53 protein-coding genes and 1 pseudogene (1 of these 54 only partly in view) are annotated in these 57017 nt (G+C 58.9%); 24 read left to right on the forward strand and 30 right to left on the reverse strand.

From position 1 onward, the window contains the following. From lepA to rpoE, 5 genes are all read right to left on the reverse strand, one after another. A protein-coding gene (gene lepA, locus UN63_RS05050; RefSeq protein ID WP_104485697.1) for a translation elongation factor 4 crosses the window boundary here: on the reverse strand, positions 1-493 show its 5' end (the start). Its footprint begins 1304 nt before the window's first position; the window shows 493 of its 1797 coding nt (coding positions 1-493); it begins with the start codon at positions 491-493; its stop codon lies off the left edge, out of view. A 79-nt stretch (positions 494-572) separates the two neighbouring features. Further along, on the reverse strand, positions 573-1022 hold the full coding sequence (locus UN63_RS05055) for a SoxR reducing system RseC family protein (protein ID WP_104485698.1): 450 nt from the start codon (positions 1020-1022) through the stop codon (positions 573-575). Beyond that, positions 1019-1930, reverse strand: a complete 912-nt coding sequence (locus tag UN63_RS05060; protein WP_229793445.1) for a MucB/RseB C-terminal domain-containing protein — start codon at positions 1928-1930, stop codon at positions 1019-1021. The genes UN63_RS05055 and UN63_RS05060 overlap by 4 nt, the downstream gene beginning before the upstream one ends. A gap of 75 nt (positions 1931-2005) precedes the next feature. Continuing rightward, positions 2006-2557: a sigma-E factor negative regulatory protein gene (locus UN63_RS05065; protein WP_104485700.1), complete on the reverse strand. Its 552-nt coding sequence runs from the start codon at positions 2555-2557 to the stop codon at positions 2006-2008. A gap of 28 nt (positions 2558-2585) precedes the next feature. Further along, complete coding sequence (gene rpoE / locus UN63_RS05070; protein ID WP_104485701.1) at positions 2586-3164, reverse strand: RNA polymerase sigma factor RpoE; 579 nt, start codon at positions 3162-3164, stop codon at positions 2586-2588. Positions 3165-3347: 183 nt separating this feature from the next. Between rpoE and nadB the strand changes: the two genes are divergently transcribed. Next, the gene (gene nadB / locus UN63_RS05075; RefSeq protein WP_104485702.1) at positions 3348-4979 is read left to right on the forward strand and encodes an L-aspartate oxidase; all 1632 of its coding nucleotides are present in this window, start codon (positions 3348-3350) and stop codon (positions 4977-4979) included. Between the two features lie 495 nt (positions 4980-5474). Here nadB and UN63_RS05080 read toward each other — a convergent pair whose 3' ends face one another. After that, positions 5475-5858 (reverse strand): protein YgfX, encoded by a 384-nt coding sequence (locus UN63_RS05080; protein ID WP_104485703.1) that lies wholly within the window; start codon positions 5856-5858, stop codon positions 5475-5477. After that, positions 5827-6090: an FAD assembly factor SdhE gene (locus tag UN63_RS05085; RefSeq protein WP_104485762.1), complete on the reverse strand. Its 264-nt coding sequence runs from the start codon at positions 6088-6090 to the stop codon at positions 5827-5829. Before UN63_RS05085 ends, UN63_RS05080 begins: the two co-directional genes overlap by 32 nt. Before the next feature lie 78 nt (positions 6091-6168). On the opposite strand from UN63_RS05085, the gene ygfZ reads away from it, so the two are divergent. Next, positions 6169-7128, forward strand: coding sequence for a CAF17-like 4Fe-4S cluster assembly/insertion protein YgfZ (gene ygfZ / locus UN63_RS05090; RefSeq protein ID WP_181068180.1), 960 nt, complete (start codon positions 6169-6171; stop codon positions 7126-7128). On the opposite strand, the gene UN63_RS05095 is transcribed toward ygfZ, so the two are convergent. After that, positions 7110-8000 (reverse strand): LysR family transcriptional regulator, encoded by an 891-nt coding sequence (locus UN63_RS05095; RefSeq protein WP_104485705.1) that lies wholly within the window; start codon positions 7998-8000, stop codon positions 7110-7112. The two genes, ygfZ and UN63_RS05095, sit on opposite strands and share 19 nt — an antisense overlap. A gap of 91 nt (positions 8001-8091) precedes the next feature. Here UN63_RS05095 and UN63_RS05100 point away from each other — a divergent pair, with 91 nt between their 5' ends. After that, a complete protein-coding gene (locus tag UN63_RS05100) occupies positions 8092-8526 on the forward strand; it encodes a PACE efflux transporter (RefSeq protein WP_104485706.1) in 435 nt (144 codons plus the stop codon). 30 nt (positions 8527-8556) lie between these two features. Here UN63_RS05100 and UN63_RS05105 read toward each other — a convergent pair whose 3' ends face one another. Next, positions 8557-9843, reverse strand: a complete 1287-nt coding sequence (locus tag UN63_RS05105; RefSeq protein ID WP_104485707.1) for a dicarboxylate/amino acid:cation symporter — start codon at positions 9841-9843, stop codon at positions 8557-8559. A 613-nt stretch (positions 9844-10456) separates the two neighbouring features. Here UN63_RS05105 and UN63_RS05110 point away from each other — a divergent pair. From UN63_RS05110 to UN63_RS17280, 5 genes and pseudogenes are all read left to right on the forward strand, one after another. After that, positions 10457-11644: a M24 family metallopeptidase gene (locus tag UN63_RS05110; RefSeq protein WP_104485708.1), complete on the forward strand. Its 1188-nt coding sequence runs from the start codon at positions 10457-10459 to the stop codon at positions 11642-11644. Between the two features lie 36 nt (positions 11645-11680). Continuing rightward, positions 11681-12160: an Lrp/AsnC family transcriptional regulator gene (locus tag UN63_RS05115; RefSeq protein WP_104485709.1), complete on the forward strand. Its 480-nt coding sequence runs from the start codon at positions 11681-11683 to the stop codon at positions 12158-12160. A 641-nt stretch (positions 12161-12801) separates the two neighbouring features. Then, positions 12802-14313, forward strand: a complete 1512-nt coding sequence (locus UN63_RS05120; RefSeq protein ID WP_104485710.1) for an NAD-dependent succinate-semialdehyde dehydrogenase — start codon at positions 12802-12804, stop codon at positions 14311-14313. A 26-nt stretch (positions 14314-14339) separates the two neighbouring features. Further along, on the forward strand, positions 14340-15743 hold the full coding sequence (locus tag UN63_RS05125; protein WP_104485711.1) for an aspartate aminotransferase family protein: 1404 nt from the start codon (positions 14340-14342) through the stop codon (positions 15741-15743). Positions 15744-16088: 345 nt separating this feature from the next. Then, positions 16089-16247, forward strand: a pseudogene (locus tag UN63_RS17280) (helix-turn-helix domain-containing protein); the annotation flags it as partial. Between the two features lie 387 nt (positions 16248-16634). On the opposite strand, the gene lysS reads toward UN63_RS17280, so the two are convergent. From lysS to xerD, 4 genes are all read right to left on the reverse strand, one after another. Beyond that, the gene (lysS, locus tag UN63_RS05135) at positions 16635-18119 is read right to left on the reverse strand and encodes a lysine--tRNA ligase (RefSeq protein WP_104485713.1); all 1485 of its coding nucleotides are present in this window, start codon (positions 18117-18119) and stop codon (positions 16635-16637) included. Between the two features lie 262 nt (positions 18120-18381). Further along, positions 18382-19480, reverse strand: a protein-coding gene (gene prfB, locus UN63_RS05140; RefSeq protein WP_104485714.1) for a peptide chain release factor 2 whose coding sequence is annotated in 2 segments (ribosomal slippage) — positions 18382-19404 and positions 19406-19480 — 1098 coding nt in all. Because the reading frame shifts where the segments join, the coding sequence is not laid out codon by codon here. Positions 19481-19700: 220 nt separating this feature from the next. Further along, positions 19701-21458 carry a single-stranded-DNA-specific exonuclease RecJ gene (gene recJ, locus UN63_RS05145; protein ID WP_104485715.1) on the reverse strand — a complete coding sequence of 586 codons (1758 nt, stop codon included), beginning with the start codon at positions 21456-21458 and terminating at the stop codon, positions 19701-19703. 373 nt (positions 21459-21831) lie between these two features. Beyond that, the gene (xerD, locus tag UN63_RS05150) at positions 21832-22719 is read right to left on the reverse strand and encodes a site-specific tyrosine recombinase XerD (protein ID WP_104485716.1); all 888 of its coding nucleotides are present in this window, start codon (positions 22717-22719) and stop codon (positions 21832-21834) included. 75 nt (positions 22720-22794) lie between these two features. Here xerD and fldB point away from each other — a divergent pair, with 75 nt between their 5' ends. After that, positions 22795-23310 (forward strand): flavodoxin FldB, encoded by a 516-nt coding sequence (fldB, locus tag UN63_RS05155; protein ID WP_104485717.1) that lies wholly within the window; start codon positions 22795-22797, stop codon positions 23308-23310. A gap of 10 nt (positions 23311-23320) precedes the next feature. Here fldB and UN63_RS05160 read toward each other — a convergent pair whose 3' ends face one another. From UN63_RS05160 to UN63_RS05170, 3 genes are all read right to left on the reverse strand, one after another. Then, positions 23321-24715: a sensor domain-containing protein gene (locus tag UN63_RS05160; RefSeq protein WP_104485718.1), complete on the reverse strand. Its 1395-nt coding sequence runs from the start codon at positions 24713-24715 to the stop codon at positions 23321-23323. Between the two features lie 255 nt (positions 24716-24970). After that, positions 24971-26287, reverse strand: a complete 1317-nt coding sequence (gene brnQ / locus UN63_RS05165) for a branched-chain amino acid transport system II carrier protein (protein WP_181068181.1) — start codon at positions 26285-26287, stop codon at positions 24971-24973. 152 nt (positions 26288-26439) lie between these two features. Further along, positions 26440-27147, reverse strand: a complete 708-nt coding sequence (locus UN63_RS05170; RefSeq protein ID WP_104485720.1) for a tRNA1(Val) (adenine(37)-N6)-methyltransferase — start codon at positions 27145-27147, stop codon at positions 26440-26442. Between the two features lie 70 nt (positions 27148-27217). Here UN63_RS05170 and srmB point away from each other — a divergent pair, with 70 nt between their 5' ends. Together srmB and UN63_RS17045 are read left to right on the forward strand one after the other, a co-directional pair. Then, on the forward strand, positions 27218-28582 hold the full coding sequence (gene srmB / locus UN63_RS05175; RefSeq protein ID WP_104485721.1) for an ATP-dependent RNA helicase SrmB: 1365 nt from the start codon (positions 27218-27220) through the stop codon (positions 28580-28582). An 84-nt stretch (positions 28583-28666) separates the two neighbouring features. Next, positions 28667-28825, forward strand: a complete 159-nt coding sequence (locus UN63_RS17045; protein ID WP_181068182.1) for a hypothetical protein — start codon at positions 28667-28669, stop codon at positions 28823-28825. Positions 28826-29544: 719 nt separating this feature from the next. Here UN63_RS17045 and yaaA read toward each other — a convergent pair. The 3 genes from yaaA to UN63_RS05190 form a co-directional block, all read right to left on the reverse strand. Further along, positions 29545-30318, reverse strand: coding sequence for a peroxide stress protein YaaA (gene yaaA / locus UN63_RS05180; RefSeq protein ID WP_104485722.1), 774 nt, complete (start codon positions 30316-30318; stop codon positions 29545-29547). A gap of 74 nt (positions 30319-30392) precedes the next feature. Then, positions 30393-31505 carry a PilT/PilU family type 4a pilus ATPase gene (locus UN63_RS05185; RefSeq protein WP_104485723.1) on the reverse strand — a complete coding sequence of 371 codons (1113 nt, stop codon included), beginning with the start codon at positions 31503-31505 and terminating at the stop codon, positions 30393-30395. A 14-nt stretch (positions 31506-31519) separates the two neighbouring features. Then, the gene (locus UN63_RS05190) at positions 31520-32554 is read right to left on the reverse strand and encodes a type IV pilus twitching motility protein PilT (RefSeq protein ID WP_104485724.1); all 1035 of its coding nucleotides are present in this window, start codon (positions 32552-32554) and stop codon (positions 31520-31522) included. Between the two features lie 34 nt (positions 32555-32588). Between UN63_RS05190 and UN63_RS05195 the strand changes: the two genes are divergently transcribed. The 9 genes from UN63_RS05195 to mutT all read left to right on the forward strand — a co-directional run bounded on the left by UN63_RS05195 (position 32589) and on the right by mutT (position 38469). Further along, positions 32589-33281, forward strand: a complete 693-nt coding sequence (locus UN63_RS05195) for a YggS family pyridoxal phosphate-dependent enzyme (protein WP_104485725.1) — start codon at positions 32589-32591, stop codon at positions 33279-33281. 10 nt (positions 33282-33291) lie between these two features. Beyond that, entirely contained in the window at positions 33292-34113 is an 822-nt protein-coding gene (gene proC / locus UN63_RS05200) for a pyrroline-5-carboxylate reductase (RefSeq protein ID WP_104485726.1), read from the forward strand. Positions 34114-34122: 9 nt separating this feature from the next. Continuing rightward, complete coding sequence (locus UN63_RS05205) at positions 34123-34674, forward strand: YggT family protein (protein WP_104485727.1); 552 nt, start codon at positions 34123-34125, stop codon at positions 34672-34674. Between the two features lie 122 nt (positions 34675-34796). Then, positions 34797-35210 carry a DUF4426 domain-containing protein gene (locus UN63_RS05215; protein WP_104485728.1) on the forward strand — a complete coding sequence of 138 codons (414 nt, stop codon included), beginning with the start codon at positions 34797-34799 and terminating at the stop codon, positions 35208-35210. 134 nt (positions 35211-35344) lie between these two features. Beyond that, on the forward strand, positions 35345-35944 hold the full coding sequence (locus UN63_RS05220) for an XTP/dITP diphosphatase (protein WP_104485729.1): 600 nt from the start codon (positions 35345-35347) through the stop codon (positions 35942-35944). Continuing rightward, entirely contained in the window at positions 35944-37089 is a 1146-nt protein-coding gene (gene hemW, locus UN63_RS05225; RefSeq protein ID WP_104485730.1) for a radical SAM family heme chaperone HemW, read from the forward strand. Before UN63_RS05220 ends, hemW begins: the two co-directional genes overlap by 1 nt. Before the next feature lie 51 nt (positions 37090-37140). After that, entirely contained in the window at positions 37141-37875 is a 735-nt protein-coding gene (gene zapD, locus UN63_RS05230; protein WP_104485731.1) for a cell division protein ZapD, read from the forward strand. Continuing rightward, complete coding sequence (gene yacG, locus UN63_RS05235) at positions 37872-38063, forward strand: DNA gyrase inhibitor YacG (RefSeq protein ID WP_104485732.1); 192 nt, start codon at positions 37872-37874, stop codon at positions 38061-38063. Before zapD ends, yacG begins: the two co-directional genes overlap by 4 nt. Further along, entirely contained in the window at positions 38053-38469 is a 417-nt protein-coding gene (mutT, locus tag UN63_RS05240; RefSeq protein ID WP_104485733.1) for an 8-oxo-dGTP diphosphatase MutT, read from the forward strand. The genes yacG and mutT overlap by 11 nt, the downstream gene beginning before the upstream one ends. Positions 38470-38524: 55 nt before the next feature. Here mutT and parC read toward each other — a convergent pair whose 3' ends face one another. From parC to nudF, 6 genes are all read right to left on the reverse strand, one after another. Further along, a complete protein-coding gene (parC, locus tag UN63_RS05245; protein WP_104485734.1) occupies positions 38525-40771 on the reverse strand; it encodes a DNA topoisomerase IV subunit A in 2247 nt (748 codons plus the stop codon). Between the two features lie 13 nt (positions 40772-40784). Further along, positions 40785-42680 carry a DNA topoisomerase IV subunit B gene (gene parE, locus UN63_RS05250; RefSeq protein ID WP_104485735.1) on the reverse strand — a complete coding sequence of 632 codons (1896 nt, stop codon included), beginning with the start codon at positions 42678-42680 and terminating at the stop codon, positions 40785-40787. A 642-nt stretch (positions 42681-43322) separates the two neighbouring features. Further along, entirely contained in the window at positions 43323-43895 is a 573-nt protein-coding gene (locus UN63_RS05255; protein ID WP_181068185.1) for a YqiA/YcfP family alpha/beta fold hydrolase, read from the reverse strand. Continuing rightward, positions 43895-44767 carry a 3',5'-cyclic-AMP phosphodiesterase gene (gene cpdA, locus UN63_RS05260; protein WP_229793444.1) on the reverse strand — a complete coding sequence of 291 codons (873 nt, stop codon included), beginning with the start codon at positions 44765-44767 and terminating at the stop codon, positions 43895-43897. The genes UN63_RS05255 and cpdA overlap by 1 nt, the downstream gene beginning before the upstream one ends. Beyond that, entirely contained in the window at positions 44764-45207 is a 444-nt protein-coding gene (locus tag UN63_RS05265; RefSeq protein ID WP_373294526.1) for a DUF1249 domain-containing protein, read from the reverse strand. The genes cpdA and UN63_RS05265 overlap by 4 nt, the downstream gene beginning before the upstream one ends. A gap of 130 nt (positions 45208-45337) precedes the next feature. After that, a complete protein-coding gene (gene nudF, locus UN63_RS05270; RefSeq protein WP_104485738.1) occupies positions 45338-45958 on the reverse strand; it encodes an ADP-ribose diphosphatase in 621 nt (206 codons plus the stop codon). Positions 45959-46438: 480 nt separating this feature from the next. On the opposite strand from nudF, the gene tolC reads away from it, so the two are divergent. Further along, complete coding sequence (gene tolC, locus UN63_RS05280) at positions 46439-47740, forward strand: outer membrane channel protein TolC (protein ID WP_104485739.1); 1302 nt, start codon at positions 46439-46441, stop codon at positions 47738-47740. A gap of 443 nt (positions 47741-48183) precedes the next feature. Here the strand turns inward: tolC and UN63_RS05285 are convergent, their stop codons facing one another. Genes UN63_RS05285 through UN63_RS05300 form a run of 4 tightly spaced genes read right to left on the reverse strand, consistent with a single transcriptional unit; the run spans position 48184 to position 52154 of the window. After that, entirely contained in the window at positions 48184-49197 is a 1014-nt protein-coding gene (locus UN63_RS05285) for an AbrB family transcriptional regulator (protein ID WP_104485740.1), read from the reverse strand. Further along, the gene (locus UN63_RS05290; protein ID WP_104485741.1) at positions 49194-50717 is read right to left on the reverse strand and encodes a tripartite tricarboxylate transporter permease; all 1524 of its coding nucleotides are present in this window, start codon (positions 50715-50717) and stop codon (positions 49194-49196) included. The genes UN63_RS05285 and UN63_RS05290 overlap by 4 nt, the downstream gene beginning before the upstream one ends. A gap of 4 nt (positions 50718-50721) precedes the next feature. Beyond that, on the reverse strand, positions 50722-51156 hold the full coding sequence (locus tag UN63_RS05295) for a tripartite tricarboxylate transporter TctB family protein (RefSeq protein ID WP_104485742.1): 435 nt from the start codon (positions 51154-51156) through the stop codon (positions 50722-50724). 11 nt (positions 51157-51167) lie between these two features. Then, positions 51168-52154 (reverse strand): Bug family tripartite tricarboxylate transporter substrate binding protein, encoded by a 987-nt coding sequence (locus tag UN63_RS05300; protein WP_104485743.1) that lies wholly within the window; start codon positions 52152-52154, stop codon positions 51168-51170. Between the two features lie 124 nt (positions 52155-52278). Here UN63_RS05300 and UN63_RS05305 point away from each other — a divergent pair, with 124 nt between their 5' ends. The 3 genes from UN63_RS05305 to UN63_RS05315 are packed head-to-tail and all read left to right on the forward strand — an operon-like array spanning position 52279 to position 55429. Continuing rightward, positions 52279-52950, forward strand: a complete 672-nt coding sequence (locus UN63_RS05305; protein ID WP_104485744.1) for a response regulator transcription factor — start codon at positions 52279-52281, stop codon at positions 52948-52950. After that, on the forward strand, positions 52947-54353 hold the full coding sequence (locus tag UN63_RS05310) for a sensor histidine kinase (protein ID WP_104485745.1): 1407 nt from the start codon (positions 52947-52949) through the stop codon (positions 54351-54353). Before UN63_RS05305 ends, UN63_RS05310 begins: the two co-directional genes overlap by 4 nt. Beyond that, positions 54350-55429, forward strand: coding sequence for an ABC transporter substrate-binding protein (locus UN63_RS05315; RefSeq protein ID WP_104485746.1), 1080 nt, complete (start codon positions 54350-54352; stop codon positions 55427-55429). Before UN63_RS05310 ends, UN63_RS05315 begins: the two co-directional genes overlap by 4 nt. 80 nt (positions 55430-55509) lie before the next feature. On the opposite strand, the gene hldE is transcribed toward UN63_RS05315, so the two are convergent. Then, positions 55510-56937 carry a bifunctional D-glycero-beta-D-manno-heptose-7-phosphate kinase/D-glycero-beta-D-manno-heptose 1-phosphate adenylyltransferase HldE gene (hldE, locus tag UN63_RS05320; protein ID WP_104485747.1) on the reverse strand — a complete coding sequence of 476 codons (1428 nt, stop codon included), beginning with the start codon at positions 56935-56937 and terminating at the stop codon, positions 55510-55512. Positions 56938-57017 lie beyond the last annotated feature (80 nt).

The following is a 57017-nucleotide window of genomic DNA, read 5'->3' on the forward strand; positions in this document are numbered from 1 at the left end:
TCTTGGCCGAGCAACGCACCGCATCGATGGCGTCGATGCCGACGATGTCTTCGATTTCCTGGGCCACCCGCTCCGGCTCGGCCTGGGGCAAGTCTATCTTGTTCAGTACCGGCACCACTTCCAGATCCATTTCCAGGGCGGTGTAACAGTTGGCCAGAGTCTGTGCCTCAACGCCCTGACCCGCATCCACTACCAGCAAAGCGCCTTCACAGGCGGCAAGAGAGCGGGATACTTCATAAGAGAAGTCGACGTGCCCCGGGGTATCGATAAAGTTCAGCTGGTACTGTTCGCCGTCGTCGGCCTGGTAGTTCAGGGTCACACTCTGGGCTTTGATGGTAATGCCGCGCTCCCGCTCCAGATCCATGGAGTCGAGAACCTGCTGCTGCATTTCCCGATCGGACAAGCCACCACATACCTGGATCAAACGATCGGACAGGGTGGACTTGCCGTGGTCTATATGAGCGATGACGGAAAAGTTACGAATATGCTTCATGATGCGATAAGGAGTCCGTTGTCTGAAAGCGAGAGTCAAAGGCGGGATTCTACTGGATTAGCACTACCGTGGCCAATCCTTAGTCGATATTGGCCACCGGGAGAACCGGCGCTATGATGACCGGCTCGGCCAGCATCTTGCCGGGGCTTTTAGCCCAGCGGGACGCCAGTACAAAACCAGCGACGCCGCCGATGGCCGCCCCCGCCAGAGTGCCGCCATCGCCAAGACCCAGTCCGCTACTGGCAAGCAAGGCGCCGCCCAGCAACAGCAGCAGCGGCAGCAGATAAACCAGCAGGGCGCTGGTGATAATACTCTGCTCGGGAATACCGATACGCACCTGCTGATTGACCGCCAGTGGTAACTTGGTCGCTATCACGAAACGGTGATCTCGACCGGGCAGCGCCTTCGATACCAGACCGGTGCCGCAAGTGCTGTTTTGCTTGCACTGACCACAGGCCGACTTGCTGAAACAGACCACTTCCACCCCGTCCTCGTGCACTGCCAATACGGTGGCAATCTCTTCAATCATGGTGTGTTCCTGGGCTCGATAGACTCGGCTATCCGGCGGGCGGTGTCGGCGGGAATAGCCCCCACTACGGTAATTTCAACCCGTGCCGGATTGACCAGGCTGACCAGATGGGTTGCCCCCTGGCGCACCAGCTGCTGGTGCGGCTCGGTATTGGCGCCGGCCTCGGCCACATACACGGACACATCCACCAGGCCATTGGACAGCATCAGATAGTCCACCAGCCGCTCCGTGACCGGTAGCTTGTGTTTATCCTCGGAGCGCAACTCGAAGCCTTCGGGCAGCCAGCCGGTTTGCCAGGGCAAGACTTGCTGCGGCGCCGGATAGACTTCAGCCACCGACATCGCCGGCGGCAAGGCGGCGGTTTTCAGCTCTCGGATCAGGGCGCTGGGCTCCTCGCTGATCCGCAGAGCGACCCCCAGACTTTGCTCTACCACACCGGCGTCCTGATCCAGGGTATCCAGCTTGAGCAATAAACCGGTTTCCTGATCCAGCCACAGTATATAGCCGTAATACCCCTCGGCTCGGGGCGCCAGCCGGACCACCTGGGCCACCCGCCCCAGCACACGACTGCGTCCGGCGACAACCGCATCATAATGGGTCAGCACAGGTGCCAAGGGCATCAGCTGCAGACGATGAAAGAGTCCGGGCAGGGTGGCGTCTTTGAGTGTATAACCGCCGTGGCTGGCATCGAAAAAGCTGGTTTCATCGTCACGCTGCACGAATTCGCGGGGCCGACCATTGAGATGGGTAAGATGGGTAAACACCTGACCATCGATATGACCCCGGGTCAGTCGCTTGGGTTCAAGCTGCCCCTGACCGGATTCAACCAACGTCAGCTCGAAGTTCAGTTGCTGATAGGCCTGTTGCATGCGCTGCAACAAGGCTTCTGCCGATTCGTTCTCGGCCATGGTCATGCCCGACCATGCCCACGCAAATATCAGGATAACGGCGCTAAGGCCCTTTATTCTCAAAGCCGATTACCTTCAGTTCTGGCGCAGTCGTTGCTGCAATTCGTGATCCATCAACAACTCATGAATACGACGCTGTTGTTCCAGCAAGGCCTGTTCCTGCGAGCTCTCGCGCGGCGCTATCTGGTAATTAAGGCTGACCGGGGCCGCACCACCGTTCATGGGTACCGTATTCAGCACCGGAGACTGCAGGTCGCCCTGGCCGTATTGCTGCACCCCGACGATTACCGCCGCCGACACCGAGGCCGCCACCGCAAACTGACCGATGTGGCGCAGCATGGGGGAGATTCGGCCAAACAGCGGACGCACTACATTGGCGCCTTCTTCCTGCGGTTTTGCCGCAGCCGGAGCCGCTATCATGGCCGGCTCGTCGGCCAGGGCCGCCGCTATTCTGTCGCTCATGTCCAGCCGCAGATGACTCGGCAACTCGCTGCGCAAGGCATCACCGTACAGGTGATAACGACCAAAGGTATCCGCCAGCTCGAGATCATCCCCCAACTGCTCCAGCAATACCTTGTCCTGGATTTCTCCGTCTACCAGTGCCGAAATCTGCTCTTTATTCGTCATAACGTTAGCCATAACAGTTATTCCCCGTTCAACCCTGAAGTAACGGCTGGACCCGCTTGTCGATAGCCTCGCGTGCCCGGAAAATCCGGGAACGAACCGTCCCGACAGGACAGTCCATCACCTTGGCAATATCTTCATAGCTCATCCCTTCCAGCTCGCGCAAAGTGATCGCCGTTTTAAGATCCTCCGGAAGAGTCTCAATGGTCTCGAATACCGCCCGCCTGATCTCTTCCGACAACATGAGATGTTCCGGTGACGCCGAATCTTTCAACCCCTCGCCGCCGTCGTAAAATTCTGCATCCTCGATGTCAACATCACTGCCCGGAGGTCGCCGCCGCTGTGCCACCAGATAATTCTTGGCGGTGTTCACCGCGATCCGGTACAGCCAGGTAAAAAAGGCACTCTCTCCGCGAAACCCGGGCAAGGCCCGATACGCCTTGATAAAAGCCTCTTGCGTCACATCCGGTACGTCTCCTGGGTTAGACACAAATCGGGACACCAGGTTCGCCACTTTATACTGATATTTTTTTACCAGCAGGTTGTACGCGTTTTTATCGCCACGCTGGACCCGTTCAACCAGTTGCTGGTCTGTTAAATTATCGCTCATGCGAGCCGCGTAACCTCCGAATAATCCGGTGCGTTGCCACACCGGCCCGTAATAAGCGCACCTTAATAGACTGCGGATGCGGACAAAAGTTCTGAACTCATTTGAGAAAGGTGATTCCGGCTGCACCTGCCGGCAGCTTGGGATAACATAGAAAGATTATCCATACTGGGCCAATGATACTTTATGAAGGATCCCGTTGAATACCTCTGCGACGTACTCATCATTGGCAGCGGTGCCGCCGGGCTGTCACTGGCGCTGAAACTGGCCGATCATGCCAGGGTTCATGTGCTCAGCAAGGGTTCGCTTGCCGAAGGCTCGACCCTTTACGCCCAGGGCGGTATTGCCGCTGTGTTCGATGAAACGGATAGTATTGAATCCCACGTTACCGACACCCTGATTGCCGGTGCCGGACTCTGTGACGAGACCGTAGTGGAATTTACCGCACGTCAGGCCCCCGACGCCATTAAATGGCTGATTGGCCAGGGCGTGCCCTTCGACACCGAAGAGTCGGCTCAGGGTGAGTCTTCCTATCACCTCACCCGGGAAGGCGGCCACAGCCACAGACGCATCTTCCACGCCGCCGATGCCACCGGCCGGGCGGTACAACTGACCCTGAACGAACAGGTGCAGCGGCATCCTAACATTCATATTCTGGAACGGGTTAACGCGCTGGATTTAATCACCAGCGCCAAGCTGGGTCTGCCCGGCAACCGGGTACTGGGCGCCTACGTCTGGAACCGCAATAAAGAACGGGTAGAAACGGTACGGGCCCGTTTTATCGCCATGGCCACCGGCGGTGCCTCCAAGGTGTATCAGTACACCTCCAACCCGGACGTCAGCTCCGGCGACGGTATCGCCATGGCCTGGCGCGCCGGCTGCCGGGTGGCCAACATGGAATTCAATCAGTTCCACCCCACCAGCCTGTTCCATCCGGCGGACAACAACTTTTTGCTGAGCGAAGCGCTGCGCGGTGAAGGTGCCCTGCTCAAACGCCCCGACGGCAGCCGTTTCATGCCCGATTATGACGAGCGGGCCGAGCTGGCCCCGCGCGATATCGTTGCCCGCGCCATCGACCATGAGATGAAGCGCCTCGGTGCCGAGTGCATGTATCTGGACATCAGCCACCAGCCGGCCGACTTCATCCTCAAGCACTTCCCCACCATTTACGAGCGCTGCCTCAGGGTCGGCATCGACATTACCCGGCAGCCGATGCCGGTGGTGCCTGCGGCTCACTATACCTGCGGCGGCGTCATGGTGGATCACAAGGGCCACACCGATATCGAGGGGCTCTACGCCATCGGCGAGGTGTCCTACACCGGCCTGCACGGCGCCAACCGCATGGCGTCCAACTCCCTGCTGGAATGCATCGTTTTTGCCCGCGCCGCCGGCGAAGACATGCTGGCCAAGCTGGCGCGCACGCCAGAGCCGCCGATATTGCCGCTGTGGGACGAAAGCAAGGTGGACGACTCGGACGAAGAGGTGGTGATCCATCACAACTGGCACGAGCTGCGGCTATTCATGTGGGACTACGTCGGTATCGTTCGTTCCGACAAGCGACTGGAAAGAGCCAAGCGTCGTATCGATCTGTTGCAGCAGGAAATTCAGGAGTATTACGCCAACTTCCGGGTCAGCAACAACCTGCTGGAGCTGCGTAACCTGGTGCAGGTGGCCGAGTTGATAGTGCGCTCGGCGATGGAGCGCAAGGAGTCCCGCGGCCTGCATTACACCCTGGATTACCCGGAGCAACTCGCAGATCCCAAGCCGACCATCATGGTGCCGAGCAACTACATCGCGGAAAAGAGCCGTCAGCCTTAAGCCCACCACAGGGCCACAAGCTCTAAAGAAGTAGAACGTGTTTTTTGGAATAATGGTGAGACTGTAGGACAAAGGGCCCGCTCCGCCGACCCGCTTCAAGCACCTCCCTGTGACGCTCATCACATGACGTCCCTGTCATGTGATGGTCGGCTGAGCAGATCCCTTTGCCCTACTTGAAGCACCGGTGTCGCCTGCTGGCGTCGTCTGCAGGCAACTCGGTGTTCAAGAAGAGGTAACAGAGAACGACTCCCACGACCGTTAAATAGCAGGGCCGGAAAATGCTCCTGCCGTTCCGGCATTCCCACTCTCCCTAGTGGTCCGACAGCATTTCCGAGGTAGACTCCGCCGCCCGGAAGAGGATAAAGAGATCTGCTCCGCCGACCCTCCGCGCCAGGGAGGGCGCGGCGGAGCCCCCATGGATGGGTTCATGGCGAGTCGGCGGAGCGGGCTCTTTGTCCGATGCGTAATCCGATGCACAGGTAGAAAGATGACTCACTAATCGGCCAGCAGCACCCGTTGCGACAGGCGGCGGAATACCGACTCCGGTACTGCATCCTGAAACAGCCACAGTGGCGGCCAGGGGTCGTCTTTCAGCACCAGCAATAAAAAGCCGGGCCCGGCCCGGCTATAAGATGACAAAACGCCGCTGCGCCCGTTCAGGCTGAGCACGCCGTTATTGTATTCTCCCTGCAGCCGATACCCGGAACCGCGAACCCACAGTAGGGCCGATACCAGCAGCCAGCCGGGTGCAAACCAGGGCAGCCGGTCGGCGCTCAGCAACAGGCTTGCGGGTAACCACAAGGCGGTGGCCGCCGCCAGCAGATAACAGCGATGTAACCGGGACGGCTCAGCGCTGATTGCGAACCTGGTTACGCTCAAGAATATACTCCACCATGGCCTGCAGCGCGGCATCGTCGGAGCGCTGATGGCCCATCAACCAGGCGAATAAATCCGGATCATCACATTCCAGCAGGCGCCGGAACACCGCTTTATGTTCTTCGCTCAGCCCGTCGTATTCGTGTTCGACAAAGGGCGCCAGAATCACGTCCAGTTCCAGCATGCCACGGCGGCAGGCCCAGATAAGACGGGGTTTATCAGAGGGTTTAAGCATGGTGGCTTCCAAAAAATAAAACAAAGCTCATGGTATAAGGTCGAATGAGTACTGACAAATGTGTTGGCCATCTTTACCATGAAGGTCACACTTAATTTATTGATAACCAATCAAGGGAGCGCCCCCGTGTTGACTCTTGCTTCTTCTCCCGTGCTTTACCCCCTGACCGACAGGGCCGTGATCGGCCTGACCGGAGCAGACAGAACCAAATATCTGCAGGGCCAGGTCACCTGCGACGTAAACAAACTAAGCGCCGGTGACGCCACCCCCGGCGGCCATTGCGACAGCAAGGGCAAGCTATGGGCTCAGTTCTGGCTGGCCAACCTGGGTGAACAACTGCTGCTGGTGTTCAACCAGTCACTGCTCGAGCGTCAGCTGCCGGAACTGAAAAAATTCGCCGTCTTCGCCAATACCGAGGTAGAGGATGTCAGCCGTCACTGGCAAGTGTTCGGCCTGGCCGGCGAAGGTCTGTCCCACTGGCTCAACCATCAGGTCGGCGACGGCAACCTCTGGCAGGGTGGCGTAGTGATACCAGTCGCGGCCGAGCATGCCCTGCTGCTGCTGCCACAAGGCACCGAGCCATCCGAACTGTCCGAGCTGCCCCGCGGTAGCGAGCAGGAATGGCAGGGACTGATGATTCATGTCGGCTTGCCGGACATGAGCGCCGAGCATCAGGGGGAATATATTCCGCAGATGCTCAACCTGCAGGCCATCGGTGGCATCAGCTTCACCAAGGGCTGCTACATGGGCCAGGAAACCGTGGCGCGTGCCAAATACCGGGGCGCCAACAAGAAAGCCATGTTCGTGCTGGCCGGTACGGCTTCCGGCGACATCGTCGCCAATCAGGATCTGGAGCTGCAACTGGGCGACAACTGGCGCCGGGCCGGTACCGTGCTGAGTGTCTGGCAACAAGGTGAAGAATGTCTGCTGACATCGGTGCTCAATAAAGACCTGGAACCCGATGCGGTATTCCGCCTCAAGGGGCAGGACGACAGTCGGCTGAGCCTGCAACCCCTGCCCTACAACCTGGTAGACTGAGCCGCGCCAATCGCCGCCTCTTTCAACCAGGCGGCGGCCTTGCCCAGAGGCCGCTGCTTGTGCCAGATAAGCTCCAGCGCCACCGGCCAGTCATGATCGTCAAATGCCAGTGCCGGCGAGACCAGATAACCATTATCCAGGGCGCCGGCCACCACATGTTCGGGCACGAAAGCCCAGCCCAGATTGCGCTGCACCAGCTCGACGATGACCCAATGGCTTTCGACCCACCAGACATCGGCCGCCACCCGTAACCGGACCTTTTCTTCACTGTCGTTACGGGTCGCCACCATCAGTTGCCGGTAACGCTTGAGCTCTTCCCATCCCACCTGCTGACGGGCCAGTTCATGCTTTGGCGCGCAGACAATCTTCAGCGGCACCCAGCCCAGCGCATGAAAATTCAGTGCCGAAGGCAGAATCTCCTGACGCCACATAATGCCCAGATCGACCCGCTCTTCCAGCACCATGCGGCTGACATCTTCCATCAGCGGAAACAGCAGCTCCAGCTCCACACTGGGAAAACGGCGGGAAAATTCGTCCATCAGGGCACCCAATTGCTCGGAGGGATAAAGTTCATCAACCGCCAGCACCAGCCGGCTTTCCACTCCTTCGCCCAGGCTTTTGGCAACCCCGCGAAAGTGCTCGCAACGCTCGAGTATCACCCGCGCCTCCGCCAGTAGCCGCTCTCCGGCCGGCGTCAGGCGGGGATAGCGGCCGCTGCGCAAAAACAGGCTGTTGCCCAGATCGATTTCCAGATTGGACACGGCGGTACTGATCACCGACTGGGCCTTGCCCAACCGGCGGGCGGCGGCAGAGAAAGAGCCGGTATCCACGGTCGCCACAAAAGCCTGTAACTGTTCCAATGAAAAACTCATCTATCTATAAATCCGATACATTCCAACTTTGATATAGGATATTAACAGATAGAATCAGCCCCCAAGACGATAAAATCAGCAAGGAGTTTTCATGCGTACCACCAAAGATCGTATTCGCCATACCCTGGGATTCGAGATAATAGGTCTGATTATCTTTGCCCCGCTGGCCAGCTGGATCTTCGGCTTCGAACTCCATTTGATGGGCATCATGGCGGTGGTTGGCTCCATTATCGCTACCCTGTGGAACTATGTTTACAACCTGCTGTTCGACCACGCCATGCTGAAATTTCGCGGCGACGTGCGTAAAACCATACCGCAGCGGGTGTTTCACGCCTTGCTGTTCGAGGGCGGCCTGCTGCTGCTGTTCATGCCGATGATCGCCTGGTATCTGAGCATCACCCTGTGGGAAGCCTTCATGATGGACATTGCCATGGCCACTTTTTATCTGGTCTATGCCTTTGTCTATAATCTGGTCTACGACAAGGTGTTCCCCATCCCACATCCGACCCGGCAGGTGCCAGGCTAAAAAAAACCGCCTTTCGGCGGTTTTTTTATCTTAGGATGTTTGTTTATTCGCTAGCGGCTCGGCTATTACCTCGGCCTCTTCTACCGGCTGAGGGTTACCTTCCATCTTCGCCACTATGGTGTTGACAGCGGTATCGCCCACCACGTTGGAAGCGGTACAGAACATGTCGTTGATTCTGTCCACCGCCATGATGATGGCCATGGCTTCGATGGGCAGACCCATCTGATGCAGCAGCACACCGGCCATAACCACGGCACCACCGGGTACACCACCCACGCCCACGGACATCAGCAGCACGGTCACGCCCACGGTCAGCAGGTCACCGGCCGGAATGGGAGTACCGGAAATGTTGGCGGCAAACATGGCGGCCAGGGTGATATAGATGGCGGAGCCGGACATGTTGATGGTGGCACCCAGCGGCACGCCGAAGCCGGCGATGGCGCGGGATACGCCCAGCTTTTCGGTCAGGGTACGCATGGTCACCGGAATGGTGGCGTTAGAGCTGGCGGTAGACAGCGAGAACAGCAGCTGCTCGCGGGTCGCCTGGCGAAACGCCTTGGGCTTGACGCCAGTGGTCAGCCATACCGCCAGCGGGTAAACCACCAGAATCCAGAAGGTCAGTACCAGTACCACCAGTCCCACATAACCGGCAACCGACATCAGGGTGTTGGCTTCCAGGGTGGCGCCCAGGCTTATCATCAGCGCGAACACGCCATAAGGAGCCAGAGTCATCACCAGGCCAACCAGCTTCATCATCACCTGATTAGCCACGCGGAAGGTGCGCATGGCTGGAGCCGCAGCGCTGCCCATGGCCTGAATGGCCAGGCCGGTGATGATGGCCATGAAGATAATCTGCAGCATGTCACCGGAGGCAAAGGCCTGCACCGGGTTGCTGGGCACTATACCGATCAGCATGGCGCCGATGTCCGGTGTTTCTGTGGTAGCCAGCTCGACGGTGGTCGAGGCACCGTGCGGCAGGGTAGCGCCCATGCCCGGCTGGAAGATCACCCCGACAAGAATGGCGGCGGCAATCGACAGCATGGTGTTGATAACATAGAGCCCGAAGGTCTTGCTGCCGAGCCGGCCGAAGCTGGCGATATCACGCAGCTCGCAGATGCCGGTCACGATGGAAATGTAGACCAGTGGCACTACCATCAGCTTGATCAACGACACAAACATGCCGCCCAGCCCTTCGGCCAGACCCACAACGTTGTCGTTCAAAAACGAGACTCCAGAAAAAAGATACTGGATCATGCTTCCGATGATCAGACCGGCAAAGAGGCCGGCGAAGATGCGGGTAGAGAGAGAACCTTTCATTTTGTATTCCTCAGCAAAACCTGAATGATTGATCTGCCATTAGTTATTTTTATAGATAAGTGAACTGGCTAGATTGTAAGAGGCGGGATTTTACATTTAAAAAACAGTTCAGCAACCCCATGACCGCCACAACTGGTCACTCCGTGAACAGAATCACAAAATTTTATCATTTATAAAATAAATTTAATCTTCGAATGGAGCTGATGAGATCTTCTCAGACCGGCCCGTGAGCCTAAACGACGCCTCGCCTGCCGCTGCAATCGTCAGGATGTTTATCCGGGCATTCAGCCACCTTGATGCAGCCAGCTAGTTCGTTGCTATGCTGACAAAAAGGATGAGTACCACTTGAGCACCAAGGGCCGCAGGGCCCGTTGAGGTCATTCACATGGATAGACACAGCCAGACAGCCACATTGCTTCTTTTCATCTACTCGCGGGCCGGCACTCGCCGGTGTTACCGGTCATTTCTGTCAACGCCGGGTGTACCTCCGGTTGATTGCTGAGCGGCGGTTGTGCCCGACAGGGCGCAACCGCCCACAGACCCCAGGTTCAACAATCCCCGCTTGCCTGCAGGCAGGGTTAAGGTCCGAACATCGGCTATCGCGAGGCGTGACATGCATAACCAGATCCCCAGCTTTTCCATCGAGGAATACCAGCAACGTCTGACCAAGGTAAGAAACGCCATGGCAAGTCAGGATATTCAGACGCTGATCGTGCACGATCCGTCCAATATCGCCTGGCTAACCGGCTATGACGGCTGGTCTTTTTATACCCCTCAGGTGGTGGTGGTGGGCCCGGCCGGCGAGCCCATCTGGTATGGCCGACAAATGGACTCTAACGGTGCCAAGCGAACCGTTTACCTGCAGGAAGACAACATTACCTGGTATCCGGACTACTACGTGATGAATCCGCCGCTGAACGCCATGGAGTATCTGGCCAACCAGCTGCTCAAACCCCGGGACTGGGCCTACGGCAATATCGGCATCGAGATGGACAACTACTATTTCAGCCCTGCCGCCTACCTGTCGCTGCGGGAAAACCTGCCCGACGCCGAACTGGTGGACGCCACCGCCCTGGTGAACTGGTGCCGGGCCATTAAATCGGAAACCGAACTGCGCTATATGCGCATCGCCGCCCGCATCGTGGAAAACATGCACCAGGCCGCCCTGGACATGATAGAGCCGGGCCTGCCCAAGAACCGGCTGGTGGCCGAAATCTACCGGGTGGCGATGGAAGGCCATGACGGCCATTACGGCGACTACCCGGCCATAGTGCCCATGCTGCCCTCGGGCAAGGATGCCTCGGCACCGCACCTGACCTGGGACGAACGGCCCTTCAACCACAACGAAGGCACCTTCTTCGAGCTTGCCGGCTGTCATCGGCGCTATCACTGCATACTGTCGCGCACCATCTATCTGGGCCGGCCGACCGATGATTTTCTGCGGGCCGAAGAAGCCCTCAATGCGGGGCTGGAAGCGGGACTGACCGCCGCCCGACCCGGCAACCGCTGTGCCGATATTGCCGATGCCCTCAACGCCACCCTGGCGGAATTCGGTTTCGACCGGGAGGGGGCTCGCTGTGGCTATCCCATAGGGCTCAGCTACCCACCGGACTGGGGCGAGCGCACCATGAGCCTGCGTAACACCGACCAGACCATACTGGAGCCGGGCATGACCTTCCACTTCATGCCCGGCCTGTGGCTGGACGACTGGGGCATGGAAACCACAGAGAGCATCGTCATCACCGACGCCGGGGTAGAAACCCTGTGCAACTACTCACGCCAACTCTTTATTAAGCGATAACAGTTAAGCGATAACAGAGCCAGGAGGTAACGAAAGATGCAGTTGGATCGCTACGACATTCATATTCTGCAGATACTGCACCAACAGGGGCGCATCACCAAGTCGGGCCTGGCCGAGGCCATCAGCCTGTCGGTCAGCCCCTGCTGGGAGCGGGTAAAACGGCTGGAACAAGCCGGCATCATCGAAGGATACGGCGCCCGCATCAATGCCGATGTGCTGTTCAAACGCACGCCGGTGCTGGTGGAAGTCAGCCTCAAGCAGCACAGTGCCGAGGCCTTTCAGCGTTTCGAGCAGGCCATGCAGACCTGTGAGCAGGTAGTGGACTGCTACGCCACCGGCGGCGGCGTGGATTACATCCTGCGGGTGATGTGCGACGGCATCGATCAGTATCAGCGGCTGATTGACCACTGGCTGGAGTCGAATATCGGCATAGAGCGCTACTTCACCTATATCGTCACCAAAACCATCAAACAACAGCCGCCCGGGCTGGAGTTCGATTCACAGGTGTTGGCCTAATACCTTTCCTATTAAACAATGGATCTATTTTATTTCTGTGTAAATGTCGGACAAAGGGCCCGCTCCGCCGACTCGCTTCAAGTACGTCCCTGTAACGCTCAGCACATGACATCCGACCGCCATGGAAGGCGGGAGTGCCAGCATTGCAGGAGCTTTTGTTGGCCCTGTCATGTGACGGTCGGCGGAGCAGATCCCTTCATCCTCCCTGATGTTACCGAGCCGTCTATTGGTATTTCTGCAGGCAACTCGGAGCTCAGGAGGAGGCAACAGAGACGACCTCCCACGACCGTGAAATGCCAGGGAGCGAGCTTGTCTCGCCGTGACGAATCGTTTCAGCTAAACCGAGCATCCAGTGAATGCTCGCAGTTAGCTGAAACGGTGAGTGTCATTTACCCATGGCGTGTCGAGGGAGGCGGCTGTGTTGCCTCTGGACCCCAGTCGGAAAAAAGTGCGGTTTCAAGCCCGCCAATCAGAAAAATCATACCGTTACGGCGGTCACAACAAAAAGTATCTCCCCGCCTTCACTCCTAGAATGACCTCATGGCATCAATTTCATGACAACAAGTCCGTGACATCAACTCAGTGACAACCAGTCCATCACTACAAGCCGCTTTCAGTAACCAGACAAAGAGGTGCCGCCGATGAGCCTTTCCCTCAGCCCCATGTCAAACAGCAAGGTCACCGACGCCATCATGCCCTATCTCAGGGATCCCCGGCTGGTGCGCGAGCTGGCCTATATCAATGGCAAATGGGTCCATGGCAACCGAGATATGGCCGTGTTCAACCCGGCCACCGGTGATGTCATCGGCCACTGCACCCAGCTGCAACCGCAGCAGGTCAATGAAGCCATAGCAGCCGCCGCCAACGCCTTCCCGCCCTGGCGCAGCCTGCTTGCCGACGAGCGTGCCGCCATCCTGATGCGCTGGCACGACCTTATTCTGGAGCACAAGGAAGACCTGGCCATTCTGATGGTGCTGGAGCAGGGAAAATCGCTGGCTGATGCCCGGGGTGAAGTCGACTATGGCGCCTCCTTTGTGCGCTGGTTCGCGGAAGAAGGCCGCCGCGCCTACGGCGACACCATTCCCAGTCACATTCCCAACGCCCAGCTGGCCACCATTCGCGAGCCCATCGGCGTGGCGGCGCTGATCACGCCCTGGAATTTTCCTCATGCGATGATCACCCGCAAGGCCGCCGCGGCGCTGGCCATCGGTTGCACTGTATTGATCAAGCCGGCCAGCGAAACCCCGTTTTCGGCGCTGGCGCTGGCCGAACTGGCCGAACGCGCCGGTTTTCCGCCTGGTGTCATCAACGTGCTCACCGGCAAGGGTGCCGACATCTGCACCCTCTTGTGCCAGTCCAACAAGGTCAGGGCACTGTCGTTCACCGGCTCGACCCGGGTCGGCAAGCTGCTGTTGGAGCAGGCCGCCAGCACCGTTAAAAAATGCTCGATGGAACTCGGCGGTAACGCGCCCTTTATCGTATTGCCGGACATGAACATCGCCGAAGCGGCCAGGGCTGCAGTGGCGGCCAAGTTCCAGACCGCCGGGCAGGACTGCCTGGCCGCCAACCGCATCCTGGTGCCGCGCAGCGGTTACGAGGCCTTTCTCGACGCCTTCGCCGGCGAAATGGCGTGTATCAGGGTGGGTAACGGCTTCGAGCAGGGCGTGACCATGGGTCCGCTGATTTCACACCGGGCGGTCGCCAAGGCGCAGGAAATTGTGGATGACGCGGTGGCCAAAGGTGCCCGCCTGATAGCCGGTGACCAACAAGCGGCACCGGGCGCCAACTTCTTCATGCCGACCCTGCTGGCCGACGTGACCCCGCAAATGAAGGTGTTTCGCGAAGAGAACTTCTGTCCGGTAGCCGGGGTACTGGCCTACGACCACTTCGATGAGCTGCTTCCCCTGGCCAACGACACCGAATACGGCCTCACCGCCTATGTTTACGGTCACGACATTCGCTACATCTGGCAACTGCTGCGCGGCCTGGAATTCGGCATGGTATCGGTCAACTCGGTGAAGATGACCGGCCATGGCATCCCCTTCGGCGGCATCAAGCAATCGGGCCTGGGACGAGAAGGCAGCCGTCACGGCTTCGACGAATACAGCCAGATCAAATATTACTGCCTGGGCAACCTGCCGGGCGGACGCTGAACCAGACCTATCAAGGAGTGACGACCATGACCATAGATACCAGAAAGCTGCTCGAAATCGACCGCAACACAGTGTTTCATGCCTCGACCCACCTCAAGCAATATGCGCACGGTGAAATGGGCGGCCGCATCATTACCAGCGCTCAGGGCATCCGCATTCAGGATTCGGAAGGCATAGAGCTGGTGGATGCCTTTGCCGGCCTCTATTGCGTCAACATCGGCTACGGCCGCACCGAAATGGCCGAGGCCATCTACGAGCAGGCCAAGAAGCTGGCCTACTACCACACCTATGTGGGCCACACCAACGAGGCGCTGATCGAGCTGTCTGACCGCATCATCAAGATGGCGCCCGCCGGCATGAGCAAGGTGTATTACGGTATGTCCGGCAGTGATGCCAACGAAACCCAGCTCAAACTGGTGTGGTACTACAACAACGTGCTCGGCCGCCCCGAGAAGAAGAAGATCATCTCGCGAGATCGCGGCTATCACGGCTCCAGCATCGCCTCCGGCTCCATGACCGGCCTGCCGTTGTTTCATGCCCATTTCGATCTGCCGCTGGATCGCATCAAGCACACCCTGGCACCCGTGTATTACCGCCGCCCCGACGACAATATGAGCGAGGTCGAGTTCTCCCGCTACTGCGCCGCCAAGCTGGAAGACATGATACTGGCGGAAGGGACGGACACCGTGGCCGCCATGATCGGAGAGCCGGTGCTGGGCACCGGTGGCATAGTGCCGCCACCCCAGGGTTACTGGACCGAGATCCGCAAGGTGCTCGACAAGTACGACATTCTGTTGATTGCCGACGAAGTAGTCTGTGGGTTCGGTCGCCTCGGTTCCGACTTTGGCTCGATTCACTACGACATGAAGCCGGATCTGATGACCATCGCCAAGGGGCTGACCTCGGCCTATCAGCCATTATCGGGAGTGATCGTCGGCGATAGGGTGTGGAAAGTGTTGGAGCAAGGCACCGATGAATGGGGTGCCATCGGCCACGGTTACACCTATTCCGGCCACCCGATGGGCGCCGCCGCCGCGCTGTGCAACCTGGACATCATCGCCCGCGAAAACCTCACCGCCAACGCCCGGGATACCGGTGCCTATCTGCAGCAGCGCATGCAGGAAACCTTTGCCGAACACCCGCTGGTGGGCGAGACTCGCGGCGTGGGCCTGCTGCACGCGCTGGAATTTTCCAGCAACAAGGGCAAACGCGAACATTTCGATCCCGCCCTCAAGGTGGGGCCGCAAATAGCCGCCGCCTGTCTGGAGCAGGGCCTGATCGCCCGCGCCATGCCCCACGGCGATATTCTGGGCTTCGCCCCACCACTGGTGGTGACCCGCAACGATATCGACGACATAGTGGAGCGTACCGCCAAAGCGGTGAACCGGGTGACCGACAAGCTGATCAGCAGTGGGGACTGGAAAGGATGATCGCCTGACTTAAAAGCAGACATGGTTTTCGTAGCCGCCGCTTTAGCTGGCGGGACTGCGGAGCAGGATGATTTAATTCCGTAAAAACGAAACTGCCAGCGAAAGCTGGCAGATTAAATAATCGTTCTCTTTTGTTACTCTGTATAAGGTCGGATAAAGGGCCCGCTCCTCCGACACGCCGTAAACCCATCCATGGGGGCTCCGCCGCTCTCTCCCTGGCGCGGAGGGTCGGCGGAGCAGATCCCTTCATCCTCCCCGAGGTTACCGAGCCGCCCGCAGTGTCAGGATAGTTGTCCGATAGGCTGGCTTCCTTAAAAGTACGACAGTGGGCGGTTTGTAGGATATATGCCACGTTATTCACTGGAGCGCCGTGAGGCGGTATTGAAGAAGCTGTTGCCACCCCACAGCCGATCTGTCCCGGATGTTGCAGCAGAAGAAAACATCTCGGAACAAACACTATACAATTGGCTGAAACAGTTACGCTCAGAAGGAAAGCCTGTGCCTCACAGCGGTCAGAAAAAACTGGCGCAGCCAACTGTCACGACTAACAGGCGACGCCGCAACTGCAAGGAGGATAAAGGGATCTGCTCCGCCGACCTTCTGTTTCATGGATGAAACAGAGAGCGTACAGGGATGTATTCATAGCGTGTCGGCGGAGCGGGCCCTTTGTCCGACTTTTACAGATAAACTTCATAGATCGGACTGCTCTTCGCAGTCCCGCCAGCTAAAGCGGCGGCTACATTTATTAGCGCCAAGCGTCGAGCCAAAAGCGAGATCCTGACTTTCGTCAGGATGACGACTAAAAACAAAACGCCAGATGCCAGAAACAACAAAGCCGACCCAAGGTCGGCTTTGTTTATTGCACTGCTCTTCCCCTATTGGGGAGTCAACTTAGCGCTGTGGGCGCAGGGTCGGGAACAGGATAACGTCACGGATGGTGTGCGAGTCGGTCAGCAGCATCACCAGACGGTCGATGCCGATACCCTGGCCGGCGGTCGGCGGCAGGCCGTGTTCCAGCGACGTCACGTAGTCTTCGTCATAGAACATGGCTTCGTCGTCGCCCGCATCCTTCTGGTTCACCTGGTCGCGGAAACGCTGGGCCTGATCTTCGGCGTCGTTCAGCTCCGAGAAACCGTTGGCAATTTCGCGGCCACCGATGAAGAACTCGAAACGGTCGGTAATGGTCGGATCGGTATCGTTACGGCGCGCCAGCGGCGACACTTCTTCCGGATATTCGGTAATGAAGGTCGGCTGGATCAGGCGGTGCTCGGCGGTCTCTTCGAAGATCTCGGTGATCACACGACCCAGGCCCCAGGACTTCTCGATCTTGATCTTCAGATCCTTGGCAACTTCACAGGCGCTCTCGAAGGTCGCCAGCTGATCCAGGGTCACTTCCGGGTTGTACTTGAGGATGGCGTTCTTCATGCTCAGACGCTCGAACGGCTTGCCGAAATCAAACGTCTCTTCGCCGTACTTCACCTCGGGGCTGCCCAGTACCTGAGTGGTCACGGTGCGCAGCATCTCTTCGGTGAAGTCCATCAGATCCCGGTAGTCCGCATAAGCCCAGTAGAATTCCATCATGGTGAATTCCGGGTTATGACGCGGCGACAGACCTTCGTTACGGAAGTTACGGTTGATCTCGAACACCTTCTCGAAACCACCCACAACCAGCCGCTTCAGGTACAGCTCGGGCGCGATACGCAGGTACATGTCCATGTCGAGGGCATTGTGATGGGTGATAAAGGGACGAGCAGAAGCGCCACCCGGAATCACCTGCATCATGGGGGTTTCGACTTCCATGAAGCCGTGGCCGTTCATGAACTGCCGAATGGCCGCCATCACCTGCGAACGCACCTGGAAGGTACGGCGCGAGTCGTCGTTGGTGATAAGGTCCAGATACCGCTGACGATAACGGGTTTCCTGATCCGACAGGCCGTGGAATTTCTCGGGCAGTGGGCGCAGCGCCTTGGTCAGCAGCTGGAATTGATCCATGTTGACGTAGAGATCGCCCTTGCCGGACTTGTGCAATATGCCGGTTACACCGACGATGTCACCGATATCCAGACCCGCGTACTGAGCCTTGATGATCTGCTGGGCTTCTTTGGTGGCATAGGCCTGAATGCGGCCGGTCATGTCCTGCAATGCCAGGAAAGGGCCACGCTTGGCCATGATGCGGCCGGCAACGGACACAGTTTTACCCAGGGCAACCAGGGCGTCTTTGTCGTGCTCGCCGAATTCGGCCTGAAGATCGGCGGCCAGATGTTCACGCTGAAAATCGTTGGGGTGGCCGTTGGCCGGGCAATTCTTGCGGATCTGGTCGAGCTTGGCGCGGCGCTCGGCGATCAATTTGTTCTCGTCTTGTAGCTGCTCTGTCATGATTAAGCCTTGTTTGAATCTTTTCGATTAAATAACTTGAGTCCGAGTCACGCCACGGCGGTCAGTACTGCACGCAGACACGCCTCAGGACGTGATACTCGCCGCTTCTGCTTGCTGCGAACATTCACTGGATGTTCGGTCAAGCTGAAGCGACTCGCCACGGCGAGCAAGCTCGCCCCCTGGGGGCTCCGCCTCGCCTTCCCTGGCGCGGAGGGTCTGCTTGGCAGTATCTGACCGTCGTGTCGACGGTGTCACCAGCTACTTAGAGCCCGGACTTGAGGCTGGCCTCGATAAACTTGTCCAGGTCGCCGTCCAGCACCGATTGGGTGTTGCGGGTCTCGACACCGGTACGCAAATCCTTGATGCGGGCATCGTCCAGCACGTAGGAGCGGATCTGGCTGCCCCAGCCGATATCGGACTTGCTGTCTTCCATCGCCTGCTTTTCGACATTCTGTTTCTGCAGCTCGAACTCGTACAGCTTGGCTTTCAGCTGCTTCATCGCCTGATCCCGGTTCTTGTGCTGGGATCTGTCGTTCTGACACTGCACCACTATGCCGGTCGGCTCGTGGGTAAGACGCACCGCCGAGTCGGTTCGGTTAACGTGCTGACCACCGGCGCCCGAGGCGCGGTAGGTATCGACCCGCAGATCCGAAGGATTGATTTCGATTTCGATATCGTCATCGACTTCCGGATAAACAAAGGCAGAGCAGAAGGAGGTGTGACGACGGCCGCCGGAATCGAAGGGCGACTTTCGCACCAGACGGTGTACGCCGGATTCGGTACGCAGCCAGCCGAAGGCATATTCGCCGCTGAATTTGATGGTAGCGGACTTGATGCCGGCTACATCGCCGTCAGACAGTTCGATGAGCTCGGTCTTGAAGCCGCGCGACTCGCCCCAGCGCAAATACATGCGCAAGACGATGTTGCACCAGTCCTGTGCTTCGGTACCGCCGGAGCCGGACTGCAGATCCAGATAGCAATCGGAGGCATCATGCTCGCCGGAGAACATGCGGCGAAATTCCAGATCCGCCAGCCGTTTGTCCAGAGTGTCCAGCTCGGTCTGGGCTTCGATGAAGGTGTCTTCATCTTCTTCCTCAACCGCCAGTTCCACCAGACCTGCAATGTCTTCGAGACCCGATGCCAGGGCGTCCAGGGTACCGATCACCGTATCCAGGCTGGATCTTTCCTTACCCAGTGCCTGGGCACGTTCGGGCTGGTTCCACACATCCGGCTGTTCCAGCTCGGCATTTACCTCTTCCAGACGCTCTTTCTTGGCATCATAGTCAAAGGTACCCCCTAAGAAGCTCGGCCCGTTCAGCCAGCTCCTTGAGTTTGTTGTACACAGGGTTTACTTCAAACATGGGTCGACAGACTCTCTGTTGTACTGAGTGAGTGTGTTTGGCAAAACGCCAAAATCAGGGGTGTGATTCTACCGAAAGCCGCGCACAAACGCAGCAAAGAGTGAGCAAATTTCGGCGAAGTCATTCGATTAAACTGTTTATTTTAGCGGTTGATGACGCCATATTTTTCCCAATCAAACACATTATCCACTGGGATTCCTTCGAACAAAGAGCCCAGAGGCTACAGCGGCGCCAGCTGCTCCACCATCAGTTGCAGCTGCCGCTTGCCCCGCCATTCGTTCACATCCAGCTTGTAGGCCAGTTGCACCTGTTTGATGGCGGCATTGGGCCAGACACTCAAATCCACATTGAAGGCGATGGCATCGATAACGGTGCGGCCCTCGTCCGGGCTCAGCACCAGCTTGAGGTGCTTTTCGCCCACCAGCCGCTGCTGCACGATGCGAAATTCACCGTCGAACAGGGGATCGGGAAAGGCCTGGCCCCAGGGGCCGGCAAAGCGCAGTTGCTCGGCCAGATCCAGGGTGAGATCGCTTACCGCCAGTTCGCCGTCACTCAGAATCTCACCGGCCAGCAGTTCGGGGCTGACCCACTCTTCTACCACCTGCTCGAACGCCGCCTTGAATGGCGCCAGCGCCGCCTTGGTCAGCGACAGCCCCGCCGCCATGGCATGACCACCAAACTTGGTGATCAGCCCCGGATGCCGGCTGTTGATGGTTTCCAGCAAATCCCGCAGATGCACGCCGGGAATAGAGCGGCCCGAGCCCTTCAGCTCGTCGTCGCCCGCCTCGGCAAAAGCAATCACCGGGCGAAAATAGCGTTCCTTGATGCGCGAGGCCACCAGCCCCACCACGCCCTGATGCCAGTCATCCTGATGCAGCACCAGACCCGATGGCAGCTCGCCATCGCTGATGCGCACCTTGGTCAGGCTGGCCAGCGCCTCGTGCTGCATGCTGGCCTCGATGGCTTTACGTTCGCGATTGAGCTCGTCCATCATGGCCGCCAGCTTGCGCGCCTCATCCAGATTGTTGCTGAGCAGACAGGCCACCCCCATCGACATGTCGTCGAGCCGGCCCACCGCATTGAGCCGGGGCCCGAGAGCAAAGCCGAGATCCGTGGCCACCAGCCGCTGCTGGTTGCGCCCCGAGATATCGATTAACGCCTGAATGCCGGGCCGCAGCCGACCTGCCCGCATTCGCTGCAACCCCTGATGCACCAACACCCGGTTGTTTTCATCCAGCGCCACCACATCCGCCACCGTACCCAGCGCCACCAGATCCAGATATTCGCCCATGTTGGGCGCAGTAATACCCAACTTGCCGAACCAGCCATGCTCGGTCAGGGCGGCCCGCAGCGCCAGTAACAGGTAAAAGGCCACCCCGACCCCGGCCAGATTCTTGGAGGGAAAGTCACAGCCATGCTGGTTGGGGTTGACGATGGCATCCGCCTCCGGGATCTCTTCGCCCGGCAGGTGATGATCGGTGACGATCACCTGCATTCCCGCCGCCCTGGCCGCCGCCACTCCGGCGATGCTCGAAATGCCGTTATCGACGGTGATCAGCAGCTCGGCACCCAGTCCGACCGCCTCGTTCACCACCTGGGGGCTGAGGCCATAACCGTAATCGAAACGGTTAGGCACCAGATAATTGACCTTCTGCGCGCCCATGGCACGCAGGCCATGCACCATCAGCGCCGAGCTGGTGGCGCCGTCGCAGTCGAAGTCACCCACTATCAATATGTTGCGCTGCTCGGCCAGGGCCTGCTCCAGCAACACCACCGCCTCGGCCATGCCCTTGAAGCCGGGCTTGAGCAGGGCGCCGGCCTGCAGATTAAGCTGCTCCGGTCGCACCAGACCCCGGCTGGCATAGAGCCGCTGCAGAATGGGCGACAGGTCGCCGGGCAGTTGATGAGGTACGTTTTCACGTCGACGAATGGGGAGTCGGGAACGGGTGGATTCGGTAGCGGATTCAGTGGCAGACATGGGATGACTTGTTTTTTAAACAGGCCGCCAACACTAACCGCGCCGGGGGTAATTTGCAATCGTCGGCGGGTTTGGCGCTCAGCGTCGGACAAAGGGCCCGCTCCGCCGACCCGCTATGAATACATCCATGTACGCTCTCCGTTTCATCCCTGAAACAGAAGGTCGGCAGAGCAGATCCCTTTGTCCTCCCACAAGCAGCCGAGTCGCCTGTGGGCGCCAACGGTCAACTCCGATGCCGAAGAAGAGGTAACAGGGAACGCCTCCCACGACCGTGAAATGCCATGGATGGCATTTCCGAGCCCCCAGGGATGGGTTTATGGCGTGTCGAGGGAGTCGGCCCTGTTGCCTCTTTCTCTCCGGCAGCACAGCCGAACTACCCCCGGGGGTGGTGCTCTTCGTGCAGGGCGTTGAGTCTGTGGGTGGCGACGTGGGTGTAGATCTGGGTGGTGGACAGGTCCGAGTGACCCAGCAGCAGCTGCACCACCCGCAGGTCGGCGCCGTGGTTGAGCAGGTGGGTGGCGAAGGCGTGCCGCAGGGTATGGGGCGACAGCTCGATGCCGATACCGGCGCGCTGGGCATACAGCTTGATGCGATGCCAGAAGGTCTGGCGGGTCATCTGCCGGCTGCGGCGTGAGGGAAACACCACATCGGACGACTGCTCGCCCAGCAAGGTCGCCCGCCCCTCTTTCAGATAGCGGGTCAGCCAGTGCAGCGCCTCTTCTCCCATGGGCACCAGCCGTTCCTTGTTGCCCTTACCGGTGACCCGCACCAGTCCCTGGCGCAGGCTGACGCTTTCCATCGTCAGGCTGACCAGCTCGGTCACCCGCAATCCGGTGGCGTACAGCAGCTCCAGCATGGCCTTGTCGCGCAGTTCCAGCGGATCTTCGACCAGGGGCGCCTGCAACAGGCTGAACACCTGTTGTTCGCTCAAGTCCTTGGGCAATCGCTTGGGCAGTTTAGGGCCGGCAATCAGGATGCTGGGATCGTCGTCCCGCAGCTGTTCCCGATGCAGATACTGAAAAAAGCGGCGCAGCACGCTCAGCATCCGGGCCGTACTGCTGGCCTTGAAGCCCAGATCCAGCCGATGGGCCAGATACTGCTGCAGGGTCAGGCCGTCCACCGCCAGCAGGCTGCTACCCTCGCCGTCCAGCCAGGCGGCGAAGTGCGACAAATCGCTGCGGTAAGAGGTCAGGGTGTTGTCCGCCAGGCCTTTTTCCAGCCAGAGGGCATCCACAAATTGTTCCACCAGGGGATAGCTCATCAGTACTCCGGGCTCTGCCCTGTGCGCGGGCTTCTGTTATGATGGTGCCATTGTCTGAAGAGATAACGGAACCCCATGAATATCGGTTTATTTTACGGCTCAACCACCTGCTATACCGAGATGGCGGCCGAAAAGATCGGCACCCAGCTCGGCGCCGATCTGGTCGACCTGCATAATATCAAGGATGTGTCGCTCAAGCGCGTCGAAGACTACCCCATACTGATTTTAGGCATTTCCACCTGGGACTTTGGTGAACTACAGGAAGACTGGGAATCTCACTGGGACGAAATAGACGACCTGAACCTGGAAGGTCATGTCGTGGCCTTGTTCGGCATGGGCGATCAGCTCGGTTATGGCGAATGGTTTCAGGATGCTCTGGGCATGCTGCACGACAAGGTCGCCGCCCAAGGCGCCACCATAGTGGGCTACTGGCCCAACAAGGGCTATGAGTTCGAGGCATCCAAGGCGCTCACCGAAGACGGCGACTACTTCGTGGGTCTATCGCTCGATGAAGCCAACCAGTACGACGATACCGACAGCCGCATCCAGACCTGGGTAGCGCAGATACTGGAAGAAATGGCCAGCTTGTAACACCTGTGGTTTATCGGCCGGAGGTTCCCCGGGGCATAAATATGTTCAGATCGCCTTTCGCCTCGGGGCCCTTAACTTTTTTTGCCGAGTACATGGCGTCATCCGCATGGCGCAATAGCTGCCCTTCATCACTCCCATGAAGAGGAAAAAGCGCAATACCGATACTCGGCAAAATATGCACCTGGCGCCCCGCCAGGTCGAAGGGTCGGGCAAATGCATGGCGGATTTTTTCTGCCACCAGCGCGGCTTGCTCTGGCTGCGCAATGGACTCCAGCAATACCACAAACTCATCCCCCCCCAGCCGCGCCAGCGTATCGCACTCGCGTACACACAACTCAAGCCGCCGGGCCACTTTTTCCAGCAGAAGGTCGCCGGCCATATGGCCGAAGGTGTCGTTGATCGCCTTGAACTTGTCCAGATCCAGATAGAACAGGGCCAGCTGACCCTGATGACGTCGTGCCTTGGCCAATGCCAGCTGCATGCGGTCATGGAATAGCGCCCGATTGGGCAAGCCGGTCAGCTGATCATGGAGGGCAATATGCTGCAGGCGGGCCATCATTTGTTTGCGTTCAATGGCATCGGCAACTTGCCTGGATACAAACTGCAGCAGCTCCCGATCCTTTTCCGTATAACGGGCATGCTCGGCACAGCTCTGCACAATCAAGGCGCCGATAGTGCCATTGCGGGACCGAAGCGGAACACCGAGCGAGCTTTTCAAATAGTGGCCACATAGGGAGCAAGCTACCGAGGCTTCGGCACTCCCCGGTTCATCTTCCGGGGTCAGCAGCAAGGTCTGGCCACCACGAATGACCCGGTTGCAAAGTGTGTCCGAGTCGATCTGTTGTGGGGTAAGTAAGGGATCAGACTTGTCAACATGATAGGGAAAGCTCACTTCGCCGCTCGCTTCATCATAAAGCGCAATGTAAAAATGAGTCGTCGGCAGCAAGGCCCCTATGATCCTGTGAATCCGCTGGAACAGGGTGCCCAGATCATCCACCTCGTGAACGGCTTCGGAAATGGCGTACAGTGCCGCTTGCATCTGCTCCGCCTGTTTGCTGCGGGTGATGTCCCGGGCAACCGCAATTCGTACCTGATCAGCTTCCGACCAGCGGGCCGACCACATGATGTTGACTACCTGGCCATCTTTACGTACATAGCGGTTTTCAAAGTGGGGTAGAGGTTCGCCGGAGATGACCTGGGCGGCGGTCTGCAGGGTACACTCCCTGTCTTCGGGAAAGACCAACTCGATCATGCGCCTGCCGACCATTTCTTCCGGGGTATAACCAAATATACGCTCGCAAGCAGCACTCACGTAGACAAAGCACCCTTCTTTATCCACCACGCAAATGGCATCAAGCAAGAGATCCATAAACTTGCTCGACGAGGCGAAGGTGTTTGCTTTCATGTTACATCCCTGATGATGGCGCAATAAGTCAGCCCCTCAGAGCCGATGCCGTGGCCGCCTGGCGCAGCCCCGATGAACCTAAGTCTAACCTACTGGTCCCGTTTCAAAAATTTAGTGACCGATTTTATGAGCCTGCCCCTTGGGCCTATGTCAAAAAACAATACCTTGGGTCTATGTCAAAAAACAATAAAAGACGGGCATTAAAAAAGGCGGCCTGCGCCGCCCCCTCGGGATGATACCGGAGTAAAGTCCGGTTTACGCGATGGCTGCCTGCTTGGCCTTGCCGGCCGCCAGTCCAATCACGGCCGCGGCGATGGTCGGCAGTACCCAGGCCATGCCAATATCGAACATAGGCAGGAAGGTAAAGGCGCTCATGTTCAGGCCCGCCGCCTGCATGCCGTCGATCAGGCCGAAGGCAAAGGCCACAGTCATGATCAAGCGGAAGGCGAATACGGGGGAGCGCATCAGCGGGGTCAGATAAGTTGCCATTACCAGCGCAACTGCCACCGGATAACAGGCCACCAGTACCGGAATAGACACCGATATCAGGGTGTTCAGACCCACGTTGGCCACCAGCATGCAGGCTACGGCATTGATGGCAACCCAACGGCGATAGCTACCCTTGCCGGTCAGGCGATGGAAGTAGTCGGCACAGGACGACACCAGGCCAACGGCCGTGGTGATACAGGCCAACGAAACGATGGCCGCCAGAATCCACAGGCCCGGAGCACCGAACAGCGACAACACATAGGCGCTGATGATTTCGCCACCGTTGCTGGCCGACTCCACCACACCGAAGCTGGTGCCACCCAGAATGAACAACGACACATAGACGAAGCCCAGACCGGCGGCGGCAATCAGCGCCGCTATCATCAGATAACGGGATTGGGCACGGGTATCGGTCACGCCCTTCTGGCGCAATACGTCCAGGATCAGCATGCCGAACATCAGGGCGGCGAAGGTATCCATGGTGTTATAGCCTTCGATAAAGCCTTTCACGAAGGGCTGAGTCAGATAGGCCTCGGCCACTTGTGGCTGAGTGCCCTGGGGGTTAACAAACACCGCTACCGCCAGTGCCACCAGCAGCAACAACAAGATCGGAGTCAGCACCTTGCCGACCGCATCCAGCAGTCGACCCTGATTGAGCGACAGCAGCAGCACCAGACCGAAAAAACCGATGGTATAGAGGGTCAGGGTGGTCTGGCCGGGATCATTCAGAAACGGCTTCAAACCCATTTCGTATGCCACCAGGCCGGTACGGGGCGCCGCGAAGGCCGGACCTATGATGATGAAGATGGCAGTGGCCATCACGGTGACCACGGCCGCGGGCAGATAACGGCCCATGGTCGGCAGGCCACCACCGGCGAGGGCGGCGGCAATCAGGGTCACCAGCGGCAGACCGACGGCGGTAATCAAGAAGCCGAACATGGCGCTGTTCAGGTTCTCACCGGCAAGAAAACCGGCCAGGGGGGGGAATATGATATTCCCGGCGCCCAGAAAGAAGGCGAAGGTCATAAACCCCAGACCCATCACATCAAAAGTGGATAACGATTTGTTCACTGCAAACCTCATTGCGGCTGCCCGCATAATGAAAGTTTCGTTTGGAAACTAACAACATTAACAATATGGCCTGCCACCAGAAATCTGCGGTAAAATACCAGGATCTGACAGCCGCCAAGCATGCCAGTAGCATAATGATGTGAAAAACAGATTCAAGGCAAAATTTACATCTTCAAGTAGAATGGCGCCACCAGTCTGACATATGTATCGCCATGAACATTATTTTTGGTATTAATGACAATCTCATCCATTAGTTTGCAGTGTTTAACTCTGGAAAAGAACATTAAAAAACGAACCGGATCTTTCCCTTCTCTAGTGATAACGTCTCTTTTTTCATACAAAACAAAGCCATTTGAGTCAGCCAGCTTCGTCACCTCCGCCAGTGCCTGCACCGGTAACACCACAGCCAGGCCGCCATCGTCGGCGAGCAAACGCCGTCCATGACCGAACAACTCCGCCAGACTCAGGCTAACCGTATGGCGAGCCCCGGCCCGGGCGGCGCAGTCGAAGTCCTGACCATGCTGGAAGTAAGGCGGGTTGGAAACTATCAGATCGAACGCCGGGGCCGAGTACTGCTGCAGGGCGCCTCTTTCTATGCTGACCTTATCCGGCCAGGGTGACGCCAGCGCATTTTCCTCCGCCTGAGCGGCGGCGGCTTCGTCCAGTTCCAGCCCGACTATTTTTACGTCGGGATCACTGCGCTGGGCCAGCATCAGCGCCACCAGACCCGAGCCGGTGCCGACGTCCAGAATGCGGCGGGCAGAACCTATCGGCGCCCAGGCGCCGAGCAAAATACCGTCGGTGCCCACCTTCATGGCACAATGGTCGTGATTGATGTGAAACTGCTTGAAAGTAAAACCGCGGCTGCTCATGCTGATCCTGTCAGGTTTTTTTGTCCGAGTTCCCCTATAATACCCGCCTTTTAGGCTGACGAGACCGATCATGAGCAGTATGACCTTCGAGCAACTGGAACTGGACCCCATCCTGGTCCGCGCCCTGGCTGGCATGGGCTATGCCAAACCGACCACCATTCAGAGCCAGGTCATCCCCGAAGCCATGAGCGGACGGGACATAATGGCTTCCGCACCCACCGGCACCGGCAAGACGGCGGCGTTTTTGCTGCCGATTTGTCAGCACCTGCTGGACTTTCCTCGTCGTCAGCCGGGTCCTGCCCGTATTCTGATCCTGACGCCAACGCGCGAGCTGGCCATACAGATCGCAGACGATGCCAAAAAGATATTGAAAAACACCGCCGTGCGCGTGGAAGTGATCACCGGCGGTGTGCATGAAAGCCAACACCTGCCCGCCCTGACCAAGACCACTGACATAGTGGTCGCCACCCCGGGCCGCCTGCTGCAATACATGGATGAAGAGTCTTTCGACAGCCGTGATATCGAAATGCTGGTGCTGGATGAAGCTGACCGCATGCTGGACATGGGCTTTATCAAGGATGTGGACCGCATCGCTGCCGAAGCCCGCTGGCGCCGACAGACCATGCTGTTCTCCGCCACCCTGGAAGGCCGTGGTCTGATGAAGTTTGCCGCCGATCTGCTGAATGATCCGGTAGAGATCAGCGCCGAGCCGCCCCGCAGCGAACGCAAGAAAATCAACCAGTGGGTGCACCTGGCAGACAACCCGGAGCACAAGTTTGCCCTGCTGACTCATCTGCTGCGCCAGCCCGACGTCACCCGCAGTATCATCTTCGTCAAAACCCGGGATCGCCTGATGGAACTGGCCAGCCGCCTGCAGCAGGAAGGGCTGCATAATGCCTGGCTGCGCGGTGAAATGGAGCAGGAAAAACGTATCGAGGCACTCGGTCGTTTTCGTATCGGCAGAGTCAATATTCTGGTCGCCACCGATGTGGCATCTCGCGGTATCGACTTACCCGAGGTGAGCCACGTGATTAACTATGATATGCCGCGCACCGCCGATGTATACGTGCATCGCATCGGTCGTACCGGTCGGGCTGGCCAGAAGGGCACCGCCATCAGCCTGGTGGAAGCCCACGACATGCCCCTGCTCGTTCGGGTAGAGAAATATACCGAAGAAGTGCTCAAGCGCCGCATCATCGACGAACTGCGTCCCAAGCATAAAGAAGCCAAGGTGGCGTCACGCAAGAAGAAAGACGGTGACAGCAAAGGCAAGAAGGCCCTTCTGCCCAAGAAGAAAGAGAAGGTGCGCCTGCGTGATACCAAGGCCAAGGGCAAGCCTAAATGGGCTGGCGCCAAGCCTGACGCCACCAAGAAACCGGCGGGCGCCAAAAAGGCCGCCGGCAAGAAGGTTGAGGGCAACAAAGACGCCGAATAAGGGCGTCGGCCCCCGACTGGCGGCACTTGGAGCTGCGGCCGAATAATGCTCGACTATGCTTAGAAAAAAAACGGAGGCATGGTCATGTTGAGGCATTATTCAGGCACGGAACGGCGACAACAACACCGACGGCAGATCCTGGATCGACGAGATCTGATCCGCTGGGAACCGGACAGGCACGAACGCCGCAAGCTGCGCGGCCGCCGCACCATAGACAACGCCAGAACCCTGTGGGATCAATAAAAGGCTGTCAGAAAAACCGCGTATAAAAAAACCGGCCCATCAGGACCGGTCAAAAATGAAGAAGAGAGAGAATTCAAATTCAGTAAGCATACCTATTCAGAGAGCGGCCGGACCGAAAGGTTCCGGCTTTTTTTGTTTTTATTGCTCTTCCCGCCTGAGCCAGCCACATTAAATACCAATTACATTAAGTACCTGATCATATTGAGGCCTCTGACCAGAGGCAACACAGCCACCCCCCTCGACACGCCATGGGTAAATGACACTCACCGTTTCAGCTAACTGCGAGCATTCACTGGATGCTCGGTTTAGCTGAAACGATTCGTCACGGCGAGACAAGCTCGCCCCCTGGGGGCTCGGAAATGCTGTCTGACCGCCAGGGATGGTGGGAATGCCGGAACGGCAGGAGCACTTTTTGGCCATGGCATTTCACGGTCGTGGGAGCCGCCCTCTGTTTCCTCTTCTTGAACACCGAGTGGCCCGCAGACGGTGCCAACAGGCCGCGCCGGAGCGGGCCCTTCCCGATGCTTACAGAGCTATAAAACAGATCAATTGTTTAATGGGGTAGGTATAAAGTGCGACCCATAAAAAAACCGGCCCATCAGGACCGGTTAAAAAATGAAGAAGAGAGAGAATTCAAATTCAGTAAGCACACCTATTCAGAGGGCACCCGAACCGAAAGGTTCAAGGTTTTTGCTATTTATTATTTGCCGAAGGCTCTTTTATTGCTCTTCCCGCTTGAACACCAGCTCGGTGGCTGTCGACTCCGCTTCCACAAAGTAATAACCGGCGGTATCGAAGGCGGTCAGCTGGCTCACCTCGGTCAGGCGATTTTCGATGATGTAGCGCGCCATCATGCCCCTCGCCTTCTTGGCGTAGAAGCTGATGATCTTGTACTGGCCCTTCTTGCAGTCCTTGAACACCGGCGTGATGATTTGTCCGTCCAGCTTTCTCGGCTTCACCGACTTGAAGTATTCGTTGGACGCCAGGTTGATCAGCACATTGTCGCCCTGCTCCGCCAGCGCCTGGTTGAGCTTGTCGGTGATGATATCGCCCCAGAACTGGTAAAGGTCCTTGCCCCGATCGTTGTCCAGTTTGGTCCCCATCTCCAATCGATAAGCCTGCATCAGATCCAGCGGCCGCAGCAAACCATACAGGCCCGACAGCATGCGCAGGTGCGACTGGGCGAAGGCGAAATCATCCGGGGTCAGGCTCTCGGCGTCCAGCCCCGTATAAACATCACCCTTGAATGCCAGCAACGCCTGCTTGGCATTGGCCGGGGTGAAGTCCGGCTGCCAATCGGCAAAACGGGCGGCATTGAGCCCGGACAGCTTGTCGCTGATCCCCATCAGCTTGCCAATCTCGGCCGGCGTCAGCTGGCGTGCGCGATCGATAAGCTCGGCCGAGTGTTCCAGTAGCTCGGGCCGGGTAAAATCGGCAATCACCGGTGGTGTGTCAAAATCGAGGGTCTTGGCGGGGGAAACCACTATTAGCATGAAGGGCCTCTGAATAGCTGTCACAAACAGCCCCATCACGGCATAGGCCGTGATGGGGCTGTGCAGAATATGGGTTAATCGGACTCTATGGTCACGTGGTCGAGCAGGCCGGCATCCATACCGCCGCCGCCCTGAAGCTTGATCATCAGTCGCAGATCGTTAGGCGAGTCGGCGTAGGCCACCGCTTCGCTATAGCCTATATGGTTCTGGCTATAAAGATCAAACAGCGCCTGATCGAAGGTCTGCATGCCCAGCTCACGAGACTTGCTCATCACCTCTTTCAGCCGGTGCATGTCTCCCTTGCGGATCAGATCCGATATCAAGGGCGTATTGAGCAGGATCTCGAAGGCACCGCGGCGCTGTGTACCATTCTGGGTCGGGATCAGTTGCTGCCCCACTATCGCCTTGAGGTTGAACGACAGGTCGAACTGCAACTGGCGATGTTTGCTTTCGGGTACCAGGTGCATGATCCGATCCAGCGCCTGGTTGGCGTTGTTGGCATGCAGGGTCGCCATGCACAGGTGACCGGTTTCGGCGAAGGCCAGCGCATAGCCCATGGTTTCTTCCGAGCGAATTTCACCGATCAGAATCACGTTCGGCGCCTGACGCAGGGAGCTTTTCAGCGCCGCATCGAAAGATTCGGTATCGGTGCCCACCTCCCGCTGGGTGATGATGGATCTTTCGTGCTTATGAATAAACTCCACCGGATCCTCGATGGTGAGGATATGGCCGTCCGAATGACGGTTACGGTGGCCAATCATCGCCGCCAGAGAGGTAGACTTGCCCGAACCGGTGCCGCCCACGAACAGCACCAGGCCGCGCTTTTCCATGGCGATTTCCTGCAGGACCTCGGGCAGATACAGTTCATCGAAGGTCGGGATCCGGCTTTCGATGCGCCGGATCACCATGCCCGCATGGTCCTGCTGCCAGAAGGCGCTGACCCGAAATCGTCCCAGCTGTTCATCGCTGATGGCGAAGTTGGCCTCCTTCTGGCGATGAAAGCGTTCACACCAGTCATCGTTCATGCAGGACTCCACCAGTGCCAGCGCCTCTTCCGGCGTCAGCGCCGTGTCGGTCACCTGCACCAGTCGCCCATGGCTTTTGACCGTCGGCGGTACGCCGACGGAGATGTACATATCCGAGGCCTGCTTGTCCAGCATGGCCTGCAGTAACGGCGTTAGCCCCATATAACCTCCGGCTGTCAAATGCTTTGCGGATCAACCGCCTTGGTGCGGGCTTCCATCGGGGCAACCATGCCGCTGCTGACCAGCAGCTTCAGACACTGATCCATGGTTTGCATGCCGTGGGCCATGCCGGTCTGGATCACCGAATACATCTGCGCCACCTTGTCTTCCCGGATCAGGTTGCGGATCGCCGTGGTGCCCAGCATGATCTCGTGGGCGGCAACACGACCGCCGTTCTCCTTTTTCAGCAGGGTCTGGGAGATCACCGCCCGCAGCGACTCGGAAAGCATGGAGCGTACCATGTCTTTCTCTGCGCCCGGAAAGACATCGACGATACGGTCTATGGTCTTGGCTGCAGACGAAGTATGCAGGGTACCGAACACCAGGTGACCGGTCTCGGCGGCAGTCAGCGCCAGCCGAATGGTTTCCAGATCCCGAAGCTCCCCCACCAGTATGATATCCGGGTCTTCCCGCAGGGCCGAACGCAGGGCGTTGCTGAACGAATGGGTGTCTCGGTGCACTTCGCGCTGGTTGACCAGGCATTTCTTGTTGATGTGCACGAATTCGATGGGATCTTCGATAGTGAGGATATGCTTGTTGTGGTTCTCGTTGATATGGTCGACCATCGCCGCCAGTGTGGTGGATTTACCGGAGCCGGTCGGCCCGGTCACCAGTACCAGACCACGGGGATATTCGGCGATACGACGGAAAATATCCGGCCCGCCCAGTTGCTCCAGACTCCAGACCTCACTGGGGATCACCCGGAAGACCGCCGCCGCGCCACGGGCCTGATGATAGGCGTTGACCCGGAAACGAGCCAGACCCGGCAACTCGAAGGAAAAATCGACTTCGAGATTCTCTTCCAGCTCCTTGCGTTGACGATCGTTCATGATGTCATAGACCAGCCGTTGCACTTCTTTATGGTCCATCTCAGGCAGGTTGATCTTGCGCACTTCGCCATCCACCCGTATCTGAGGTGAAACCCCGGCGGACAGGTGCAGATCCGATGCTTTATGCTTTACACTAAACGCCAATAATTCCGTAATATCCATATCCTCTCCCTGTCGCTCTCGGTTTATTACTCATATGAATACTATCGTACAGCACCTGCAACAAGTTCACGACAGAATCACCGCCGCCGCCACCATTTGTAATCGAAATCACGATGGTGTTCAGCTGCTGGCAGTGAGCAAGACCAAGCCCGCAGCCGATGTGCTGTCCGCCTATGCCGCCGGACAGCGCCAGTTCGGTGAAAACTACGTGCAGGAAGCCGTCGATAAAATCGCCGCCCTCAAGGCCGAATGTCCCGATATCCGCTGGCACCTGATAGGTCCGCTGCAGTCCAATAAAAGCCGCCAGGTGGCCGAGGCCTTCGACTGGGTGCAAAGCGTGGACCGGCTCAGAATAGCACAGCGACTCAGCGCACAGCGGCCCGGCAACATGCGACCACTCAATATCTGCCTGCAGGTCAATGTCAGCGGAGAAGACAACAAGTCTGGTCTGCCACCAGACCAGGTGGAAGCACTGGCCCAACAAGTCAGCCAGTTACCCGGATTATGCCTGCGCGGCCTGATGGCAATACCGGAGGCAACCGACAATTCCGACCGACTAAAGACGCAATTACTAGAGTTGAAGCAACTCTTTGATAGAATGGCGGAAAAATATCCTCAGATGGACACACTATCGATGGGGATGAGTAAGGATCTCGAACTCGCAGTGGCCTGTGGCAGCACCCTGGTAAGGGTGGGCACGGCTATATTTGGCTCTCGCAACCCTTGAGTGATCATTGATGGAACACAGAAAACTCGCCTTTATCGGCGCGGGCAACATGTCACGCAGCCTGATCTCCGGCCTTATCCAGTCCGGCTACCCGGCCGACGCCATCATGGCCGCCAACCCGTCTCGTCCCAAGCTGGATGCGCTGGCGGCCGATTTCGGTATTCACACCACCCAGGATAACGCCGAGGCCGCCAACTGGGCCGAGGCTCTGGTACTGTCGGTCAAGCCGCAGATGATGGCCAGCATGCTGGCGGCGCTGCAGCAGTCAACCGGCGGACTCGATGGCAAGTTGCTGATCTCCATCGCCGCCGGCATCAGTGTGACCCGCCTGGAGCAGATGGCCGGCCAGGGCCGCATCGTACGCACCATGCCCAACACGCCCTCATTGCTGGGGCTGGGCATGACCGGCCTCTATGCCAAAGAGCATGTGGAGCCGCAGGACAGGGATTACTGCGAACAGATGATGCAAGCGGTGGGCAAAACCCTGTGGGTAGTGCAGGAAGACGGCATCAACCAGATCATCGCCGCCGCCGGCAGCGCGCCCGCCTATTTCTTTTTGTTCATGGAAGCCATGGCGACGGAAGCGACCCGGCAGGGCTTCAGTGAACAAGAGGCCCGCTTGCTGGTGCAGCAAACCGCACTGGGCGCCGCCAATATGGTGGCCGCCAACCCCGACACCAGCCTGAGTGCGCTTCGTGCCCAGGTCACTTCAAAAGGCGGCACCACCGCCGAGGCCATTCGCTGCTTTCAGGAGCAAGGTCTTGAACAACTGGTGGCCGATGCCATGGCCGCCGCCGTGGCGCGGGCACGGGAACTGGAAACGCAGCTCTAAGGAACAACAATGAACACTGCTTACTACCTGATTAATACCGTTTTCGATCTTTACCTGATGGTGGTGCTGCTGCGTATCTGGCTGCAGCTGGCCAGGGCGGACTTTTACAATCCCTTCAGCCAGTTCGTGGTCAAGGCCACCAATCCGGTGCTGAAGCCACTGCGCCGTTTCATCCCCGGCTTTTTCGGTATCGACTTTGCCGCCATCGTGCTGGCGGTGCTGGTGGCCACGGTGAAGCTGATGCTGTTCAAGGTCATGAACGTACTCTACGCAGACTGGAGCACAGTGCTGCTGGTGGGGCTGATTACCGTGCTGAAAAAAGCCGGTGTCATGTTGTTCTGGATCCTGATCGTCAGGGCCCTGCTGAGCTGGGTCAGCCAGGGTCGTAGCCAGGTTGAATACGTGATGTTTCAGCTGACCGAACCGTTGCTGGCGCCGCTCCGCCGTATTATTCCCCCCATGGGCGGCCTGGACCTGTCCATGCTGCTGGCCTTTATCGGCCTGCAGGCCCTCAACTGGCTGATGGGAGATCTGTTTGGCCAGCTGTGGTGGCAACTGTAAGTCAACCGGTCCGGCTGGAGCAGGACCGGCTCTATCTCAGTCTGTACCTGCAACCCAAGGCCAGCCGGGATAAGTTTCTCGGCCTAAACTAACCATAACGCTTTCAAAAACAAGGAACGGTTATGTTCAAATTTATTCTCTCGGCTCTGGTATTGCTGTTTTCGTTCCACAGCCAGGCCACAGAAACCCGGGTAGGCAACTGGACCGTGCATTACAGCGCCCTGCCTTCCACCTTTCTCACGCCCGATGTGGCGCGCAGCTACCAGATAGAACGCAGCCGCTACAACGGCATCCTGAATATCGCGATACACAATAAAGACGGTAAATCCCAGCAGGTGAATCTCAGCGGCCAGGGCAAGACCCTGATCGGCACCGTGCGCAAGCTGGAGTTCCAGACGGTACGGGAAGGCGACGCCATCTACTACATCGCCGAGTATCCTTATCGTAACGAAGACAACGTGCTGTTCACCATCGACATTCAAAGCCCCACCCAAGGTGGCGAATTTTCCTTCCGCCATACCTTCTATACCGACTAAGGCTTCGCTGGTGAGGCGTCGGGGGTGAGGAGTGAGGGGTAACCCGTTTTACTCCTCCCTCCTTTCGCCTCACGCCTCACATCTTTCTGCAGCGGTGTTATCATGCGCGGTCAGACGCCTGACAGGAGCTTAAGGTGAGCAAGCAGATAGTACTGGCCTCCGGCAATGCCAAAAAAGTTGCCGAACTGCAAAGCCTGCTCGGTGAGCTGGGCATGACAGTGATTCCCCAGACCGAACTGGCCGTGAGCGACGCCGATGAAACCGGCACCACCTTCGTGGAAAACGCCATCATCAAGGCCCGCCATGCGGCGGCCGTGACCGGACTGCCGGCCATCGCCGACGACTCTGGGCTGGCGGTGGATGCCCTCGACGGACGCCCCGGCGTTTATTCTGCCCGCTTTGCCGGAGTGGGAGCCAGCGACCGGCAGAACCTGGATCTGCTGCTGTCCGAACTGAAGGGTGTGCCCGCCGAACAACGCAGAGCCACCTTCTGGTGTGTGCTGGTCTATATGCGCCACGCCAAGGACCCTACGCCGCTGATATGCAGCGGTCACTGGCAGGGCACCATCACCGAACAGCCTCAGGGTGAACAGGGCTTTGGCTACGACCCCGTCTTCTTCGTGACCGACGCCGGTAAAACCGCCGCCGAACTCAGCGCCGCCGAGAAAAACCGCCTCAGTCACCGCGGTCAGGCCTTGCGCCAGCTGCTGACCCTGCTGCAAGAGAAAGTCTGATGCTGCAATTACCGCCGCTCAGCCTCTATATTCATATTCCCTGGTGTGTGCAGAAGTGCCCCTACTGCGACTTCAACTCCCACGCCATGAAAGAAACAATTCCCGAGCAGGCCTATATCACGGCACTACTGGATGACTTGCGCCAAGACCTGCACCTGGCTCAGGGTCGTGCGCTTCACAGCATTTTTATCGGCGGCGGCACCCCCAGCCTGCTGACGCCAGAGGCCATCGGCCAGCTGCTGAGCGGCGTACAGCAGCTCATCCCCTTTCGCGACCAGATCGAAATCACCCTGGAAGCCAATCCAGGCACGGTGGAGGCCGGCCGTTTCGCCGGTTTCAAGGCGGCTGGCGTCAACCGTATTTCCATCGGTATTCAGAGCTTTCAGTCCGAGCAACTGCGCCGCCTGGGCCGTATCCACGATCCGGAGCAGGCCCGCTTTGCCGCCCGTGAGGCCGCCTCCGTCGGCCTGAATACCTTCAATCTGGATCTGATGCACGGCCTGCCCGAGCAGAGCCTGAGTGATGCCCTGTCGGATCTGGAGCAGGCCATCGCCCTGGCGCCGCCACATCTGTCCTGGTATCAGCTCACCATAGAGCCCAATACCCCCTTCGCCTCACGCCCGCCGGCGCTGCCGGAAGACGAGGTGCTGGCCGATATCTATGAGCAGGGCCACGAGCTGCTGCTGGCCCACGGCTACCACCAGTACGAGGTGTCCGCCTACGCCAAACCGGGACATGAGGCGCAACACAACCTCAACTACTGGCGCTTCGGCGACTATCTGGGCATCGGCTGTGGCGCTCACGGCAAGATAACACTGCCGCTCGAAGGCAAGCTGGTGCGCACCGTCAAGGTCAAGCACCCCAAGGGCTATCTGGAGCCGGGCCGCCCCTATCTGGATCAATACTGGCCTATTGCGGCGCAGGAACTGTCGCTGGAATACTTCATGAACCGGCTACGTCTGTTCGAACCCATCCCTCAGCATGAGCTGGCAAGCCTCACCGGGCTGTCTGCCTCACAGCTACAAGCCCCTCTGGCGGAGGCGCTGCGCCTGGGTCTGCTGGAAGACGATGGGACACACTGGCAGGTAACGCCCCTGGGTCGACGCTTTCTTAACCGACTGCTCGATTTGTTTATTACCGACTGATGCGGGTAAACTTGCCGTTATTACAGCCTTCACTCTGCGGGCCGGAGCCTTATGTCATCACTGGTTTACGAATATCCCCTCAATGAAAAGTGTCGCAACTATTTGCGCCTCAACGAGCTGCTGCAGCAAATTCACCAGTGCCGCAGCCTGACCGCCAGCGGCCAGACCATAGCGCTGTTCAAGGCGCTGCTGGATATCATGGAGCTGCTGGAACGCTGCGATATCCGTACCGATCTGGCCAAGGATCTGGATATCCAGAAAACCAAGCTGGCCGCCTGGGCACAGGCGCCCGGCATCGATGCCGCCGCCCTGGCCCATCTGGAACAGCAACTGGCCGATTTGAACCAGCAGTTACCCCGGGCCGCCCGTCTGGGCCAGTTGCTGCGAGAAGACAAGCTGCTGTCGACCGTACGCAGCCGTTTCGCCATTCCCGGTGGCCTCTGTGCCTTCGATGTACCCCAACTGCATTACTGGTTGCATCAACCCAGCATCGACCAGCAGCAGGATATTGACGGCTGGCTGGCACAACTGCAGCTACTGCAACAGGGACTGGAGCTGCTGCTTACCCTGTGGCGGGAAGTCGGCCAGTTCAGGAACCAGCAGGCCAGCAATGGCTTTTTTCAGGACAATGCCGAACAGACCGAGATGATCCGCCTGCGTCTGCCGGCAGATCTGGCCGCCTACCCGGTGGTCAGCGGCAACAAATATCGCTATACCATTCGCTTTATGCCGGTCGGCAACACCGAGATCGGCAATATCGACTTTGAACTGGCTAACATCAAATGAACAAACCCTTGATAGTACCCTGCCCCAACTGTAAAACCGCCGTCGAATGGGGCGAGCAAAGCCCCTTCCGTCCCTTCTGCAGCAAACGCTGTCAGCTGATCGATCTGGGCGAGTGGGCCGACGAAGAAAAGCGCATTCCCGGTGACCCGGCCTGGCTGCCGAGTCAGGATGATGAAAATGAGTACTGAAACGTTCAAGAAGTCGGTGTTGGTGGCCGTGGGCGTGATTGAAAGTACCGATGGCGAGATTTTTATCTGCCGTCGTGGTGCCAGCCAGCATCAGGCCAACAAGTGGGAGTTTCCCGGTGGCAAGGTCGAAGCCGGCGAAACCGTGGCCCAGGCCCTGGCGCGGGAGTTACAGGAAGAAATCGGTATTCGGGTAACCGACTGCCGGCCCTTCATGCGCATCGAGCACGACTACGGCGACAAGCAGGTGATACTCGACATCCGCAAGGTCACCGGTTTTAGCGGCGAACCCCACGGCCTCGAAGGCCAGCCCAGCCGCTGGGTACCGATCGCCAAACTGCACGACTACGACTTTCCCGCCGCCAACAGCCCTATTGTCGATAAATTGCAGAATAAATGTGAGGGGTGAGGGGGGAGGGGTAACCAATTTCACCTCACTCCTTTCGCCTCACCCCTCACGTTTTTTATTCTATTTCCAGGCTGTCTACCCGTTGCAGCCCGCGGGGCAGCAGGGCGCCACGGCGGCCGCGTTCGCCCTGGTAATGAGCCAGATCGGCGGGCTTGAGGGTCAGCTTGCGCTTGCCCGCATGCAGGGTCACGTTGGCCCCTTCCGGCACCACCACCAGCTGCTTGATGAAGTCTTCCCGCGCCTGCACCTTGGCACCGGGAATACCGATGATCTTGTTGCCCTTTCCCTTCCCGAGCAACGGCAGATCCTTTAGCGGGAACAGCAGCATGCGGCCCTCATTGGTCACCGCCAGGCACTGGCTGCTATCCAGCTGATCGATGGCCATGGGCTTCAGCACAACACCGCCTGCCGGCACCGTCAGCAGCGCCTTGCCGTTCTTGTTACGGCTGACCATGTCACCGAAGCGACAGACGAAACCGTAACCGGCGTCGGACGCCATCAGGAACAGTCGCTCATCGTCACCCATCAGCACGAAGCTGGCCTGCTCGCCCGGGCTCAGGCTGCAGCGGCCGGTCAGCGGCTCGCCCTGGCCCCGGGCCGAAGGCAGGCCATGGGCATCCTGACCGTAGGCGCGACCATGGCTGGACAGAAACACCGCCATCTGGTTGCTGCGCCCGGACGCCGCAGCCAGAAAGTGGTCGCCCGCCTTGTAGTTCAGCGTGGTGCCATCCACATCATGGCCCTTGGCCGAGCGGATCCAGCCTTTGTCCGACAGCACCACCGTCACCGGCTCGCTCGGGATCAGCTCTTTCTCGCTCAGGGCGCGGGCTTCTTCCCGTTCTACCAGCGGCGAACGTCGGTCGTCACCGTACTTTTCGGCGTCGGCCAGTATCTCTTTCTTGATCAGGGTATTAAGCCTGCGCTCGGAGCCCAGCAACAGGGCCAGCTTGTCGCGCTCGGCGGCCAGCTCGTCCTGCTCCCCACGGATTTTCACTTCTTCCAGCTTGGCCAGATGACGCAATTTCAATTCCAGGATGGCTTCGGCCTGGATCTCGGTCAGCTCGAAGCGGGCCATCAGTACCGGCTTGGGTTCATCCTCACTGCGGATGATCTCGATCACCTCGTCGATACTGAGGAAGGCGACCAACAGACCGGCCAGGATATGCAGCCGGGCCTCAACCTTGTCCAGCCGATATTGCAGCCGGTTGCGCACCGTCTGCCGGCGGAACTGCAGCCATTCACCGAGGATCATATCCAGCGTCTTTACCTGGGGCCGGCTGTCCAGCCCCAGCATGTTCAGATTGACCCGGTAGCTCTTCTCCAGATCGGTGCTGGCAAACAGGTGCTGCATCAGCTGATCCACGTCAACCCGGTTGGATCGGGGGATGATCACCAGCCGGGTCGGGTTTTCGTGATCCGCCTCGTCGCGCAGATCCGCCACCATGGGCAGCTTCTTGGCCTGCATCTGGCCGGCGATCTGCTCCAGGATCTTGCCGCCACTGGCCTGATGCGGCAGCGCCGTGATCACGATATCGCCCTGCTCCATCTGATAGACGGCACGCATCTTGATGCTGCCCCGGCCGGTTTCGTAAATTTTACGAATATCGGCTCTGGGCGTGATGATCTCGGCCCGGGTCGGGTAGTCGGGGCCATCCACGAAGGTCATCAGCTCTTCTACCGTCGCTTTGGGGTTTTCCAGCAGATGCACACAGGCAGCGGCCACTTCGCGGGCGTTGTGGGGCGGAATATCGGTGGCCATGCCCACGGCGATGCCGGTGATACCGTTCAGCAGTATGTGCGGTAGCCGGGCTGGCAGCATGCGCGGCTCTTTCATGGTGCCGTCGAAGTTGGGGATCCACTCTACCGTGCCCTGGGCCAGCTCGGACAACAGCAGCTCGGAGAAACGGGACAGCCGCGCCTCGGTATAACGCATGGCGGCAAACGACTTGGGATCGTCCGGAGCGCCCCAGTTGCCCTGACCATCCACCAGCGGATAACGGTAAGAGAACGGCTGGGCCATCAGCACCATGGCCTCGTAGCAGGCCGAGTCGCCGTGGGGATGGTACTTACCCAGCACGTCGCCCACAGTACGGGCAGATTTCTTGTGCTTGGACAGGGCCGACAAGCCCAGCTCGCTCATGGCGTAGATAATGCGGCGCTGCACCGGCTTGAGGCCATCGCCGATATGGGGCAGAGCTCGGTCCATGATCACGTACATGGAATAGTTGAGATAGGCCTGCTCGGTAAAGGTGTGCAGTGGAAGGCGCTCTACGCCTTCCATGGTAAAATCGTTGTTGTTCATTCTGTCTCTTTCCTCAGGCCAGGGGGTCGACCAGGTTGCCCTTGGTTTCCAGCCATTCTCGACGATCGCTCGAACGCTTCTTGGCCAGCAGCATGTCCATCAGTTTCTCGGTGGCTTCCATGTCGTCCACCGTCAGCTGCACCAGCCGGCGAGTATTGGGATCCAGGGTGGTTTCGCGCAGCTGCTTGGGATTCATCTCACCCAGGCCCTTGAAGCGGGTTACCTGTACCTTGCCTTTTTTCTTCTCGGCCTTGATCCGTTCCAGCACGCCGTCGCGCTCCCCTTCATCGAGGGCATAGAACACTTCTTTGCCCACATCGATGCGATACAGGGGCGGCATGGCCACATAGACATGCCCCTGCTCCACCAGATGACGGAAATGGCGCACGAACAGGGCGCACAGCAGGGTGGCGATATGAAGACCATCGGAGTCCGCATCGGCAAGAATGCAAATCTTGCCGTAGCGCAGATCGGACAAGTCGGTCGAGTCCGGATCCAGACCAATGGCCACCGAGATATCGTGCACTTCCTGCGAGGCCAGCACCTGACCAGACTCCACCTCCCAGGTGTTCAGTATCTTGCCGCGCAGCGGCATGATCGCCTGAAACTCCCGATCCCGCGCCTGCTTGGCGCTGCCGCCGGCAGAGTCACCCTCTACCAGGAACAGCTCGCCCCGCATGGGATCGGAACAGGCACAGTCGGTGAGCTTGCCGGGCAGCGCCGGCCCCTGGGTCACCTTCTTGCGCACCACCTTCTTGGCCTGGCGCAAGCGGCGCTGGGCACTGCTGATACACAATTCGGCAATCTGCTCCGCCAGCTCGGTATGCTGGTTCAACCACAGGCTGAAGGCGTCCTTCACGATGCCGGACACGAAGGCCGAGCTCTGGCGCGACGACAGTCGCTCCTTGGTCTGACCTGCAAACTGGGGATCCTGCATCTTGACCGACAGTATGTAGGCACAGCGCTCCCAGATGTCGTCCGGTGTCAGCTTGACGCCGCGCGGCAGCAGGTTGCGGAATTCGCAAAAGTCGCGCATGGCGTCGAGCAGGCCCTGACGCAGGCCGTTGACATGGGTACCGCCCTGAGCGGTGGGGATCAGGTTGACGTAACTTTCGCCCAGCCCTTCGCCGCCGTCGGGCAACCAGGTCAGGGCCCACTCCACGGCCGAATGTTCGGCGGTAAAGTTACCGGTGAACGGCTGCTCGGGCAGGCAGGTGAATTCCTTGACCGACTCCACCAGATAGTCTTTCAGGCCGTCCTGATAACACCATTCCAGGGTTTCGTCGTTGACCTTGTCCTGAAAGCGAATGCTCAGGCCCGGGCAGAGTACCGCCTTGGCCTTGAGTAGGTGCTTGAGCCGGCTGACCGAGAATCTGGGCGAGTCGAAGTAGCTGGCATCGGGCCAGAACCGCACACGGGTGCCGCTGTTGCGCTGGCCACAGGTGCCGGTAACGGTGAGTTCGCTCACCTTGTTGCCGTTCTCGAAGGCCATCTCGAACACCTGACCACCACGACGCACTGTGACGTCCACCCGGGTACTCAGGCCGTTGACCACAGAGATACCCACGCCGTGCAGACCACCGGAGAACTGGTAGTTCTTGTTGGAGAACTTGCCGCCGGCGTGCAGCTTGCAGAAGATCAGCTCGACCCCGGAGATACCTTCTTCCGGGTGAATGTCCACAGGCATGCCACGGCCGTCGTCGATTACTTCCAGCGACTGATCGGCATGCAGTATCACCTCGACCTTGCTGGCGTGGCCGGCCAGGGCCTCATCCACGCTGTTATCGATGACTTCCTGACCCAGGTGGTTGGGTCGGCTGGTGTCCGTATACATGCCGGGGCGACGCCGCACCGGCTCCAGACCATTGAGGACTTCGATGGCGTCGGCAGTATATTGACTCGATGTCATATTGACCTTCGGTAATCAGGATTCGTTGGCCGCATCTTACTACCTGAGGGCGCAAGCGCAAAGCAGACCGAAATCAGGTGGGGATGGTTGAGTCCATAAATCGGATAATACCAATCACACTAACTATCTGATCAGGTATTCGGTCGGAGCACCAGAGGCAACACAGCAGCCTCCCTCGACACGCCATGGGCTAAGGCCATCTGCGTTTGGCAATGGCTGCAAACATTCGCTGGATGTTTGGTCCATCACCCAACTTGATGCAGGCAGCAAGCTGCCCCATGGGGGCTCGGAAATGCCATCCATGGCATTTCACGGTCGTGGGAGCCGTTCTCTGTTGCCTCTTCTTAAACACCGAGTGGCCTGCAGACGGCGCCAACAGGCAACGCTGGAGCATCAAGGAGGACAAAGGGATCTGCTCCGCCGACCTTCTGTTTCAGGGATGAAACAGAGAGCCCCCATGGGGCGGGTTTACTCGCCGTGACGAACGGTTTCAGCCTGACCGAACATCCGGTGAATGCTCGCAGTTAGCTGAAACGGTGAGTGTTACTTAGCAGTGGCGTGTCGGCGGAGCGGGCCCTTTGTCTGATTTACTGCGGTCATCAAAGGCAACAGAAACGAGTAACCAGGAGAGAAGTAGTAGGCCTATAGCTGCAGAAAACGAATGATCTGGGCGCAGTAGTGTGAGAAGCCGACGAAGGAGTGGTCGCCGCCCTTCTGAATGCAGACCCGGGCGAAACGGTAGTATTCCAGCGCCTCCCGGTAGTCGAGCACTTCGTCGCCCTGCTGCTGCAGCAACCAGATGCGCTCCATGCAGGTAGGCGCCTCGACACGCAGGTCGGCCAGCTCCTGCATATGGGTGGGTGTCAGCAGATAACGCTCGTCGGTGTAGGGGTTAACTTGCTCGCCCAGATAATCCTGCAGCAGCACATGGGGATGCACCGCCGGATTGATCACCACGGCCCGCACCCCGAACTGCTCGGCGACACGAGTGGCCAGAAAACCGCCGAGCGAGCTGCCGGCCACGCCGAAAGGCTCCTTTATATCATCACAGATAGCCGCTATCTGCGCCCAGGCCGCCGCCGGGGTGGCCGCCAGTTGCGGACAGATAAGACGAATATCGGGCCGCTTCTGCTGCAGGTGTTCCTGCATCTGTCGGGCCTTGATGGATTGGGGAGAAGAATTGAAACCATGCAGATACAACAGCGTTGGCATTATCAATATCCCTTGGCACTGAAATCGGGCACGAAGGCATCGGGCGGCAATCGCCATACCTGGGTGCTGAGGCGACCGTCGGGATAGAGCGAGATGGCGCGCCAGCCCGGTGCCATGCTGTCGAGGGCAAAGTCGTCAGACAGCGGCTTGAACTGGAGACAGGTAGAGGGGCTGGCCAGATAACGCACACCATGGTGCGTTTGATCGAAACCCTGATGCACATGACCGGACAATACCACCCGAGAGACACCATCATGCCCCACCTGGTGCCGGGTCAACAGCGCCCGCAAGGCATCTGCATTGCGCAGGTTGTGCTGATCCAGCCAGGCACAGCCCACCGGCACCGCCTGATGATGCACCGCTACCAGCAGATGACGTTCCGGATAATGCTCAATCACCTGCTCAAGCAGCGCCAGCTGAGAGTCGGACAGCTCGCCATGGGTTTCGCCGGGGATCTGGGTGTCGAGCAAGAGTATCTGCCACTGCCCGCACAGCAGGTGCTTGGCATTACTGATACCGGCACGGTCCAGCTCGGCTTGCATCAGGGGGGCATCGTCGTGGTTACCCGGCAGCCAGAACACCGGCGGTGCCAGCTCACTCATCAAGGCGGTAAAATGGCGATAAGAGGCACCACTGTGATCCTGCGACAGATCACCGGTCGCCAGAATAAGGTCTCGCCGACTGGCCTCACAAGCTCGCTCGTCTTCGAGAATGGCATCCACCACCGCCCGGCAGCTGTGCCAGGGCGCAATGCCCAGCAAGTCCGTATTTTTACCGGCAAAGAGGTGGGTATCGGTGATTTGCAGCAACTCCACGACGCCGTCGGTGCTGTGGAGGCTGATCTCTGTGGTATCTAGGGTGCGGGCCTGGTTCAAAGCTGTTTAACCGTACTGAATCCGTGGTATAGGCAACATTTCAGCCACTCGGCCAGAAAGAGGTTAACCTGCTCTTTTTCATTGGGATGATGCATTTTTTCGTTGGGGTAATGGTAACTCGACTGCAGGGTAAAAATCTGCTGACTGGCACACACTTCGGCCATACGCACATCGTGATACAGCCGGACCTTGACTTTCATCCGCATAAAACAGGGCAAGCCCGGCGTACATTGCTCGATGGAAACATGCCAGGTGTAGGGGGCCGTTTCCAGTACCCGCAGCACAAACAGCACCTGTTCACTGATACCGACCGACACGCTCTCGCCCACCACAGCCCCGTTGGGCAGCAGCTTCATCAGGGCCAGATAATTGACGTCGCAGGTACGCTGCAACGCCTTCAAATCCGGTACATGTTTGCGGGTGGAACCCCTGGGAATCACACTCAACTCTCCTCGCAACCGACGACCGGGCAGACATTCATACGATGATCACCATTGTAATGAACGCCCTTCCTCTGCGTCCATTACAACAGTTTTCAGGCAGCCCGGTCAAAGACCGACCCTTATTCCTCTACCTTCCCCCCTCCCCCTTGAGGCGCTGCAGCTCAAGCCACTGCAGGGCTATGATGCTGGTGGCATTGTCTATCTTGCCCTCGGCCAGCCATTGCATCGCCTGCTCTCTGGGCAGACGATGCACCCGGATGTCTTCGCTCTCGGTGGCCAGCCCCGCATGGGTGGCTGCCTGGCTGGCATCCACTTCGCCGATAAAAACCGTGATGCGCTCACTGCAGCCGCCGGGCGTAGTAAAATAACTCATCACCCGGGTCAGGGTGTTCAGGGTCAGGCCCGCTTCTTCCTGGGCCTCGCGGCGCACCACCTCTTCTTCCGACTCGCCCTCTTCCACTATGCCTGCCACCACTTCCAGCAACCAGGGGCTGCCCTCGGCATAGACGGCGCCCACCCTGAATTGTTCCACCAGTACCACCTCGTCTCGCACCGGATCATAGGGCAATACCGCCACCGCATGACCCCGGTCGAACAGCTCACGGGTGATCTCCTGACTCCAACCACCGGCAAAAAGTTTGTGCCGCAACCTCAGGCGCAGCAGACGGAAAAAGCCCTTATAGCCCACCTCTTCGGCCAGCAGTTGCATATCTTCCCGACCAAAACCGGTGTGATTCTTTGTACTCATGAAGACTCCTTTCTTGACATTTCACTGGCAGATTTTAGACTAGCCCCGATAATGAATGAACGTTCATTCATAAACAATCCTACGCTGTCGTGCCATCCATTTGCATGATGCTGAACGAATAATATCGATGTTGTCGTTATACTGAACGGATAAAAACCCACTGCCTGCACTTAGGGTCTGTTGACCTTCCGATGTGATTTTTGCAGCAGTTTGTGGGGGCTTGATACAAGACATCGCTTATGCCGTGTAGTCACTCTACATAAATAAGCGATAACGCAGTAGCAAGCCCCCACAAGCGCTGCCCTATGGGTTCGGCTAAACGCGTTTTTCTCTTTATTGAGAGGACTTTGCTTAGAATGACTAAGCTGCCCCCCTCTCGCCGCGATAAAAACGCGTTTAACTCGAACGAAATTTCACCGCGAAAGGTCAACAGACCCTAGCACGGCGATAATTGCTCACCCAGTTACGTAAGGCTACACCATGAAAAAAACGCTGTTGTCGACCCTGATATTGCTTTGCGCGGCAGGCCCGGCTCAGGCCGAAGACTTGCTGGATATCTACCAGCAGGCGACGCAAAACGATCCCCAGGTACGTCAGGCCAAGGCCGAGCGTGATGCCGCCTTCGAGAAAATCAACGAGTCCCGCGCACCGCTGCTGCCCCAGGTCAACCTGGCGGCCACCGCAAACCATACCCAGAGCAATCAGAACGATCGCACCACCCGTAGTGGTACCGGTGTGGGTGCCACCCTGGATCAGTCACTGTATCGCAAAGCCAACTGGATCAGCCTGGACATCACCGAAAAGGCCGCCACCCAGACCGAAGTGAGCTACAAGCAGGTACAGCAGGCGTTGATTCTGCGTGCCACTCAGGCCTATTTCGCCGTGCTGAGCGCCGAAGACGCCCTGAGCTTCGTTCAGGCCAACAAGGAAGCGGTCAGTCGCCAGCTCGATCAGACCAAACAGCGCTTCGAAGTCGGCTTGAGCGCCATGACCGATGTGCACGAGGCCCAGGCCCAGTTCGATCAGGCCCTGGCCGAAGAAATTGCAGCCGAAAACGCTGTCAACAACGCCAAGGAAGCGCTTCGCGAACTGACCAACATGAACTACACCCGACTGAACAAGCTCGATACCGAGACATTCAGTCCGCAGGCCTCTGTAGTCACCGCCGACGCCTGGCTGGAAATCGCCCTGGAGCAGAATCTGGAGCTACATCGTCAGCGCATAAGCAAAGACATCGCCAGCGAACAGATCGGCCTGGCCCAGTCCGGCCACCTGCCGACCCTGGACCTGAACGCCGGTCTGAGCAGCAATTACAGTGATTATAAAAACAACGCTCAAAGCGACGGCACCTTGAGTGAAGGTACCGTCGGCCTGACATTCAAGCTACCGGTATACACTGGCGGTGCCACCAGCTCTCAGGTGAAGCAGGCCCAGTACAACTACGTGGCCGCCAGCGAGCAGCTGGAACGCAGCTTCCGCTCGGTGCAGAGTCAGGTGTACTCCTCGTTCAACGACGTCAGTGCCGCCACCGGCTCCATTCGCGCCTTCGAGCAGTTCGTCATCTCGGCCCAGAGCGCGCTCGATGCCACCGAGGCGGGCTATGAAGTCGGCACCCGTACCATCGTCGATGTGCTTAACGCCACCCGTCAGCTGTACAACGCCAAGCAGAATCTGTCTGCCGCGCGCTACAACTATATCCTGAGTCAGCTTCAGTTGAAGCAGGCGGCCGGCAACCTGACCGAGCAGGACTTGGTGGATATCAACAACGGCCTGAAGCGCTGATAACGAAAAGGGAAGGCATCACGCCTTCCCTTTTTCGTTGTTGATTGATACCAACCTCATTCAGTATCTGATCAGGTGTTGTATCCGAGCACCAGAGGCAACACAGCCGCCCCCCACGACTCGCTACGAGTACATCCTTGTAAGCTCGGACATGCCATCCCTGGCATGTCACGGTCGTGGGCGGTAATCTCTGTTGCCTCTTCTGCTACACCGAGTCGTTCGCAGGCAGCACTAACAGTCGACACCGGAGCATCAGGGAGAATAAAGGGATCTGCTCCACCGACCATCTGACCACCATGGATGGTGGGAATGACAGGACGGCAGGAGCATTCCCTGGCCGCGCCATGGATGGCGCGGCTGAGCCTACAGGGACGTATTTACGGCGAGTCGGCGGAGAGGGCCCTTTGTTCGGGATTGATATAACAATCGAATAGATCAATGGTTTAATGGGATGGGGATGACCCGCCAGCACGGCGCATCAGCCAGCCGGCAGTGATGCCGAGCAGCAAAATCCGCAGCACATGATGGAAAATCACCCATGACGGCTCCAGTCCGGTGACCAGCGCCAGATAAATCATCGCCTCCACCGCCCCCGGTGCGTACGCCAACCACACCTGAAACACCGGCAAGTGTAACCACCAGGCCACCACTACCGCCCAGCCCAGGGCAATCACCGAACTCGACAGGCTGATCAGCAAACCAACCAGTAACAGCTGGCCCATCTCTTTGGCCGGCAACGGCTTTAACCTGCTACCGACCAAAGCACCCAGCAGAATCATGCTCACCGGGATCAGGCCACTCACCGGCACCGCAGACACGCCCGTCCAGGCCGCATAACTGGCCGAGATGGCCACACCCGCCAGAATGTAACTGGCTGGCACGCGTAACCAGGCTGCCCCCTTGCCCACCACCCAGGTCACCAACACCAACAGTACCGTAGTGACCAGAGACAGTTCCTGGCTGGCGGGAATACCCAGGGTGGGCACCCATTCCAGCAACATGACGACACTCACCGTGGCCACCAGGGCAATCACCCGCACCGTTTGCGACAAGATCACCCGTATCGGGTTATCCAGCCGAGTGGCCAGCGCCGCCATCACCGACAGCGCCCCCGGCGAGGCTCCCATTGCCGCCTCCTGAGGCGACCAGCCCAGTCGACGCAGCATATACTGCCCCAGCGGGATCTGGGTCGCCAGACACAGCAAAAGCCCCGCGACGCTGAACAACAGCGACGCGGGGCCGGGAAAGTCGAACTCCAGCCGCATACCCACGGCTACCCCCAGACATGCCTGGATCGGAGGCAACAGCGCCTTTGGCAGCCGTACCTCCAGCCCCAGCATGGCGGAGAGGGCCACCATCAGCATGGCCCCCAGCAGCCAGTCGGATGGAAAGCCGGCCCAGTGGGCCAGCCCGCCTCCCGCCGCACCCAAGGCACAGGTACGGAGCCAGCTCATCATGCCTGCGGCGCCTCACTTTGCAGCAAAGCCGCACGGCGCCGCTTGCGCCAGCTCATCAGCAGCGGCAGTACCAGTACCAGGACACTAAAGCCCCACAGGCTCAGGGTCACACCGTTGTTAAACAGAATGCTCCAGTCACCGGCACTGATAGACAGGGCCCGGCGCAGGTTGTCTTCCAGCACCTCGCCCAGCACCAGACCGAGGATCACCGGTGCCAGCGAGAAGTCCAGCTTGCGCAGGATAAAGCCGAACACACCCAGCAAAATCATGAAGAACAGATCGAAGCTGGCCCCGTGTATGGAATAGATGCCCACGAAGGTCAGCATCACTATCACCGGCACCAGGTAGGCCTGACGCACACTCAGCATGCGCACGAAGATCCCGACCAGCGGCAGGTTCATCACCAGCAGGGCGATGTTGCCCACAAACATGGAGGCGATCAGACCCCAGGCGATATCCGGCTTCTGGCTGAACAGCAAGGGCCCCGGCGTCACATCAAACAGCAAGAGGGCGCCGAGCAGAATGGCGGTGGTGCCGGAACCGGGGATACCCAGGGTCAGCATCGGCACCATAGAGCCCACTGCCGCCGAGTTGTTGGCTGCTTCCGGCGCCGCCAGACCACGAATGTCACCATTACCGAAGTCGTTGTTCTCGCCGGCCATGCGCTTTTCGGTACCGTAGGCCACGGCACTGGCCACGGAAGCACCGGTGCCGGGCAGCACGCCGATCACGAAGCCAATCAGGGTAGAGCGCAACACAGTCCAGCGCACCGCCACCAGATCTGCCGCCTTGACGAACGACTTGCTCACCTTGCCCACCTTGGTGTTGCCGCTGTAGTGATGCTCCACCAGCAGCAGAATTTCGCTGATGGCAAACATGCCGATCACCACCACCAGAAAATCGACACCGTCAAACAGGCTGGTCAGGCCAAACGTGAAACGCAGTACACCGGTGCCCGAATCGACGCCAACGGTTGCCAGCACCAGACCGATGATGGCGCCGATCACGGTTTTTACCGGACGAGAGCCGACCATGGAGGCCAGGCAACAGAGGGCGAACACCATCAACGCCACGAACTCCGCCGGCCCGAAGGTCACCGCCAGCCTGGTCAGTACCGGAGTGAAGATGACCAGCAGGACCAGCGCCCCCATGGAGCCGGCAAAAGACGACACCGCCGACAGCGCCAGCGCCCGACCGCCCTCGCCCCGTTTGGCCATGGGATAGCCGTCCAGCGTGGTCATGATGGCGCCCGCATCTCCGGGCACGTTGAGCAGTATGCTGGAGATACGACCGCCATATTCGGCGCCGTAATAGACCCCCGCCAGCAATATGATGGCCGACGCCGGCTCCAGGCCCATGGAATAGGCCAGCGGCAACAAGATGGCGATGCCGTTGATGGGGCCTATGCCCGGCAGGGCGCCCATCAGGGTACCGAAGAAACAGCCCGCCAGTACCAACGCCAGATTCATCGGCGTCAGGGCGACGGCAAAGCCTTCGGCCAGGCTAGAAAAGACATCCATACAATTAACCTCCAAACACGGCGCCAACCGGCACATTCAGTTCCAGCACCAGGCTCAACAGCACGTAGCCCACGCCGCCCAAAGCGGCGGAATAGAGAACAGCCTTGCCCCAGCCCAGACCGAAGAGCCGGGCAAAGAGAGTACCAACCAGCAGGGTGGATACCATGAAACCCAGTACTTCAAAGCTCCAGGCATAAACCAGCAGACCCAGCACCACCAGCAGGTGACGGCCAAACATGCTGCTGCCGTATTTCTCCTTCAGGCGATCGGGTCTGACTGCCAGCCAGGCCGTACATGCAAACAGCAGGACTGCCAGGATCAGGGGAATGGCCTTGGGGCCCACGGGTTCATATTGAAAGGGTACCTCGAGTTGCCAGGCGGCGGCCCCCAGGGCCACCGCCGCCAACATCAGTACCAGAGAAAAAAGACGATCTGCCATACGGCCCCCTCTTACTTGAGCAGTCCCATCTCGCGGGACAGAATCTGGAATTTATCGATTTCGGCCCGGATGTAGGCTTCAAACTCGTCACCGGCCATCGACAGCGGGAACAGGCCCTGATTGTTTCGTACCTGAGTAAAGGCATCGGTCTTATACAAATCATTGAACTGCTCTACCCAGTAGCCGTAAGCCTCGTCAGATGCCTCCGGCGCCATGTAGAAGCCACGCATGATGGGCCATTCCATATCGAAGCCCTGCTCCTGCGCGGTCGGAATACCGGCATAATCGCCGTCCAGCCGCTCCGGTGACAGCACCGCCAGCACCCGGACTATGCCCGCGTCCAGCTGGCCCTTGATTTCGGACATGTCACCCGGATACACCTGAATGTGGTTACCCAGCACCGCCGCCATGGCATCGCCACCGCCCTCGTAGGCTACATACCGCATGGTGCGCGGATCCAGCCCCAGGCTGCGATAGAGGAACGCCGCCTTCATCCAGTCCTGGCTGCCCACAGTGCCGCCGGCACCGAATACCAGGCTCGGGTTGGACTTTATCTCGTCCGCCAGCTCCTCCAGGCTGTTCCAGGGCGCATCGGCCTTGACGATGATGGCACCATAGTCGGTACCGACGGCACCAATCCAGCGGGCATCATCCACATCCAGATCCTTGCCAAACTTGCTCAGCGCCAGGTTGAGGGAAGAGCCGGAACTGAACGCCACCACGGCGTTGTTGTCGGTACGACGGTTGCTGTTCATGTGGGTATAAGCCACGGCTCCCACGCCGCCGGGCATGAAGGTCACCCGCATCGGCTCTTCCAGCAGGCCAGACTTGTCCAGGCTGGAGGTCAGGATGCGACAGGTCAGATCAAAGCCACCGCCCGGCTTGGCAGGGGCGATACATTCCGGTTTTTTGGGAGTAAAATCGGCATAAGCAGAGCCGGCGGCCATTACCAGCAGGCCGGCACCCAGAACAGCATGAACCAGAGGGGTTGATTTCATCTCGTTATCTCCTTGAGGACAATTCCATTTCGCCGTTCGCTTTATGTAAACGGCTTGTTAACATCGAGTATGCTACCCCCCCAAGCTGTCACCAGGCTGTCACCGCTCAACAGAGGAATAAATCGTGCGCATTCTTGTCATAGAAGACACCACAGTGCTGGGGGAAGCCATCGCCGACCGGTTGCAAAAGCTGGGCCACGGCACCGATCTTATCGGTAACGGTCGTCAGGCCGCCGACTGGCTGCGCCACCAGCGGGTCGATCTGATCATCCTGGATCTCAACCTGCCCGGCCTCGGCGGCGAAGGGGTGCTGGCAGAGCTGCGCCAGCGCAAGACCGACACGCCGGTGTTGATCCTCACCGCCCGGAATCAGATAGACGATCGCATCAAGCTGCTGGATCTGGGCGCCGACGATTACCTGACCAAACCCTTCGACTTCGGCGAGCTGGAAGCCCGGGTGCGGGCCCTGTTGCGACGCAAGCAGGGCTATGCCTCCAATACCAGCGAGCACGGCAATTTGCTGTTCAACCGCGATGCCAAAACGGTCACCATCGACAATCAGCCCTGCCTCCTGGTCAACCGGGAGTTCCGCTTGCTGGAGATATTTCTGGGTGGACTGGAGCGGGTGATGAGCAAGGAAGAGCTGACCGAAAAGCTGTTCAATGCCGATGAAACCCCGTCCGCCAACACCATAGAGCTTTATGTCGCCCGCCTGCGCAAAAAACTGGCCGGCAGCTCGGTACAGATACAGACACTGCGCGGCCTCGGTTATGTGGCGCGGGTCATACAGCCATGAACAAGGCCCCGGGCCGTCATCCGGCTCTGCGTCGGCGCCTGCTGCTCAGCGGCGCTGTGCTCGCCGGCCTGGCGTTCTTGGCGATGGGGCTGATGATCTCGTACAGCAAAAAAACCGCCGATCGCAGCTACGACATCATGCTCAACAGCGCCACTCTGCAGATGGCCAATGCGGTCCGCCACACCGAGCAGGGCGTTATCGTGGATATTCCGGTTTCCGCCTTCGCCACTCTGGCTCTGGCGCCACAGGACCGCGTCTTCTACCGGATCAGCATCAACGGCACCTTCCTGACCGGTTATCGCTCATTGCCGGGTCTGCCGCCCAGCTCCCCGGCCCAGCGGCAGCTGACCCTGCAACAACCGGACTTCTTCGATGCCGAATTTGACGGCGAGCCGGTTCGGGTGGCCCGACTTATCCGTTTGAATACCGAACGGCTGCCCCACGATGAAATTCAGATAGAAGTGGCCCAGACCCGGCTCGCCCGTCAGCAACTCGCCGACGAGATCCTGTATCCGGCTCTGGAGCTGATCCTCGGGCTGCTGTTCAGCGCCCTGCTGCTGTTGTGGCTCGGTATCTATTACGCCCTGCGCCCCTTTGCCCTGATTGCCCGGGCGCTGGCCCGGCGACGGCCCCGGGATCTGACGCCCCTGTCATTACCCGTGCCCAGGGAAACCCTGCCGCTGCTGAACACCATCAATCATTTCATTGCTCGCCAGCAGCAAATGCTGTCCCGGCTGGAAGCCAGAACCTCGGTCGCCGCCCACCAGCTGCGCACTCCCCTCGCCAGCCTGCGCGCCCTGAGCCAGAACGCCCGGGACGAGCAGGACGCCGATAAACAACGCACACAGCTGCACGGTCTGATAGAGCAATGCGATCAGCTGGCGCTCACCGTCGATCACCTGCTGAATCAGGCGATGCTGGACCATCGTTTTCACAGCCAGGAGCTGATACCGGTAGAACTGAATGTCCTGGTCAGAAAGGCTTGTCTTGCACTGGCCGTACCGGCCCTGCAACGAGAGGTCGCGCTGTCTTTCGAGCCGGCGGACACGCCCTTGTGGATCCGGGGAGACGAGGTTGCCCTGATCCAGATGCTGAACAACCTGATTGATAATGCCGTGGCCCACTCTCCCCCCAACAGCCAGGTGGAGATATTGCTGCGCGAGGTACCCGAACCGACCGTCCTTATCCGGGATCGGGGACCGGGTATTCCCACTACCGAGAAAGAAAAGGTATTCGAGCGTTTCTACCGGGGCAGCCAGCACCGCTATCGGGGCTCCGGCCTTGGCATGGCCATCGCCCGGGATGTGGCGGAGCACCACGGCGCCCGCATCCTGTTGCAGGACAACGAGCCTGGCGGATTGCAGGTCGAGATCCATTTCAAATCCCACCGGAGCCTTTCATGATACTGCCACGCTTGCTCACACCTGCACTGAGCCTGTTGCTCCTGGTTCTGCCTGTGCAGGCGGCGCAGGAATTCCTGCTGCCAGCTCCGGCGGACTCCCAGCGACAGCTGGTGATTTACAGCGCCACCGACTATCGCCACCTGCAACCGCTGCTGCAGCATTTTCAGAAAGATCACCCACAGCTGAGCATCCGCCTGGTGGATCTGAATACCCGGGAATTGCATGACCGCTTTCTGACCGAAGGCCCCGACTCGCCGGCGGATCTGCTGATTAGCTCGGCCATGGACCTTCAGCTCAAGCTGGTCAACGACGGCCACGCCCGCCCCTACCGCTCCAGCCACACCCTGGCGCTACCCAGCCAGGCGCACTGGCGCCATGAACTGTTCGCCTTCACCTTCGAGCCGGTGCTGACGGTCTTTAACCGGACCCTGATCGGCCCGCACCCCGTTCCTCGCAGCCGACAGGAATTGCTCACGCTGCTGCGCCAGGATCCCGCCCGTTTTGCCGGCCGCATCACCACCTACGATATAGCGGGCAGTGGCGTCGGCTATCTGCTGGCCAGCCAGGACAGCCAGCAGGGACTCATGTACGGCCGTCTGCTGGAAGCCTTCGGCAGCCTCGCCGTTCACCTCGACGACACCAGTAACGGTATGCTGGAAAGCCTGGCTCAGGGCCGGATGGCCATCGGCTATAACCTGCTCGGCTCCTATGTTTCTTCGGCACTGGCGCGCTACCCACAGCTGGAGGCGCTGGCGCCCGAAGACTATACCCTGATGCTGATGCGACTGGCGCTGATCCCCACCACGGCGCCACACCCTGCCGCCGCCGGTGAGCTGATCGATTTCATGCTGTCGGCCCGCGGTCAGGCGCTGCTCGCCCAAAACGGCCTGCATCCCCTGCTGGAACCGGACTCGGGTCAGCTCCGGTTGGCGGTACAGGCCCAGGGTCCCATCACCCTCATCCCCCTGACGCCGGCGTTACTGCCGCTGCAGGACCGGTTCGCCAGAAAGCACTTCATCGACACCTGGACCCACTCCATCACGGCCGCGCCGTCCGCCACGCCCGATCCAGAATAAAAAAGAGGCTTGCCGATAACGGCAAGCCTCTTTTAGTCCGGTGCAGTACTAACCCACCGGTTCCCGACTTTTTCGGCGGCTTATCCGCGGGTGCGAATGGCCTGGATGATAGCAGTGGTGGAGCAACCGTCTTCGAAGTTGAGCACCTTGACCTCGCCGCCATTGGCGGTGACTTCCTCGAAACCGGCAATCTCTTCCGGCTTGTAGTCGCCGCCTTTGACCAGCACATCCGGCAGGGTCTCGGCGATCAACCGCTGCGGGGTATCCTCGACGAAGGGCACCACCCAGTCGACCGCCCCCAGGCCTGCCAGCACTGCCATGCGTCTGTCTACCGTGTTCACTGGGCGACCGTCGCCCTTGAGCGCACGCACCGAGGCATCGGTATTTACCGCCACTATCAGGCGGTCACCCAGCTGGCGAGCATGGTTCAGGTAGGAAACATGACCGGCGTGCAGTATGTCAAAACAGCCGTTGGTCATAACGATTTTCTCGCCGCGACGACGGGCCGCGTCCACCACGTATTTCAGCTGCTGCTCGCTCACCACGCCCATGCCGGATTCGGGCGCACCGTACAGCACGTTCGCCAGCTCGATGGCAGACACCGTGGAGGTACCCAGCTTGCCCACCACTATGCTGGCGGCCACGTTGGCCAGGGCACAGGCTTCGTCCAGCGGCAGACCGGCGGCCAGGCTGGTGGCCAGGGTGGCAATCACAGTATCGCCGGCACCGGTAACATCGAACACCTCATGGGCCTGGGCCGGCAGATGCAGTTCGTCTTCGTCGGCGCGGATCAGGGTCATGCCATGCTCGGAGCGGGTGACCAGCAGAGCCTTGAAGTCGAACTTTTTCATCAGTTCCCGCCCGCGGGCTACCAGTTCCTGCTCGTCTTTCACCTTGCCCACCACGGCTTCGAATTCGCTCATATTGGGGGTAAGCAGGGTGGCGCCGCGGTATTTTTCGAAGTCGGATCCCTTGGGATCCACCAGCACAGGCACGCCGGCCTCATTGGCGGCCTGGATCAACGTCTGCACCTGCGTCAGGGCGCCCTTGGCGTAATCCGACAGCACCACCACACCGGCCTGGCTCAGGGCTGCACGGGTCTTGTCGGTCAGCGGTGCGGCGTCTTCCTGGGCAAAGCTTTCTTCGAAATCCAGCCGTAGCAGCTGCTGGTTGCGGCTCATCACCCGCAACTTGGTGATGGTGGGGTGGCTGGTGAGGCGCACGAAGTCACACTCGACGCCTACGCCCTGCATCTTGTCCTGCAGCGAGGTCGCCGCCTCGTCGGCTCCGGTCAGGCCCAGCAGACGGGCCTTGGCACCCAATGCCGCCACGTTCAGCGCCACGTTGGCCGCGCCGCCGGGACGTTCTTCGTTGTGCTCGACCTTGACCACAGGCACCGGAGCTTCGGGCGAGATACGTCCGGTGGGGCCAGACCAGTAACGATCCAGCATGACATCTCCTACCACCAGCACCCTGGCACTATCGAATTCCGGCAACTTGATCTTCATGGTTCCGACTCTTTTGAACATGGGAAAGGGGAAATATTATCACAGCCACCCATAATCGCACCCGTCGACCGGCCTTTGGT

Source organism: Oceanisphaera arctica (assembly GCF_002936955.1).
Classification (GTDB): Bacteria; Pseudomonadota; Gammaproteobacteria; order Enterobacterales; family Aeromonadaceae; genus Oceanimonas; species Oceanimonas arctica.

Coding starts and splice junctions, on each gene's coding strand:
- UN63_RS05055 (WP_104485698.1), bottom strand. CDS start 1,022: ATGATTGAAGAGATTGCCACCGTATTGGCAGTGCACGAGGACGGGGTG.
- UN63_RS05060 (WP_229793445.1), bottom strand. CDS start 1,930: ATGGCCGAGAACGAATCGGCAGAAGCCTTGTTGCAGCGCATGCAACAG.
- UN63_RS05065 (WP_104485700.1), bottom strand. CDS start 2,557: ATGACGAATAAAGAGCAGATTTCGGCACTGGTAGACGGAGAAATCCAG.
- rpoE (WP_104485701.1), bottom strand. CDS start 3,164: ATGAGCGATAATTTAACAGACCAGCAACTGGTTGAACGGGTCCAGCGT.
- nadB (WP_104485702.1), top strand. CDS start 3,348: ATGAAGGATCCCGTTGAATACCTCTGCGACGTACTCATCATTGGCAGC.
- UN63_RS05085 (WP_104485762.1), bottom strand. CDS start 6,090: ATGCTTAAACCCTCTGATAAACCCCGTCTTATCTGGGCCTGCCGCCGT.
- ygfZ (WP_181068180.1), top strand. CDS start 6,169: ATGAAGGTCACACTTAATTTATTGATAACCAATCAAGGGAGCGCCCCC.
- UN63_RS05095 (WP_104485705.1), bottom strand. CDS start 8,000: ATGAGTTTTTCATTGGAACAGTTACAGGCTTTTGTGGCGACCGTGGAT.
- UN63_RS05100 (WP_104485706.1), top strand. CDS start 8,092: ATGCGTACCACCAAAGATCGTATTCGCCATACCCTGGGATTCGAGATA.
- UN63_RS05105 (WP_104485707.1), bottom strand. CDS start 9,843: ATGAAAGGTTCTCTCTCTACCCGCATCTTCGCCGGCCTCTTTGCCGGT.
- UN63_RS05110 (WP_104485708.1), top strand. CDS start 10,457: ATGCATAACCAGATCCCCAGCTTTTCCATCGAGGAATACCAGCAACGT.
- UN63_RS05115 (WP_104485709.1), top strand. CDS start 11,681: ATGCAGTTGGATCGCTACGACATTCATATTCTGCAGATACTGCACCAA.
- UN63_RS05120 (WP_104485710.1), top strand. CDS start 12,802: ATGAGCCTTTCCCTCAGCCCCATGTCAAACAGCAAGGTCACCGACGCC.
- UN63_RS05125 (WP_104485711.1), top strand. CDS start 14,340: ATGACCATAGATACCAGAAAGCTGCTCGAAATCGACCGCAACACAGTG.
- lysS (WP_104485713.1), bottom strand. CDS start 18,119: ATGACAGAGCAGCTACAAGACGAGAACAAATTGATCGCCGAGCGCCGC.
- recJ (WP_104485715.1), bottom strand. CDS start 21,458: ATGTCTGCCACTGAATCCGCTACCGAATCCACCCGTTCCCGACTCCCC.
- xerD (WP_104485716.1), bottom strand. CDS start 22,719: ATGAGCTATCCCCTGGTGGAACAATTTGTGGATGCCCTCTGGCTGGAA.
- fldB (WP_104485717.1), top strand. CDS start 22,795: ATGAATATCGGTTTATTTTACGGCTCAACCACCTGCTATACCGAGATG.
- UN63_RS05160 (WP_104485718.1), bottom strand. CDS start 24,715: ATGAAAGCAAACACCTTCGCCTCGTCGAGCAAGTTTATGGATCTCTTG.
- brnQ (WP_181068181.1), bottom strand. CDS start 26,287: ATGAGGTTTGCAGTGAACAAATCGTTATCCACTTTTGATGTGATGGGT.
- UN63_RS05170 (WP_104485720.1), bottom strand. CDS start 27,147: ATGAGCAGCCGCGGTTTTACTTTCAAGCAGTTTCACATCAATCACGAC.
- srmB (WP_104485721.1), top strand. CDS start 27,218: ATGAGCAGTATGACCTTCGAGCAACTGGAACTGGACCCCATCCTGGTC.
- UN63_RS17045 (WP_181068182.1), top strand. CDS start 28,667: ATGTTGAGGCATTATTCAGGCACGGAACGGCGACAACAACACCGACGG.
- yaaA (WP_104485722.1), bottom strand. CDS start 30,318: ATGCTAATAGTGGTTTCCCCCGCCAAGACCCTCGATTTTGACACACCA.
- UN63_RS05185 (WP_104485723.1), bottom strand. CDS start 31,505: ATGGGGCTAACGCCGTTACTGCAGGCCATGCTGGACAAGCAGGCCTCG.
- UN63_RS05190 (WP_104485724.1), bottom strand. CDS start 32,554: ATGGATATTACGGAATTATTGGCGTTTAGTGTAAAGCATAAAGCATCG.
- UN63_RS05195 (WP_104485725.1), top strand. CDS start 32,589: ATGAATACTATCGTACAGCACCTGCAACAAGTTCACGACAGAATCACC.
- proC (WP_104485726.1), top strand. CDS start 33,292: ATGGAACACAGAAAACTCGCCTTTATCGGCGCGGGCAACATGTCACGC.
- UN63_RS05205 (WP_104485727.1), top strand. CDS start 34,123: ATGAACACTGCTTACTACCTGATTAATACCGTTTTCGATCTTTACCTG.
- UN63_RS05215 (WP_104485728.1), top strand. CDS start 34,797: ATGTTCAAATTTATTCTCTCGGCTCTGGTATTGCTGTTTTCGTTCCAC.
- hemW (WP_104485730.1), top strand. CDS start 35,944: ATGCTGCAATTACCGCCGCTCAGCCTCTATATTCATATTCCCTGGTGT.
- zapD (WP_104485731.1), top strand. CDS start 37,141: ATGTCATCACTGGTTTACGAATATCCCCTCAATGAAAAGTGTCGCAAC.
- yacG (WP_104485732.1), top strand. CDS start 37,872: ATGAACAAACCCTTGATAGTACCCTGCCCCAACTGTAAAACCGCCGTC.
- mutT (WP_104485733.1), top strand. CDS start 38,053: ATGAGTACTGAAACGTTCAAGAAGTCGGTGTTGGTGGCCGTGGGCGTG.
- parC (WP_104485734.1), bottom strand. CDS start 40,771: ATGAACAACAACGATTTTACCATGGAAGGCGTAGAGCGCCTTCCACTG.
- parE (WP_104485735.1), bottom strand. CDS start 42,680: ATGACATCGAGTCAATATACTGCCGACGCCATCGAAGTCCTCAATGGT.
- nudF (WP_104485738.1), bottom strand. CDS start 45,958: ATGAGTACAAAGAATCACACCGGTTTTGGTCGGGAAGATATGCAACTG.
- tolC (WP_104485739.1), top strand. CDS start 46,439: ATGAAAAAAACGCTGTTGTCGACCCTGATATTGCTTTGCGCGGCAGGC.
- UN63_RS05285 (WP_104485740.1), bottom strand. CDS start 49,197: ATGATGAGCTGGCTCCGTACCTGTGCCTTGGGTGCGGCGGGAGGCGGG.
- UN63_RS05290 (WP_104485741.1), bottom strand. CDS start 50,717: ATGGATGTCTTTTCTAGCCTGGCCGAAGGCTTTGCCGTCGCCCTGACG.
- UN63_RS05295 (WP_104485742.1), bottom strand. CDS start 51,156: ATGGCAGATCGTCTTTTTTCTCTGGTACTGATGTTGGCGGCGGTGGCC.
- UN63_RS05300 (WP_104485743.1), bottom strand. CDS start 52,154: ATGAAATCAACCCCTCTGGTTCATGCTGTTCTGGGTGCCGGCCTGCTG.
- UN63_RS05310 (WP_104485745.1), top strand. CDS start 52,947: ATGAACAAGGCCCCGGGCCGTCATCCGGCTCTGCGTCGGCGCCTGCTG.
- UN63_RS05315 (WP_104485746.1), top strand. CDS start 54,350: ATGATACTGCCACGCTTGCTCACACCTGCACTGAGCCTGTTGCTCCTG.
- hldE (WP_104485747.1), bottom strand. CDS start 56,937: ATGAAGATCAAGTTGCCGGAATTCGATAGTGCCAGGGTGCTGGTGGTA.